General features: G+C 38.3%; 42 protein-coding genes and 1 pseudogene (1 of these 43 cut by a window edge). 6 read left to right on the top strand and 37 right to left on the bottom strand.

What is annotated here, in order from left to right; genetic code table 11:
• Positions 1–847: 847 nt before the first annotated feature.
• Complete coding sequence (locus FZC40_RS04840) at positions 848–1,354, bottom strand: chemotaxis protein CheW (RefSeq protein WP_148602798.1); 507 nt, start codon at positions 1,352–1,354, stop codon at positions 848–850.
• 278 nt (positions 1,355–1,632) lie between these two features.
• Here FZC40_RS04840 and FZC40_RS04835 point away from each other — a divergent pair, with 278 nt between their 5' ends.
• The gene (locus FZC40_RS04835) at positions 1,633–4,710 is read left to right on the top strand and encodes an EAL domain-containing protein (protein WP_148602797.1); all 3,078 of its coding nucleotides are present in this window, start codon (positions 1,633–1,635) and stop codon (positions 4,708–4,710) included.
• An 82-nt stretch (positions 4,711–4,792) separates the two neighbouring features.
• Here FZC40_RS04835 and FZC40_RS04830 read toward each other — a convergent pair whose 3' ends face one another.
• The 10 genes from FZC40_RS04830 to FZC40_RS04785 form a co-directional block, all read right to left on the bottom strand.
• The gene (locus FZC40_RS04830; protein ID WP_420534733.1) at positions 4,793–6,928 is read right to left on the bottom strand and encodes a heavy metal translocating P-type ATPase; all 2,136 of its coding nucleotides are present in this window, start codon (positions 6,926–6,928) and stop codon (positions 4,793–4,795) included.
• Entirely contained in the window at positions 6,925–7,305 is a 381-nt protein-coding gene (locus FZC40_RS04825) for an ArsR/SmtB family transcription factor (protein ID WP_148602796.1), read from the bottom strand. Before FZC40_RS04825 ends, FZC40_RS04830 begins: the two co-directional genes overlap by 4 nt.
• Positions 7,306–7,946: 641 nt before the next feature.
• Positions 7,947–8,345 carry a response regulator gene (locus FZC40_RS04820; protein ID WP_148602795.1) on the bottom strand — a complete coding sequence of 133 codons (399 nt, stop codon included), beginning with the start codon at positions 8,343–8,345 and terminating at the stop codon, positions 7,947–7,949.
• A gap of 12 nt (positions 8,346–8,357) precedes the next feature.
• Complete coding sequence (locus tag FZC40_RS04815) at positions 8,358–11,501, bottom strand: PAS domain-containing hybrid sensor histidine kinase/response regulator (RefSeq protein ID WP_186843660.1); 3,144 nt, start codon at positions 11,499–11,501, stop codon at positions 8,358–8,360.
• Between the two features lie 85 nt (positions 11,502–11,586).
• The gene (locus FZC40_RS04810) at positions 11,587–12,414 is read right to left on the bottom strand and encodes a CheR family methyltransferase (protein ID WP_148602793.1); all 828 of its coding nucleotides are present in this window, start codon (positions 12,412–12,414) and stop codon (positions 11,587–11,589) included.
• A gap of 35 nt (positions 12,415–12,449) precedes the next feature.
• A complete protein-coding gene (locus FZC40_RS04805; RefSeq protein WP_148602792.1) occupies positions 12,450–14,174 on the bottom strand; it encodes a methyl-accepting chemotaxis protein in 1,725 nt (574 codons plus the stop codon).
• Positions 14,171–14,683 carry a chemotaxis protein CheW gene (locus FZC40_RS04800; RefSeq protein WP_148602791.1) on the bottom strand — a complete coding sequence of 171 codons (513 nt, stop codon included), beginning with the start codon at positions 14,681–14,683 and terminating at the stop codon, positions 14,171–14,173. Before FZC40_RS04800 ends, FZC40_RS04805 begins: the two co-directional genes overlap by 4 nt.
• Before the next feature lie 23 nt (positions 14,684–14,706).
• Positions 14,707–16,806: a chemotaxis protein CheA gene (locus tag FZC40_RS04795; RefSeq protein ID WP_148602790.1), complete on the bottom strand. Its 2,100-nt coding sequence runs from the start codon at positions 16,804–16,806 to the stop codon at positions 14,707–14,709.
• A gap of 281 nt (positions 16,807–17,087) precedes the next feature.
• A complete protein-coding gene (locus tag FZC40_RS04790; protein ID WP_148602789.1) occupies positions 17,088–19,388 on the bottom strand; it encodes a methyl-accepting chemotaxis protein in 2,301 nt (766 codons plus the stop codon).
• 202 nt (positions 19,389–19,590) lie between these two features.
• On the bottom strand, positions 19,591–21,897 hold the full coding sequence (locus FZC40_RS04785; RefSeq protein ID WP_148602788.1) for a methyl-accepting chemotaxis protein: 2,307 nt from the start codon (positions 21,895–21,897) through the stop codon (positions 19,591–19,593).
• 538 nt (positions 21,898–22,435) lie between these two features.
• On the opposite strand from FZC40_RS04785, the gene FZC40_RS04780 reads away from it, so the two are divergent.
• Complete coding sequence (locus FZC40_RS04780) at positions 22,436–23,113, top strand: TetR/AcrR family transcriptional regulator (RefSeq protein WP_148602787.1); 678 nt, start codon at positions 22,436–22,438, stop codon at positions 23,111–23,113.
• A gap of 19 nt (positions 23,114–23,132) precedes the next feature.
• On the opposite strand, the gene FZC40_RS04775 is transcribed toward FZC40_RS04780, so the two are convergent.
• The 11 genes and pseudogenes from FZC40_RS04775 to FZC40_RS17695 form a co-directional block, all read right to left on the bottom strand.
• Positions 23,133–24,206, bottom strand: coding sequence for a uroporphyrinogen decarboxylase family protein (locus FZC40_RS04775; RefSeq protein ID WP_148602786.1), 1,074 nt, complete (start codon positions 24,204–24,206; stop codon positions 23,133–23,135).
• A gap of 131 nt (positions 24,207–24,337) precedes the next feature.
• Entirely contained in the window at positions 24,338–26,008 is a 1,671-nt protein-coding gene (locus tag FZC40_RS04770) for an ASKHA domain-containing protein (protein ID WP_148602785.1), read from the bottom strand.
• Between the two features lie 20 nt (positions 26,009–26,028).
• Positions 26,029–27,054, bottom strand: coding sequence for an MtaA/CmuA family methyltransferase (locus tag FZC40_RS04765; protein WP_148602784.1), 1,026 nt, complete (start codon positions 27,052–27,054; stop codon positions 26,029–26,031).
• Positions 27,055–27,178: 124 nt separating this feature from the next.
• Positions 27,179–29,305: a molybdopterin-containing oxidoreductase family protein gene (locus FZC40_RS04760; protein ID WP_148602783.1), complete on the bottom strand. Its 2,127-nt coding sequence runs from the start codon at positions 29,303–29,305 to the stop codon at positions 27,179–27,181.
• 55 nt (positions 29,306–29,360) lie between these two features.
• Complete coding sequence (locus tag FZC40_RS04755; RefSeq protein ID WP_148602782.1) at positions 29,361–30,395, bottom strand: uroporphyrinogen decarboxylase family protein; 1,035 nt, start codon at positions 30,393–30,395, stop codon at positions 29,361–29,363.
• A gap of 27 nt (positions 30,396–30,422) precedes the next feature.
• Positions 30,423–31,073: a cobalamin B12-binding domain-containing protein gene (locus tag FZC40_RS04750; protein ID WP_148602781.1), complete on the bottom strand. Its 651-nt coding sequence runs from the start codon at positions 31,071–31,073 to the stop codon at positions 30,423–30,425.
• Between the two features lie 152 nt (positions 31,074–31,225).
• Positions 31,226–31,894 (bottom strand): corrinoid protein, encoded by a 669-nt coding sequence (locus FZC40_RS04745; RefSeq protein WP_148602780.1) that lies wholly within the window; start codon positions 31,892–31,894, stop codon positions 31,226–31,228.
• Between the two features lie 74 nt (positions 31,895–31,968).
• Positions 31,969–33,120, bottom strand: coding sequence for a double-cubane-cluster-containing anaerobic reductase (locus FZC40_RS04740; RefSeq protein ID WP_148602779.1), 1,152 nt, complete (start codon positions 33,118–33,120; stop codon positions 31,969–31,971).
• Between the two features lie 24 nt (positions 33,121–33,144).
• Positions 33,145–33,414, bottom strand: coding sequence for a hypothetical protein (locus FZC40_RS04735; RefSeq protein WP_148602778.1), 270 nt, complete (start codon positions 33,412–33,414; stop codon positions 33,145–33,147).
• Between the two features lie 424 nt (positions 33,415–33,838).
• Entirely contained in the window at positions 33,839–34,780 is a 942-nt protein-coding gene (locus FZC40_RS04730) for a CobW family GTP-binding protein (RefSeq protein ID WP_148602777.1), read from the bottom strand.
• 307 nt (positions 34,781–35,087) lie between these two features.
• Positions 35,088–35,213: pseudogene (locus tag FZC40_RS17695) on the bottom strand (diguanylate cyclase); the annotation flags it as partial.
• Positions 35,214–35,398: 185 nt separating this feature from the next.
• Between FZC40_RS17695 and FZC40_RS04720 the strand changes: the two are divergent.
• A complete protein-coding gene (locus FZC40_RS04720) occupies positions 35,399–35,665 on the top strand; it encodes a zinc ribbon domain-containing protein (RefSeq protein ID WP_148602775.1) in 267 nt (88 codons plus the stop codon).
• A 266-nt stretch (positions 35,666–35,931) separates the two neighbouring features.
• Here the strand turns inward: FZC40_RS04720 and FZC40_RS04715 are convergent, their stop codons facing one another.
• Complete coding sequence (locus tag FZC40_RS04715; protein WP_148602774.1) at positions 35,932–38,016, bottom strand: alpha-amylase family glycosyl hydrolase; 2,085 nt, start codon at positions 38,014–38,016, stop codon at positions 35,932–35,934.
• A gap of 177 nt (positions 38,017–38,193) precedes the next feature.
• Positions 38,194–39,783, bottom strand: coding sequence for a PucR family transcriptional regulator (locus FZC40_RS04710; protein WP_148602773.1), 1,590 nt, complete (start codon positions 39,781–39,783; stop codon positions 38,194–38,196).
• 205 nt (positions 39,784–39,988) lie between these two features.
• Between FZC40_RS04710 and FZC40_RS04705 the strand changes: the two genes are divergently transcribed.
• Positions 39,989–41,032 carry a uroporphyrinogen decarboxylase family protein gene (locus tag FZC40_RS04705; protein WP_148602772.1) on the top strand — a complete coding sequence of 348 codons (1,044 nt, stop codon included), beginning with the start codon at positions 39,989–39,991 and terminating at the stop codon, positions 41,030–41,032.
• Between the two features lie 60 nt (positions 41,033–41,092).
• On the opposite strand, the gene FZC40_RS04700 is transcribed toward FZC40_RS04705, so the two are convergent.
• The 10 genes from FZC40_RS04700 to FZC40_RS04655 form a co-directional block, all read right to left on the bottom strand.
• Positions 41,093–43,057: an oxidoreductase gene (locus FZC40_RS04700; protein WP_148602771.1), complete on the bottom strand. Its 1,965-nt coding sequence runs from the start codon at positions 43,055–43,057 to the stop codon at positions 41,093–41,095.
• A gap of 87 nt (positions 43,058–43,144) precedes the next feature.
• The gene (locus FZC40_RS04695) at positions 43,145–44,041 is read right to left on the bottom strand and encodes a LysR family transcriptional regulator (RefSeq protein ID WP_148602770.1); all 897 of its coding nucleotides are present in this window, start codon (positions 44,039–44,041) and stop codon (positions 43,145–43,147) included.
• Positions 44,042–44,077: 36 nt separating this feature from the next.
• A complete protein-coding gene (locus FZC40_RS04690) occupies positions 44,078–44,551 on the bottom strand; it encodes an HAD family hydrolase (protein WP_148602769.1) in 474 nt (157 codons plus the stop codon).
• A 104-nt stretch (positions 44,552–44,655) separates the two neighbouring features.
• Positions 44,656–45,255, bottom strand: a complete 600-nt coding sequence (locus tag FZC40_RS04685) for a hypothetical protein (RefSeq protein ID WP_148602768.1) — start codon at positions 45,253–45,255, stop codon at positions 44,656–44,658.
• On the bottom strand, positions 45,252–45,806 hold the full coding sequence (locus FZC40_RS04680; RefSeq protein ID WP_148602767.1) for a hypothetical protein: 555 nt from the start codon (positions 45,804–45,806) through the stop codon (positions 45,252–45,254). The genes FZC40_RS04685 and FZC40_RS04680 overlap by 4 nt, the downstream gene beginning before the upstream one ends.
• 4 nt (positions 45,807–45,810) lie before the next feature.
• Positions 45,811–47,433 (bottom strand): SpoIIE family protein phosphatase, encoded by a 1,623-nt coding sequence (locus FZC40_RS04675; protein WP_148602766.1) that lies wholly within the window; start codon positions 47,431–47,433, stop codon positions 45,811–45,813.
• Between the two features lie 15 nt (positions 47,434–47,448).
• A complete protein-coding gene (locus FZC40_RS04670; RefSeq protein WP_186843661.1) occupies positions 47,449–49,176 on the bottom strand; it encodes an MATE family efflux transporter in 1,728 nt (575 codons plus the stop codon).
• 539 nt (positions 49,177–49,715) lie between these two features.
• Entirely contained in the window at positions 49,716–51,203 is a 1,488-nt protein-coding gene (locus tag FZC40_RS04665) for an MDR family MFS transporter (RefSeq protein ID WP_148602764.1), read from the bottom strand.
• 151 nt (positions 51,204–51,354) lie between these two features.
• Positions 51,355–51,789, bottom strand: coding sequence for a MarR family winged helix-turn-helix transcriptional regulator (locus FZC40_RS04660; RefSeq protein ID WP_148602763.1), 435 nt, complete (start codon positions 51,787–51,789; stop codon positions 51,355–51,357).
• A 238-nt stretch (positions 51,790–52,027) separates the two neighbouring features.
• Positions 52,028–53,107 (bottom strand): uroporphyrinogen decarboxylase family protein, encoded by a 1,080-nt coding sequence (locus FZC40_RS04655; protein WP_148602762.1) that lies wholly within the window; start codon positions 53,105–53,107, stop codon positions 52,028–52,030.
• Between the two features lie 249 nt (positions 53,108–53,356).
• On the opposite strand from FZC40_RS04655, the gene FZC40_RS04650 reads away from it, so the two are divergent.
• Positions 53,357–54,274 (top strand): LysR family transcriptional regulator, encoded by a 918-nt coding sequence (locus FZC40_RS04650; protein WP_148602761.1) that lies wholly within the window; start codon positions 53,357–53,359, stop codon positions 54,272–54,274.
• A 7-nt stretch (positions 54,275–54,281) separates the two neighbouring features.
• On the opposite strand, the gene FZC40_RS04645 is transcribed toward FZC40_RS04650, so the two are convergent.
• Both FZC40_RS04645 and mscL read right to left on the bottom strand, forming a co-directional pair.
• Positions 54,282–55,877 (bottom strand): dicarboxylate/amino acid:cation symporter, encoded by a 1,596-nt coding sequence (locus FZC40_RS04645; RefSeq protein ID WP_148602760.1) that lies wholly within the window; start codon positions 55,875–55,877, stop codon positions 54,282–54,284.
• 117 nt (positions 55,878–55,994) lie between these two features.
• On the bottom strand, positions 55,995–56,405 hold the full coding sequence (gene mscL, locus FZC40_RS04640; RefSeq protein ID WP_148602759.1) for a large conductance mechanosensitive channel protein MscL: 411 nt from the start codon (positions 56,403–56,405) through the stop codon (positions 55,995–55,997).
• Positions 56,406–56,703: 298 nt separating this feature from the next.
• On the opposite strand from mscL, the gene FZC40_RS04635 reads away from it, so the two are divergent.
• Positions 56,704–57,462 (top strand): ZIP family metal transporter, encoded by a 759-nt coding sequence (locus FZC40_RS04635; protein WP_148602758.1) that lies wholly within the window; start codon positions 56,704–56,706, stop codon positions 57,460–57,462.
• A 24-nt stretch (positions 57,463–57,486) separates the two neighbouring features.
• Here FZC40_RS04635 and FZC40_RS04630 read toward each other — a convergent pair whose 3' ends face one another.
• On the bottom strand, positions 57,487–57,671 hold the end of the coding sequence (locus tag FZC40_RS04630; protein ID WP_148602757.1) for a 3-deoxy-7-phosphoheptulonate synthase. It continues 844 nt past the right edge of the window; the window shows 185 of its 1,029 coding nt (coding positions 845–1,029); its start codon lies beyond the right edge, outside the window; its stop codon occupies positions 57,487–57,489.

The following is a 57,671-nucleotide window of genomic DNA, read 5'->3' as shown; positions in this document are numbered from 1 at the left end:
GATTTTGTCAACATCTGATGAAAGTAATGAACCTGCAACCCGGATGAAGGTGTTTCTGTCAGACCAGCCCAGAGTTAGCAAACGAAATCCTTTTGTGTATCAGTGTTTCACCTGGTCGAAGACGCGTGAAAGCAACTCCACCTTTTTCGAACGGTTTCGCTCGAAAAAGGTATCATCAATGATTAAAACATTTTCCCGGAATTCATGGGTAAGACGGTTGATGCGCTGGTTAGTTTCTCTGGCAGCAACCAAGGTGGTAAACTTCTGCCAATGGATCTTGCAGGAGTTTGTGAATCAATAGATCGTATCTTTTTCGAACTCCGGACAATGATGATGGGTCACATAATTCATGTATATCGATCGGTTGGTAAAACGATGTTTAAAAGATACTCAAAAACCGAAATCACCGAAAAGCTTCAGGTTTTGTAGGCATTGCATGTTTTTAAATGTGAGCTTACCTGATATTTTTTTCAAAATACGCACCACTAGTTTAGAATTGAAATTTAAGTCTGTATTGGTTTGTGTTATAATTTTCATAACATGAACCTCAAGTTAATTATTTATGTGCAAAGTTTGAGTTAATCATACAAAAAAAATAGAAATCGCAGATCATCTGTTATCTGCGATTTCTATTTCAGGAATGAAAATAAAGGGAGGCTTATTTGTTTCCTTACTGTTGATAATAAGCCTAAAATCTTTAACTATTCTGTAAATTATATCAATTGGCAAAAAATTAAGAAAACGCTAAGCTAGTGCCAGTGCTCACTTGGCGTTTTGCCAATCACCTAAAAAGCAAAGTATCGCCTAATGATACTTTTGCTCTTAGTTCACTGATATTCTTGTTGTTTTAACCGACTTCTTCAAATAACTCCTCAACGACTTGCATTTCACCGCTTTTCAGCAGGCTTTCACAATCCAGAAGCAACTGAATCTTTCCTTCGGCTTTTCCAAAACCCTTTATATAGTGGTTTGTGAAACCAGTTATTTTTGATGGCGGGGGAGCAATTTCATCGTCATTGATTGTTAGCATATCTTCAACGCCGTCGACAATCAAGCCAAAAGATACCGCATCGATACTGATGACAATAATACTGGTTCTTTCGTCATAATCTACCGATTCGATTCCAAATTTCAGCCGACCATCAATAGCCGGTATAATTACTCCTCTTAAATTAACGATCCCTTTTATATAAGAGAGAGCTTCTGGAACACTCGTAATTAATTGCATCCCGACTATTTCAGTCACATATTTAGTTTCAACCGCAAATACTTCTTCCCCTAAGTGAAAAGTTAAATATCTGCCGTGCTGATTCTCTTCTTTTATTTGGTCTTCTTGACCAATATTATCAGTCATTCAAATTTTCCTTTCATCGCTATAGCGAGTATTTTTTATTATTAAATATTATATTCTTCAGTTGTAAACCATATCATTAATTTTACCCCAAATTTTCAGTTATTAACAGAGAAATAATAGCGAGACAAAAGTAATATTTTATTTTTCTGAATTCATCAATCCTCAATTAACTTGCAAATACAAAACAAATAATTGTTTCTAAAAACAGAAAAAACGAAATAATTAATTCCGGATTTTTAGGGTATGTAGATACTAAATATCAATCGGAGGTTAGCACAATGGTTACTATATCAACATCAACTTTTTTTTCTTTGATTTTTTATTTTTCCTTCATGGCATATTTATATTTTGGATTTTATATATTAAAAAACGATGACGTACCGATGCGGAAATGGATCTTTTTTGCATTGTGTATCACCTTGTCCATCTGGGCATTTGGTTTTTCCATGGCCAATTCTGCACCAGATTATGATACAGCCTTGTTTTGGCGTCGATTTTCCGCCCTTGGTTGGGGCTCTATGTATAGTTTTCTGCTACATTTTATTTTGATTCTCACCAATCGGACAAAATGGTTGAGAAAAAAGTGGCTGACCATATTGATATATTTACCGATGCTGATCAATATTATTGCATTCTCACTATATAATCCCATTGCTACTAATCAATATAACCTTCATTATTCACCTTATGGGTGGATCAACCAATCCATCAACAATAGCTGGGACTTATTTTTCAACGTTTATTACATCACTTATACACTGTTCAGCATTGGACTTATTATCATCTGGGGATTAAAATCCGATAAGAAAGGGAGAATGTCAGCACTATTGTTGTTTCTTACCATTTCAATTGCGCTCATTTTAGGAAGCGCCACCGATATTCTGCTCAATACTTATATTACCAGCACTGCACCTCAAATGGCACCGGTAATTATCCTGATTCCCATTGGCGCCATTTTTTACTCCATTCGGCATTATGATCTTATGAAACCTGATATTACTATTTCAGCAACCAGTGAAGGGGAAATTCTCAACAATGTCAACTATACACAAATCTATAAATTCCTGTCCTTTTTCTATCTTATCGGCGGGGGTCTTGATTTTGCTGCCAGTTATTTTATCTTTCATGTTAATTTCGGATCTACGTTATTATTCAGCGCTTTCCTTTGCAGCTTAGGTCTGGCTCTTATTGGCCTTAACCACTCTCCAATACAAGCCAAAAATAAAGACTTGATTATGGTTTATATTCTGGCTTTAACCGTTCCAATTCTAGCCTTTAAGTATATTAACTACACCTTCATCACCATCTGGGCCGCACCGGTTATTTTTATCATCCTCTTAATCCCTTTTCGCAATGGGCCATATCTGCGAATATTTGGTACGATCATACTCAGTACCATGGCACTGGTCTCAATAAAGATTCCCTCCATCACCATTCATATGGATATGTTAGACCACCTCATGCATTTCCTTCTTGTTTTCCTATTCCTGGCTATGGCCTTTTACGTGAATCGCATTTTTCTCCAGCGCCTGGAAGAAAATGAAAGACAAGTTCGCTTTCAAAAAATGGTTTCCCAAATTTCCTCGGACTTGATCACTTCCAACCAACTGAACTACCAGGAAAAAGTCCAGAATCTTCTGAAATTATGCGGCAAACAGTACCAAGTGGACCGTTCATATTTGTGCCTTTTTTCTGCGGATATGAAAACCATTTCTTACGCCTATGAATGGTGCAACGATGGGATTGAACCCTCAGTTGGCAAGGTAGAAACCATCCATACAAGCGCTGTTCCCTGGTTTGTTTCCCAAATCAGTAATAACTCCAATCTTTATATCCCGAATCTTGAAACTCTTCCCCCTGAAGCGATTACTGAAAAAGCCCTTTTACAAAGTCATCAGATTAAATCTGTCTTGTCGATTCCCGTCATCACCAACGATCAAATATTAGGATTTTTAGGTTTTGATTCCATGGAAAATCCCCATGTTTGGGGCGAAGACTCTCCGGATCTTCTAATAGTCATTTCAAACATACTGGCCGATGCTCTGGCAAAAATCAATGCTGAAAAAGAAATCAGCTACCTGGCCTTTTACGATGCTTTAACAGGTCTACCAAACCGCACGCTGTTCAGAGACCGTTTAACGGAAGCGATTTATTCCGCCCAACGCGCTGAAACTTTTATCGGAATAATATTTCTCGATCTGGATGCGTTTAAATCGGTGAATGATACCATGGGCCATAATGCCGGGGATGAACTCCTGATAAAAGTCGCCCAACGGCTGACTGGATGTGTTAGGAAACAAGATACCGTCTGCCGATTCGGAGGGGATGAATATCTGATTATGCTCCCCAATATCACAGTCGGCAATGACATTCCTCAAATGTCAGAAATGATCATGAATTCCTTTAAAAATCCTTTCAAAATTAAAAATCAGGAGTTCTTTATCACCGCCAGTGCTGGGGTCGCTCTCTACCCCATTGACGGGGATGAACCGGATATGCTGATAAAAAATGCAGACCTGGCCATGTATACCTCCAAGGACCAAGGCAAAAATAAATATACGCTATGCTCACCCCTATTAAAAGAAGATATCCAGTTAAAAATGAAACTGACCAATGCCCTCTATCGGGCATTGGAGCGTCATGAACTGGTGTTGTACTATCAGCCTCAACTATCCGTTGAAACAAACACAATCATTGGCATTGAAGCTTTAATCCGCTGGAATCATCCAGAACTGGGGCTCATTTTACCGGAAACTTTTATCCCTCTTGCGGAGCAGCATTCAAGTTTAATCGGTCCCATTGGGGAATGGCTACTAATGACAGCCTGCAAACAAAACAAAATATGGCATTCTATGGGCATCCCGCCCTTTCGCATGGCAGTAAGCCTTTCTGGAGAACAGTTTCTTAATTCAAATCTATTAAGCACCATCAAACAAGTTATCATCGAAACTGGGATCCCACCGGAAACACTTGAATTGGAAATTACGGAAAGTATTGCCCTTAAAGGCAAAGTTAATGTCATGAATGAACTTAGGGTCATGGGTATCACCATTGCCATTGATCATTTTGGTATCGAGTATTCCTCTCTGAACCGTTTAAAGACACTGCCCATCGATCGTATTAAAATGGACCCTGCATTCGTTCATGGCATTGGCAACAAAACTAAGGATGAAGCCATTGCCAAAATTATCATTCAACTGGCAAATAATCTTGGTTTAGCCGTTATTGCTGAAGGCGTGGAGACCGAATCCCAACTGGCTTTTTTAAAAGCAGAGCACTGTGATGAAGTCCAGGGATTTTATTTCTACAATCCCATGACTGCAGATGAAATCAGTTCGATTCTTTTACAACGGTAAAATCCATAGTAACCATTTTACGGACCGGGAGGTTGAATGAATATTGCTGATCGCTCCAGTGACGTGAATCGTCGGATATGTTTTATATTTTTTTTGTATTCATGACTCTCATGGCATTAAAAATGGCAATCAAAGCCACTCCTACATCAGCAAATACGGCTTCCCACATTGATGCTAAACCCAATGCCCCTAAGGCAAGGAATATGGTCTTTACAACCAAAGCAAAAACGATATTCTGAAAAACGATGACCCTCGTTCTTTTTGCTATTCGTATTGCTAATGCTATCTTTGATGGCTCATCAGTCATGATGACAATATCGGCGGCTTCAATCGCAGCATCCGATCCCAAACATCCCATCGCCACTCCAATATCGGCTCTTGCCAGTACCGGTGCGTCGTTGATCCCATCGCCGACGAAAACAAGTTTCCCTTTGGGAGTTTTTTTGCTTTCCAGCCATTCAAGTTTCTCAACTTTATCTTCAGGCAGTAATTCGGAATATACTTCATCGAGTCCCAACTGCTTTCCGATTTTATCACCCACACTTTTTAAATCTCCGGTGAGCATAACCGTCTTTCTGATGCCCAGTGATTTAAGCTCTTTAATGGCATGCGCTGAGTCTTCTTTAACTTCGTCTGAAATGACGATATTACCTGCATATTTCTTGTTGATTGCAACATGTATCACCGTTCCTGAAGTCTTAACATCATCGATATGACTTAAATTTTCATTATCCATTAATTTCGAGTTTCCTGCTAAAACCTCATTGTCGTTGATCGTTACACTTATTCCATTTCCTGCTATTTCCTGATAATTTTTGATGCGACTCTGATCAATTTCAACATGATAAGCATTTGTAATTGATTGTGCAATCGGATGATTTGAATAACTTTCGGCATAAGCTGCATATTCGAGAAGTTCCGCTTTTGTATAAGCATTTTGAGGATTAGTTTGCGTCACTTTAAATACGCCTTTTGTCAGCGTCCCGGTCTTATCAAAGACAACCGTTTCAACATTATTCAATGCTTCAAGATAGTTACTGCCTTTTATCAAAATACCTCTTTTGGAAGCGCCGCCGATACCGCCGAAAAATCCCAACGGTATCGAAATCACTAGGGCACAAGGACAGGAAACCACTAAGAATACCAGGGCACGATAAACCCAATCTGAGAAAACAGCTCCTGGAATCATCAGTGGAGGTATAATAGCTAACGCCAGAGCACCAAAGACAACCACCGGCGTATAGTAGCGTGCAAACTTTGTGATGAATTGCTCTGTAGGAGCTTTTCTGCTGCTGGCGTTTTCCACCAGATCCAAAATCTTTGACACCGTGGAATCTCCAAAACTTTTTGTCACCTTAACTGTCAGAACACCGTTCTTATTAACAAATCCGCTTAAGGCATCTGCTCCCGGTTCCAACTCTCGAGGGATGGATTCACCGGTTAATGCAGATGTATCAACCATTGAAAGCCCTTCGATAACTTTTCCATCCAGTGGGATTTTTTCTCCCGGCTTTATCAGTATCATATCTCCGATATTCACATCTTCCGGTGATACTTTTTGGAGTTCATTCCCTACTTTTAAATTTGCATAATCAGGTCTTATATCCATTAATGAACTGATTGATTTTCTGGAATGATCCACTGCCATATCCTGAAATAGTTCACCAACCAGATAGAACATCATAACCGCTACCCCTTCAGGATATGCACCGACAAAGAAGGCACCAATTGTAGCGACACTCATCAGAAAGTGCTCACTAAACACCTGCCCACGAGCGATTCCTTTGATTGCCCGTAAAACGATGTCGCCGCCGACAATAATATAACTGATTAAAAACAAAGTTAATTCCAACCAATTCTGAAAATCAAAGATCAACCCGATCGCAAACAACGCTCCCCCAATTACAAGTTTAATGATTTGTGTTTTGCGATTATCCCCGTTTTCATCTTGATTTTCACTGATCTCTTTTATATTTAATTTTGCGTTTCTGCTTTTTAAAACAACTTTTACATCCGGTTCATGCTTATGCACGATTGATTTGACCTGATCTACAATAGTTTCCACAGCTGCATCTGCTTCTATCTCTAAAGTCAGTGTCTTGTTCATGAAATTCATGGATGCCTTAACTCCGCTAAGCTTATTGACTTCACACTCTATCTTTGATGCACAGTTGGCGCAGTTTAATCCTTCAAGTATCAGTTCTTTTTTTAGCATCATTGATCCTCCCGTAATTCTAAAATATGCGTCAACCCTTGGTTAAATATTTGTTTGACATGTTCATCATCTAAAGAATAGAAGACAATTTTTCCTGCTCTTCTATTTTTAACCAGATCCGCTTGCTTTAGGACTCTAAGTTGGTGAGATACAGCTGATTGGGTCATATTCAATAAAAATGCGATATCACACACACACATTTCAGCTTCATCCAGCGCCCAGAGTATTTTAATTCTTGTGGAATCTCCAAATACTTTGAATAATTCTGCGAGATCATATAGCGTCTCTTCCTGAGGCATTTTCTTTTTCACCTGTTTTACAATATCTTCATGAATCACGTCACAGTCACACCGTTCAATCGGTTGTACTTTATTAGCCATCTTATCACCTCATTTTTCTGTATGAACAGTTGAACAATCGTTCAACTGTTCATACAGGTATTATAGCTCAACTATTCTGGGTTTGTCAATAAATAAATGAATAATTGTTCATGTGTTCATATGATAAATCAAACTAGCACCAGCACAAAATTACTTCCAAGTTCACTGTATAGGATAATAACTGTTGCATAAAAAAAAGCTCATTATAAAAGATATAAACGAGCGCAACTTGTTAGAATATTTTTAAAGCGTATCCCTATCAACATGATTGGGGTCTTTTTAAAATCACATCTTAAATCTCCCATATTTAATGAATCGCCTTTATTAACAAATCACTTCCCAATATTTTTTAAATCCTTCTCCTTTTGTGTTATCGTTTACCATCTGACAAAAAGTCTACCTAAAATAATTGTATTGTTATCATTGCTGTTTTTATCTTAAAAGGTTCTTTTTAAATCGATTGTCCAGCTTATAATCAAAATCTATTTTTATTCTTTGATTTCTCTTTTATTTTAATCTATAATTCTTTTTTTTTCAATAACAAAAAAAGCAAGGCTCCCAAAACTGGAATTCCATTTTGAGCGCCTTAATTCATTACTCTTTATTCATAATTGCTGCTGTCATTTCAATATTGATCATTTCTATTCAATAAATTCAATTTTTTCCAATACTTCAGTTATTTTTTTCATATCCAATGGTTTGTTGGCATAAGCATTGCACCCAAAATCAAAGGCTGACTGAACAATATTCGAATCTCCTAAGACTGTAGTCATAATAATCTTTGCCTTTTCTTTTTCTGGCAGGTCCTGCTGTTTTTCTAAATCCCTTATCGTTTTCAGAACTTTTACTCCGTCAATTTTTGGCATCATGATATCCAAACAGATTAAATTGTAGGGTGTTTTTTCCTGAACATTAAGCATATAGGCATCGATTGCTTCAAGCCCGTCCACCACTAAATCGCACTCCCCATACTTGCTTAAAAATTTGCTTAAAAACTTACGACTTACCATATCATCTTCCGCTATTAAAATTCTTTTCATCCCACTTTCCTCCTAAACTTTATCTTGTTTTATCATGAGCCAAATTTCTTCAATCCGCTGCAAATACTGGGGTATGTTTTCCAATTGATCCTTGCGAATCGCCAATTCCAGCTTAAAAACTAGATTTTTTAATCCTATTGCGTTTATTTCATCAAAATATTGTTTTAATTGATGAGCCACTACCTCTATCATCACAAAATTTCTATCACTGAGAAGTACTTTGAGCTGTGTTATTTTCTGATTGATTTCTTTTCTTGTTTTTCCATCTAGAGTTGCCGATATATTTTCATTCTTTTCTGAATTTTCGAAACCATTTTTATGATAACGTTCAACTCGATCTCTTATCATGGCCAGTTCATTAGTATCTTTATTAGTTAAATATTCACTAAGGAAGTTTTTCATTTGATTCCGATCCACCGGTTTTGATAAATAACTGTCCATGCCACTGGCTCTGAATATCGTCTCATCCCCTTTAAGTGCATAAGCTGACAATGCAACGATCGGGGTTGCTTCATTTAATAAGAGATCTAATTTTTGAAGATCAAAATCATCTATATCCTCTAATTCTTTTTTTCGTCGGATAATTTGCGTCGCCATTATCCCATCCATCACCGGCATTTGAACATCCATCAGAATCAGATCGTATTTTTTTTTCCCTGACAATAGAACCCCTTCTTTTCCATTTTCAGCCAAATCCGTCTCAATTCCAAAACTCTCCAGCATTTTACACATAACAATCTGATTGACCCGGTCATCTTCTACTAATAAAATTTTACTGCCATTAAACCTGATCTCCGGGACACTTTCTTTTATTTTTACTCCTGTTTTATTTGTAGATCTCATTGGAATATGAACAGAAAAAGTGCTTCCTGAACCAAATTCGCTGACAAAGCTAACTTTTCCATCCATCATATCGGTTAACTGCTTGGTGATTACCAATCCGATACCTGTGCCTCCGTACTTTCTTGTATGAGAGCCATCAATTTGACTAAAACTCTTGAAAAGTTTTGAATATTTACTCGGATCAATTCCAATACCTGTGTCTTTCACATCAATATGAAGCATCACTTGATCTGTCTTTTCAGAAATAATCTCCTGATTGACAATCAATTTAACTGACCCTACATTAGTAAATTTAATAGCATTACTCAGTAGGTTATTTAAAACCTGTTTAAGGCGTCTGCTATCACCAATAACAAATATTTTTGGCACATTTTCATAATGAACACTTAAGCTTAATCCTCTTTCCATCGCATGATTTTGATGCATTTTCATGGTCGATTCAATCAGGTCAATGAGATTAAAACTCATTGGTTCAATCATCAATTTTCCTGCTTCAATCTTAGCAAAATCCAAAATATCATTAATGATATCTATCAATGAATGGACGCACCCTTTAGCCGTTTCTAAGTTTTCCTTCTGTTCATCAGAAAGAGTTTCCATCATGGTAAGATCAATCATACCGATAATACCGTTAAGAGGTGTTCTAATTTCGTGGCTCATATTTGCTAAAAATTCACTTTTCGCACGATTGGCTTCTTCAGAGCGTTCCATCGCAGATTTCAATTTTATTTCAGTTTGCTTCTTAGCATCGATGTCCCAGGTAAGCACTGCAATATGATCTGGTTCAGGACTGCAAATAGATGCTTCCACCCATCGTTTCAACCGTTCTGAATAATATTCTTCAACATTAATATTTTTACTTTCATAAAGTTCTTTATTAAAGCATTTGAGAAGCTTACTGATTTCTTCTGGATCAAGAAAGTTTGTCTTAGTAACCCGATGACCAATAACCATATTGCGACTAGTACAAAATAGTTTTTCAGTTGCTTGATTCATTTCAATCAGCTCTGCATCGATGATTGTCTTGTTATCATCATAAACTGCTTTAAAATATGTAATACTGCTGTCCAGGTTTGTAAATAATGAAAAATACTTTTCCTGACTTTTTCGAAATAGTTCTTCGGCACATCGTTCATCATGAATATCAAGAAATAGACCAATTATTCCAGCGAATTCACCATTTTTTTCATAATAAGGATTTCCCATTCCCCTGAAAATCCGATAGGTTTCATCGGATGCCGATAATTCAACTTCAATATTGAAAGATTTCTCCATCAGAAAGGATTCATTAAAGACCTGATAAAGCCGTATATATTCAGAAGGTTTCATATGCATCTGGAGTGCTTCCAAAAATGATCCCTTATCGATATTCATATAGGATTTTAATGTTTCATTAAAAAAATCACATTCATGATTTTTATCTATTTTAAAAATCATCATCGGCAAACTATCTAATGTTATCATGCAAGCATTTCGGGCATCTTTCAAACTTTTTTCATAGTAAATTGTTTCAGTGATGTCTTCTATCGTCATGACAAACTCCATTTTTCCCTCAATGATGCTTATCATAATGCTGGTATTTAAGAATATTAGATGTTCAACTCCATCTCTGATGTATTTGAAGGGAACCAAATTTTCATTTACCGCTATTTCATCTTCAGCCACCTTATTCATTGCATTTCTTATTCTGCAGAAAGTACAGTTTAATGAAGCGTTGCAACCACCTTCATAACTGTTCACACACCCAAAAGCATCTCCGAAACCTTTTCCAATCACTTTGCTGTTATCCATTCCAAATATTTTTAGAAATGCCTGATTAGTTACACGAATGATTCCGTTTATATCAGTGACGACCATGGCTGTTGGCATCAGTTGAAATATTGTTTTATAATTATTACGTTCTTTCTTAATTAATTCTTCTGCATGAATAATTTTTGAAATATCCCGAAAGACAATAACGTTGCCGATCTCTTCTTCAGTATCTGAAAATACAGGTGATAAACGGGCTGACAAGTATTTAATTTCACCATCGGGTCTAACGTAATAAGACTGGGATGGGAGACCGATACTATGATTGATTTTTCCAAAACGAATGGGGGCCTTTCTTCCATGACGATAAATTTTAAAGACTTCAGTAAATGGTTTCCCAATCAATTCAGAAGAAGGGCTCCCTAATATTTCAACAGCCATGACATTAATAAAATCGACACATCCATCAAGCCCACTGGTCATAATGGCGTCTCCAGCACTATAAAGAGTGGAAACTAGCCATGCCTTATCTTTAGATTCCAGTTGTTCTTTAATTTTTTTCATTCGACCCTCCATTTACCTGTATAATTTTCTAATTCATGATTTTTTCTCCCAACAGCCCTATTTTCTCTTCTTAAAATTCAATCTTTTAAACGCATTTTTGATAGACTGAAGGCATCATGTATTTAAATTTTGTTGTTCGCAGATCAATGGATTCAGAGTGACCGATAAATAGATAACCGCCTGGTTCGAGGCAATCATACATTTTTTCAGAAAGTCGATCCTTTGTCGGTTGATCAAAATAAATCATCACATTGCGGCAAAATATAACATCTAATTTTTGACTAAATGGAAAAACAGGATTCATTAGATTGAACCGACGAAAGATCACATTATCCCTAATTTCGTCACTAACCCTAACAAAATTATCATCCTGACGTACAAAATATTTTAATTTCCAAATTCTTGGGAGGGGTTCGATATCTTCACAACTGTATATTCCTTTTTTAGCAGTTACCAATACTGTAGTTGAAATATCAGTTGCCAAAAGACTAGTATTCCATAAATGTGCGTCTTTTTCAAAATACTCCTTCATGATACAAGAAAGGGTATACGGTTCTTCCCCAGTTGAACTGGCCGCACACCATAATCGGATATCATGCTTTGCCTCATTTTCTTTCGTTTTTTTTATATCAGGCAACACGGTGTTTTTAAAATACTCAAAATGATCTGCTTCTCGCATAAAATAAGTATGATTGGTAGAAACTTTATCAATCAATACCGAACTTGCCCCTCCGGTTTTATCGTTGATCAGATAATGGTAGTATTCCGAAAAAGAATCAAAACCCAATTCAATAAGCAACTTACGCAGCCGCCCAACAAGAAGCAGTTCTTTATTTTTTTTTAAGTTAATTCCAGACTCCTTATAAATATAAGCGGTCAAGAGCGCATACTCCTCTTTCGTAATTTCAATCATTCGTGTCACCTCTCATAATTTTCAATTACACTTATCTAATATTTCCCAAACTCATCATCATCCAGACGAATTCGTTTTTCAGAAGGGATCTCTGTTTCCTTCTTTTTGTTTCTAATAATTGCCTGTTTATTCTCCTCTTTCATTTTATCAAACATTCGTATCATTTCAGAATTTAATTGATCATAACTTCCGCCTTCCAAAAATGAACTTCGTCGAAGTCTAAAACGTGCAACCTGTTCTTTCAAAAGCTCTGCCTGACTAGCCAGTTCTTCGCTGGCTGCTGCGGTTTCCTCTGAAGTCGCAGAAGTAGCCTGAACAACATTAGAAATCTGAACGATCCCTTGATTAATCTGATCAACCCCAATTGCCTGTTCATTTGAAGCTACTGAAATATCATTAATAAGCATGTATACTTTCTCTATCGATTCTACAATCTGATTCAGGGCTGTTGCTGTTTCATTGGCAATTTTGGTGCCTCCTTCAACCTTCTTGATTGAACCTTCAATAAGTGCTGTGGTTTCTTTTGCCGCATTCGCTGAACGTGCTGCCAAATTTCTGACTTCTACCGCCACCACTGCAAATCCTTTACCATTCTGCCCCGCTTTAGCAGCTTCTACAGCAGCATTAAGTGCCAGAATATTTGTTTGAAAAGCTATCTCATCAATAACTTTAATAATTTTATAAATATTGTTGGATGAATCACTAATTTCTTCCATTGATCGTAACATTTGCTGCATATGATCATTTCCGGAAATTGCATTATTTTTTGTATTTTTAGCTAATTCATTGGCCTGATTTGCATTATCTGCATTTAAACGTGTCTGCGATGCAATCTCTTCGACTGATGATGTCAGCTCTTCCACCGAACTTGCCTGTTCAGTTGCACCCTGAGCTAAAGAAATACTTGAATCCGAAACCTGTCGGGAACCGGAAGATACTTGATCGGTGGCCTCATTAATATTGTGCAAAACTTCATTGATATTTGTCAGCATTTGATTATAAGAATCTGCCAATATTCCCATCTCATCCTTAGTATGAATATCAACAGTTACGTCCAAATCTCCATCCGCCATTTTCTTGGATGCCGCCATCATTTTACGAATGGGTTTTTTTATCGTCGATGAGACAAAGAAACCCAGACAAATCGAAAGTGTTATTCCAATGACAATGATTATTATGGTCATAACCGTTGATGAGTTAGCAATTGCGTTATTATTTTTTGATGTATCTTCAGCAGTTTGAAGTTTTATTTCAATTGCACGGTTTATATCATTGTTAATAACTCCGCGTGTATTTGTATAATCACTGCCATTTTTAAGCGCTGCCGCCTCAGGCTGCTTTCCCTGTTTTGCAAGCGAAATTACTTCCGAGACAAGTTTATCTAAATTTTCTTTTTTAACCGTAATTTCTTCTATCAGTTGTTTTCCTTCCTCAGATACCAAAGTCGTATTAATACTGCTTAAATAGTCATCAAACGATGCGCTATTTTTCTGAATGCCGGTTTCAAGTGTGGCTATTTCTTCCTGGGATGTTGCTGTCGCAACATCATCAATACTTGAATTTATTTCAGAAAAAGATTCGACGAGATAAATCAGTTCGCCTAATGGTACAGTCATCTTTTGATAAAGATATGTGTCCTGTTTATCCACGGTTGTGATATTGACTACACCAAGAATACCAATCCCCCCTGCGATTAAAGCAACAAGTAAAAAACTAAAAATCAATTTTGTCCCAATTTTTAAATTATTAAACCAATTCATTCTTTTTTCCTCCCATATTGATCTTCATTCAACGTTTTTTCGAATTCATTATGCATTAGTACTTTTTCACAATCCAACAATAGTATTACTTCATCACCAACTTTACCGATGTTTTTGACAAATTGGTTCGAAATTCCGGTGCTCATCATGGGTTTGTCGTTAATATTATCGTCAGCAATCGTAACAACTTCTGAAACACTGTCGACGATTAATCCTACAGTATCTGCTTCTATATCAGTGACGATAATGCAGGTTCGTTCATTATAATCAACAAAAGTTTTACTAAAACGCAATCGCATATCCATGATTGGAATAATTCGGCCTCGTAAATTAATGATGCCTCGGATATAATCCGGTAATTCTGGAACTTCCATGTATGGCAGTATTCCAATAATCTCTGTAACGTAGCCAATCCAAATTCCATAGGCTTCATCTTCCAATAAGAATGTGAGATATTGTCCCTTTTGATCAATTTCTTCATCAAAAATATTCACTGCTTCATTATTCATCTTTTATTTCCTTTCATAAAAAGCTATTGGATACGTAATCCTGTGAGCCCCCCTATATCCATAATCAAACTGATGCTCCCGTCAGCCAGAAGGGTACATCCAGCTAATCCAAGAATTTTCTTCGTGGATGTTACATAATGGGGAAGGGATTTCACCACCACCTGTTGTTGTCCCAGAAGTTCATCTGCAAAAATACAAATTCGTTTTTCATCCTGTTCCACCATAATAAGAATGCCTTTTAATAAATCAGTTTGACCATTTTTTATTTTGTAATATTCATACAATCGCAAAATCGGATAACATTTTCCCCGAATCATGACCATTTCATTATTATCCGGATCTCTAAAACAATCACCTGCCTGAGGTCTGAAAGATTCTGAGATTGTGGCTATGGGTATCGTATACCGAGATCTGCCTACACTAATGTTCATACCTTCGACAATGGCCAAGGTTAATGGAATTTTCATCGTAATGGTGGTTCCAAGATCCGGTTCGCTGTCAACCAGCACGACTCCACCGATACTTTCTAAATTTTTTACCACCACATCCATACCAACACCCCGGCCGGAATACTCTGTAATTGCCTCATTTGTAGAAAACCCCGGTAGTAAAATGAGTTTATAAATTTCCCGATCCGTCATTTCTTCTGCTGATTTTTCTAAAATTCCATTCTTTTTTGCCTTTTCAATGATTTTTTCTTTTGAGAGCCCCTTCCCATCGTCTTTCACAACAATAAGAACATCACTACCCATATTTTTAGCTTCCAGAATAATATGTCCAACTTTATCTTTTCCTTTTGCCAGTCGCTCGTTCTCGTCTTCAATTCCATGATCTATAGAATTCCTGATCACATGCATCAATGGATCCGAAATATGTTCAATGATATTTTTATCGACTTCAGTCTGTTCACCAATAAATTCCATGACTATTTCTTTGTTTAGTTTCTTACACATATCCCGGACAATTCGGTTCATTTTCATGAAAGTATTTGATAACGACACCATCCTTATGGCCATCACCATATCCTGAAGTTCTTCAGTAATTTTATGAAGCTCTAAAGATGCTTTATGGAAATTCTCAGATTCAATATTTTCGACTTCCGGACTTTGGGTAACCATCGATTCAGATATTACCAGTTCACCCACCAAATTCATAAGTTTATCAAGTTTATCAACATTTACACTAATCATGGCTTGACCATTAGCACTATTTCCATTTGAGCTATTGAGTTTTCCTGTCACTTCATTTGATGCAGGCTTTGATTTTTTATCCTCAAATAAATCAATCAATGGCGCTTGCGGTATCGCTGGCTTAGCAACTTCCAATTCTTTCTGAAATGCTTTCAAAGCCCTTTCATCCACTTCTCGGACGGATAATCGATCAGCAAAAATGCACTTATCAAAATAAGCTTTAATCATTTCATAACCAACATCCGACTTCATATAAACTTCAAACCCCATCTCGCGAATTTCAATTGCAGTCTCGGGATTGTCCGCAATATCAGCTGGTGAAAAATAAATTTCCTCTACCATATCCATTAGTCCCAAAACCAAAGTGTACGCACGGATATTTTCCATCATGCAATCATCTTGAAAAAAAACAAGAGCATGAAAGCAAGCACTTAATGATATAGCTGGATTTTTTTCCTGAGGTATATAATATTGTTTAGCTTTTGTTTCCTTTGGCTTATCCATTATTTCAGCTCCGCCAAATTCCGCTTTCATTCCATCAAGAAAGATTTTCAAAGATTCAATCAAGGTTTCAGCATCACCATCCGGTTCATTTTTATTCGTAATTTTTTCGACTTCAATTTTTATAAAATCAACACATTCCAAAACAAGGTCAGAAATACCTGAATAATCCAGCTGTTCCGGCTTTTGCTCTCTTATAAAATAAAAAACATCTTCAACGGTATGGGCCACCTTTTCAATCGTATTAAAAAGCATCATTGCCGACGAACCTTTAATTGTATGCATAAAACGAAATATCTCACTGATATTTTCAGCACTGAAGCCACCCTGTTTTTCGCTACTGATAATTGCTTGCTCCAATTGATCCAGCATTTGAGTTGTTTCAAAAATATAGATATCCATCATTGGTTCGTTTTCAAAATTTATTGACACTTTTTTTCACCTCCACATCCAAATTATTTATTCCCTTAAGTTAATAATCGGGATTTTTTTTTACAATATACATTACTATTACCCTTAATCACTTTAAATATTCATCAAATGTGTAGAGGTTAACATTATTATTACAAATGATGAAAGCGATTTAATAGTTCACTTTGGTCTCCCTGACTTCAAAAAAAACTCTTTTTTCGGATTAAATCATAAATTGATTTTACCGAAAAAAGAGTTTTAGTTAATAAATCATGCTTTCTATTTATAAATCTTAATTTTTATCATTTCCTTAATTGGAATTGTCCAATCATTTCTTTTAAAATCTGTGCCTGACTAGACAGTTCTTCACTCGCTGCTGCACTTTGTTCTGCAGTTGCCGAGTTGTTTTGAACAACTTGCGCCACCTGCTCAATCCCCATGTTGACCTGGGCAATACCAGAAGCCTGTTCATTCGAATCTTCTGCAATCTTTCCGACTAAATCTGTTACTTTGACAATTCCCTCAACAATTTTATCAAGAGCAGCTGCTGTTTCATCCGCAATCTTTGTTCCAGCTTCCACCTTATCAATAGATCCTTCAATAAGACCAGATGTTTCTTTGGCTGCTTCCGCACTTCGTGCTGCCAAAGTACGAACTTCTTCCGCAACCACGGCAAAACCTTTACCATGCTGTCCAGCCCGTGCTGCTTCAACAGCAGCATTTAAAGCCAGGATATTCGTCTGAAAGGCAATGTCATCAATGACTTTAATAATTTTTGATATGTCACTGGAAGATTTGTTGATTTCTGCCATTGAATTCTGCATTTCAGACATTTGTGCATTCCCTTTAGCAGCATATTCCTGAACATCCGTCGTCAATTCTTTGGCTCTATTTGCATTAACTGCATTATTCTTTGTCTGATCTGCAATTTCTGCAATTGAGGCTGATAACTCCTGTACTGAGCTCGCCTGTTCCGTCGAACCCTGAGCTAAAGACTGGCTGGCATCAGATACTTGATTTGAGCCTGCTGTGACCTGTTGGGCGGCATCATCAATATTACCCAACAGTAAATTTAATGACTTGATGATCTCATTAATTGCAATAGAAATGGCATTGAAATCACCATCGTATTCTCTTATATTTTCAACATTTAAATTTCCATCAGCCATTTGACCCGTAACATTTGAAATATCACTGATAACAAAGTCTAAAACTTTGCCAACATTATTGACCGACTGTTTTAATTTTTCAAATTCACCCTGGTATGAGCCATTAACAGTCGCTTTTAAATTTCCTACCAGAAGTAAAGGGAACACTTCAGAAACCTCTTTAAGCGGTTTCGAAACTTCTTCCAGTATATCATTCATGCCACCGATGAGTTCTTTCCATGATCCCTTGAATTTAGTTTCATCCGCTCTTATCTCCAGTTTTCCTTCGATGGCTGCGGTAGTGAGTTGTGTTGCATTCTCAATCAAGGTACCGATTGATTTTTTCACTAACCCTAAACTCAGTTCAATCGTTTTAAACTCGTTATTTATTTCAACTGTATACTCCCCAACTTCCGCAATATTCATATCAAAGTCAAAATCCCCGTCTGCCATATTCAGCAGATTGCTGGCCAATCTTTTTACTTCTCTTTCAGTATAAACATTAACACTCATCGTTGGGGTTGTATCATGAGATATCTCAACAAAACCTATTGAATCTCCATTTTTGTCCTTCATATCCACGGTATCCATTCTGTAAAACCTGTTCATAAATTCGAAAGGATACTCAGTCAAACCTTTTTCAAGAAGTCTTCTAATGCCGCAGTCTTCAGTGTTACACATGTCTAAATTGCATGTATTACAATCTACTCCGTAGATTGATTCCCGATTTTCTGCTGCACCAGTCAGTTTCATCAAATCCTCAAGCGTTTTATTAACAAAGATAATCTTCCTGTCTTTATCCATGGTTGTCACTCGGTAAGGTAGTGCATCAACGATTGCCAGATAAAGCTCCATCTTGCCAGTAATTGCATCCATGGTCGTATTCACATTTTCGATCAGCGTTTTATAATCACCCGAAAGCTCTTTGACATTGACTCTTTTATCAAAATTTCCGATTTTTGCTAAACCCGCAGTCGTGGCGGTTTCAGTCTCAAGTTGTTTAACAGAATTGCTGATAGTCAGCAAACTCTTACCAAGTAAATCTTTTTCGGAATTTGGCAATATTTCAACCGATAAATCTCCATCCGCCATCTTCTTTGCAGCAATAGAAATAGTTTTGATATTCTCAGCGACTGTAGTAATCGCTAAACCCAGATCACCTAATTGATCATTTGAATTTTGAATATTTACATCAACATCTATATCTCCTGTTGCAAGCCTATCAGCAGCTTCAGCAAGCTTTGATATTTTATTTGAAATGTTTGTCATTGCAAAAATGATTATGCCAATCATGATTACCAGACCAATTCCACCAGTTAACAGTATAAGGCTTTGAATATCGTCAAACTGATTTTCAGCAAAAAACAATATTCCAACCATTACTGCAAATAAAATTGCAATCGGTAATCCAATAGACAGAATCATTTTTGACAACAAATTCTTTCTTTTTTCCATTTCTCTCCCCTTTTTCTCCAATGTTCTCCCACTTTATTTATATTATTATTGTTTTTATGGTATTATCCGCATTTTTAATAATATTTTTTATTTCAGTGTATTGTATAAATGCGCACAGAATCATCAAAACGAAACGATATAATGATATCACCGTTGTTATTTGTTTTCAATCAATACATTTTAATCACACTTTGAGTTTTTGTCATTTTCTTAATTGGAATTGTCCGATCATTTCTTTTAACATTTCTGCCTGACCGGAAAGCTCTTCACTGGCAGCTGCACTCTGTTCAGCCGTTGCCGAATTATTTTGAACCACCTGAGCAACTTGCTCAATCCCCATGTTGACCTGGGCAATACCAGAAGCCTGTTCATTCGAATCTTCTGCAATATTTCCGACTAAATCTGTTACTTTGACGATTCCTTCAACGATTTCATTAAGAGCTGCTGCTGTTTCATCCGCAATTTTTGTCCCGTCTTTTACCTTTTCGATGGATCCTTCAATAAGACCTGATGTTTCCTTGGCAGCTTCCGCACTTCGTGCTGCCAAAGTACGTACTTCTTCTGCAACTACGGCAAATCCCTTACCATGTTGTCCGGCTCGCGCAGCTTCAACAGCAGCATTCAAAGCCAAGATATTCGTCTGGAAAGCAATGTCGTCAATGACTTTAATAATTTTTGATATGTCACTGGAAGATTTATTGATTTCAGTCATTGAATTCTGCATTTCTGCCATTTGTGCATTGCCTTTAGTTGCGTACTCCTGAACATCCGTTGTCAAGTCTTTGGCTTTGTTCGCATTCATAGCATTTTGTTTCGTCTGATCAGCAATTTCTGCTATCGAGGCTGATAACTCCTGTACAGAACTTGCCTGCTCCGTCGAACCTTGAGCTAACGCCTGACTTGCATCGGATACTTGATTGGAGCCTGCGGTGACTTGTTTGGCTGCATCATTGATGTTCCCGATTAAAGAATTTAATGTTTCAATAATTTTATTTAATGCATGAGAAACATCAGCAAAATCATTTTGCCATATTTCAACACTTTCAATATCAAGATCTTCATTAGCAATATTTTTGGTTACCTCAGATATTTTCGAGACAACCATGTTTAAATTACCGGCGGTATTATTGACCGATTGCTTTAGTTCATCAAACTCACCTTTGTACTCGCCATTAACATTCACTTGTAAATTTCCAATTGACATTTTATTCATGACATCCGCTATCTCTCGTGTTGGTCTTGCAATTTCTTCAAGAAAATTATTCATACCGCCAATCAGAGTCTTCCATGATCCGTTGAATTTTGTTTCATCTACCCGTGTATCTAGTTTTCCTTCAATTGCTGCAGTGGTTATTTTGGTGGCATCTTCAATTAGTTGACTAATTGAGCTTTTTACATGATTTAAATTTTCCCCAATTTCTGTAAACTGATCATGTAATTCAATCGTATATTCGTTTGCTTCAGCAATATTCGTATCAAATTCTAAATCACCTTCTGCTAAACGTAACAAATTCTTTTTCAACCGTGTAACTTCTTTATTGGTATAGACACTTCCACTCATAACTGATGTTAAGTCTGAGCTCATTTCTATATAACCTATGTTTTCGCCCTTTCTATTTTTCACATAATTTGTATTTTTTTGGTTATAGCTTCCTTCGAATTCAAATTTCATTTCTGTAATTCCCTTAGAAATTAATTGATATATAGCACAGGCATCAGTACATTCTTTTGAATTACAAACCGCTATGTTAAATTCACAGCAGTCTGTTCCATAAACCGATTCTCGATCTTTAATAATACCCGCGGCCTGCAATTTTCCTTCCAATATTTTATTTATAAATGCCCATTTTACATCCAAGTCTGCAACGAGAATTGGATTAGGAATCGCATCAAGCATTGACTCATACCAAAATATCTTATTATCAGCATTATCTATTGTCTGATTGACGTTTTCAATTATCTTTTTATAATTCCCTGTAATTCCAATTGCATTACCTTTTTTATTAAAAATCCCCCTACCGGTTAAATCTGAAAGCATCGCCGTATCTGTTTCAACTCGTTTAATGGAATCTCTTATTATTATCAAATTCTTCCCAATTAGATCTTTTTCAGATATTGGTTGAATATCAATTGCTAAGTCTCCATCTGCCATCTTCTCTGTAACAATCGATTGAATTTTCATATTTTCCGCAATTGATGCAATCGCCAAACTCAGTTCGCCTAATCGATCTCTTGAATTTTGAATACTCCTATTTTGTTCAATTGCAGTATCGCCTATTGCAAGCCGACTAGCAACTTCGGTTAGGTCGTTTATTTTAGTTGAGATTCCTTTTGATGCTAAAATGATTACTCCCATCATGATAACCAATCCGATTCCTCCGGTTATCCAAACAACACTTTGAGCATTTCCAGTATACAATAGTATCCCGATCATTAATGCGAATACGATTACAGTTGGAAGTCCAATAGACAGAACCATTTTTAATAACAAACTCCTGTTTTTTTCCATTTTTTTACCTTTGCCTTTCAAATTTTACTTTTTACTTTTTACTTTTTACTTTTTACTTTTTACTTTTTACTTTTTACTTTTTACTTTTTACTTTTTAATCCATTATTATTCAGACATAATCTGACTTTTTCTGTCTGTCAATAATTTTATCTTCGTTTAAATTATCTTTCGTTTTCTAATTTATCTGCATTATTAAAATGCACGTCGATCCTTACGATTTCATCATATATATATTATCACTGTTGCAATTAAATTTCAAGAAAAACATTTTATTCGCATTTAAAAAAGCGAAGTATCATGGTGTGATACTTCGCTTTGAGCTTTAGCTTATTTCCTTGATCGACAATAAATTTTATTTTCTTCGGTACGCTTCTGTACTAAAATGATTAACTAGCAAACCATCGATTTATACGTGTATAGTTTATCATTGCAACATTAACACGTCAACCCTTTCTTTATACACACATAGCTTAGTATTGATAATTCCTTGTTTATGTGGTTTAATTAATTGATTTTATATTATCGAAACGGAGAAACTATGAGTGTTAATAAAGCAAAAACAAACAAACAACTTATTTATGATACTGCCAAAAATCTTTTTTTTACTGAAGGCTACCAGGTAGGCTTTCGTCGCATTGCTCAAGAAATAGGTATCAGCCAAGGCTTGATCACCTATCATTTCAAGACTAAGCGCAATATTGCCATCGAAATTTATAAAGAAGACTATCAGATTTTATCAACCTACCTCAAATATATTGTTAATCCTGATGAAGATATTTTTTTATACATTGTCAGTTTTTATAATCTCAATTCGCGCATAAATACAGCCAATCCTGAAAAGCTCAATTTTGTCAAAATGACTCAATCGGATAATATTAGCTGTGAAGCCATTTACGCAAGTAGCTTTAAGCAGATTTACCTTAAATTAATTAACCATATGCAGCCAAACAGCTATGATCAAGAAAAAAATCTCACTCTTTTTTTAGCAACTACCTATTCTACTTTTAGTGCCATTCTACAAAAGCAAACTGAAAGCTTTGATTTTAGTGATGAAGAATCGCTGATCCATTCAGTTGATTTAATGTACTATTGTCTGGGATATGATCGAAATCCGAAACGCACGACTGACATTATTCAAAAGGCAAAAGAACGGGTGGATTCCTTGTTTGCCAAGTATCCCCACCTGTTGGATATTCACCAATATTTTATAAAATAAAAACAATACAATTATTATCTTATTTAAAATTCTCTGGTTTCATCGGATATTTTGAACATTTTCGGGCTTCTTCCATAAATGCCAGTGAATTTTCCAAAGGTGTACCATAAGCAGTATCACATCCGGTACAAATGGTATATCCCTTGGGGCTGTCCCAAGCCTTTTCACAGCATTCCTCAACTTTAGCTTTAACCTGCTCAGGTGTTCCCTGATGCATAATACTAATGGGATCAATATTTCCTAATAGATGTACCTTATCTCCAACTTTTTCCTTAGCCACGCTTAAATCCACCAAATTATCAAGACTAAGAATTTTATACCCGCATTCCACCATCTCTTCCAATACTTTTGTTGTATCACCGCAAATATGACAGCAAATAGGTCCCGGCTTAACCGCCTCGCATCCTTCTACAAAACGCTGGGAATAAGGCACTACAAATTCATGAAACATTTTCTTTGTCAGAATTGTGCCTGATGCCACTGGATCAGCTATTGAAACTCCAAAGCCCTCTTTTAAAAATGGCTCTGCCAGTTGCAGTAAGGCCTGGGTGGTAAAATCCAACAGTTTATGTACTTGTTCAGGTTTTTTATGGAGAGCTTTTAAAAGCTGTTCTGCACCTACTAACGCAGATGCACAGGTAAAAGCGCCAGTAAAGCCCATGCCGCATTTTACCTCATCGCCCAATTCATCTCTTAATATCTTCACCGCTTCAAAGGCTTTTTTCGCAGTGGGATCTGTTTTCACTGTAACACGATCTAAATCCAACATACTCAAATCCATAATATTTTTAATGGGATGTTCCAGAATTGCCGGTTGCTGATGTTCCGGATTAGACATTTTAGCTCCAAAAGCTATTCCCATGCCATGAAGTCCATATTTAGCGGTTACCCCATCGTAACCAAAGACTTCATATATTTTTTCTTGAACATCGGCAATAGAACGGGCATTCTCCTGCTCCTGTCTTCTCGTCCAACCCAAAAGTGAATGGGCAGGAGCACCGTAAAGCATACTAATCGGCATTCTGTCGACCGATTCCCCTTTTACCAAAGCCTGAGCCCTCTCAATAGGGGTCATTAAATCATCCTTGTGCATTATACATACCCTCCTGTTTTTTCATTATAATAATTTTGTCATTGCCAAACTCCGAAATACCAATCGCTCTAGAATTGATGTTTTTTTCTAAGCAGCCATCAATACTCAACCCATTTTTCAAAATAACTTTTTTAAAACTTCATTGCCTTAATAAATAATTTCTCGTAACCGGCCAGACTTGATAGTTCAATATAGCTGACTTCATCGACTATTTTTTCGCCGTTTGCTCTTTCTTCTGTAGATAGCAAACAAAGATATGCTCCAGATTTCGAAGTATTTCCCACATAAGTGATCACATCTTCCAATTCACTGGGAATTAGTCCGGCACCGGTTAAACTTTCTGCTTTTAAATTAGCACCAAACTGACCTGCAACCATGACCTGATCGATTTCTCTAAAAGTCATTTCATTTGCCTGAACCATTGCCTGAATCCCGGAAAGAATCGCTCCTTTTGCAAGCTGCACCTGTCTGATATCCTGCTGGGTCAAATAGATATCATTTTCCTGATCAATAACAAAGTGTTTTTTACCCGCCACTTTTTCTACCAGCGGATGATCAAGCAGTCTTCCGCTTTTCTGTAATATGCCCGTTCTGTTGAGTTCTGCCACAGCGGAAAGCAGTCCGCTGCCACAAAGACCTTTTGGTTTTTCGTTCCCAATCACGGAAATCTCCACACTGATATCAGCACCATCACCTAATAGTTTTACCTCTTCAATAGAGCCATTGGCTGCTCTCATTCCACAGCTGATGTTCATTCCCTCCAAAGCAGGACCAGCGGCACAGGAACAGGCAGAAAGTTTTCCACCCTTTGAAAGCACCATTTCCCCATTGGTCCCGATATCAATAAACAGAATGTTACCGGGATTCTGCTGAATGCTGCAGGCTAAAATTCCCGCTGTAATATCTCCGCCGACAAAAGCCGAAACTGAAGGCAGACAGTATACCAGACATTTTTTTGATACCGGCAATTGCAAATCATTTATTCCACTTAATATCAAGGGGCCTCTAAATCCTGGTGTATAGGGGGCCGTTCCCATTGATGAAGGATCAATTCCGGCCAACAGATGAATCATCGTCGTATTGCCGCCCACTGTAATTTCATAAATATCATTGGCTGTTAAATCATACTCCCTGTAGCATTCTGCAATGATCTTCGCAATTAAATTTTTCAAATCTGTCAATATCGTTTTTTGCTGAATTAATGTCCCGTTTTTCTGGGTCATGGCATAATTTATTCTTGTAATTACATCCTGTCCAAAGATTTTTTGTCCGTTTAAACAGGACATGCTGGTCAGTTCACGTCCGTTTGACATATCAATCAGAGCGGCGACAACCGTGGTCGTCCCAATATCAATAGCGAGACCAAAAAGTCGATTTCTGGTATCTCCCACTTCCCGATCAATCACTTCATTGCCCGCCATAACAAGCGTATTGCCCAGTTCATCGAGGTGCTTGGAAATATATGGTTTTTTAGTAAATTCTTTTAAATAACCCTTGCTGATGATTTTCCCGATGACCTCTTCCGGTTCCAATTCAAGGGTTAGCTCACCCTTAACCGTATGCAGACACGCCAAACGCCATCCTTCGGCTGTTTCTTGCTCTGAAAAGAATTCTTTTTCGGCATCTGCGGGAATAACATTCCCCTTCAAAATTTTCACTTTGCACTTTCCGCAGCACCCCGCCCCGCCGCAGGGTGCATCGATTAAGCTCAGTCCGGTCATGAAATGATACAGATTATCCTCTGGATCACATTCATAAACACGATCTATATCGGCTCCGTTTTTTATAATAATTCTTGGCATCTTTTACTCCCATTAATCTGTTATAAGCTGACATTTTCCTGTTTTGTTGTTTCTACCATAGTTTGAATGTTAATTAAAGGTGTGGTAGTCGATAACCCACAAGCCGGTGCGACAACATCCGCCCCTTTTGTCATGGCGAGCTTCACCAGGCTTTTCACCTTCTCCGAAGATACTTCTCCCAATGCAAAACTGCTTACATTTCCCATTACCGCCATTTCCGGGATAAATGGCTTGATTTCCATAATCGGTACAATGGCATCAAAGCTGAAAATATTGCAGTGAAATTCCGGAAGAATTTGATAGACTCTTTTCAATTTACCACATATATGAACGATTTTTACCGGAACATCCACAGCATCTAAAACTCTGTTGACGTATTTTATGGTAAAATCTCTAAATATTTTAGGACCTAATATTTCACCTGTTCCGCTTGGCTCAGAAATACACACGACATCTGCCCCGGCCGACACTTGAGCCTTGGCATAGACAACCAAGTTTTCAACGATAAAATTCAGCAGTTTTTCCGCATCAACCGGTTTTTTACGGAATTCTCTCATTAAAACAGACATGTCCACTAAGGTACCCGCCGTGCTGACTGGCCCGGTCACATTGCCAATAATCGGCACATCCGTATTTTTAGCTTTTAGAATTTTGATGGTGTCAAGCACCACTTTCACTCTGCCGGAATTTACATCGATCTGTTTTAATAGGTTCACCTGTGAAGTTGATTTTAACGGAGAATCCACCACATGGGGCTCGCAGATCAGATCGCCCATGTTCACTTTTGCTCCCATTGCCTCGGCTTCCACCGTCATGCAAAAGGGCACTCCGTAATTTTCAAAACCACCAGCTTCATTCAAAGCATAGGTAAGCGCTGCCATTTTTTCAGAATCCATATGTGCTTCAGGCCAAAGGCAACCGGATTTCACCATAATATCCCTGGATATCATATTCATCATTCCACCTGGACAGATACAAGGCGGTTTATCAACCTCCTGTTTTCTCGCCACAGCCAAAAGTCTATCTTTTTGTGTAAATTTTCGCATTACTTAGGCCCCTAGTTCCAGAATAAAATATTCTTCTTCATATAATTCTACATCGTCAGATAACATCTGCAATAATTCTTCTTGGCTCTTCATAATTAATCGATCTCCTTTTTACAACTTTTTGTTATTCCAGTTTTTCAATTTGGCAAAGCAGTGCTTTAAAAATTGGGAATCCTGAAATCGGATCTCGATTACTAAAATCCGTCAGCTCATTTACATTGCTGTCTTGCCATTCCTTTACCTGAATGCCAGTACCGCCGCCCTGATTGACTTCAACCGAGCCTGAAAGAACATTTTCGGTTACTTTTGCCCAAAAATTCACTTCTCCTCTTTTCGTCTTAATCCTTACTTTGTCCCCTTGTTTAATCCTTCTTTCGTCGGCATCTTTCGGGTTGATTAAAACCTGTGGTTTATCCTGAATTTTCACCAGACTGGGAATACCTAAATGCTGTGAACGAAAAGTGGATTGGATTCTTGCGCCGGTATTGAGAATTAATGGGTATTCCTTAAAAGCCGCTTCATTGCTGTTTGGTCCTTCTATTGGATCAACATAAACCGGAAGACCTTCATAACCGTTTTTCTCCAGCAGAAAAGATCGAAATTCCACCTTCCCGGATGGTGTTTGGAAACCTGGCTGTCCGTCAGCACGGAGCAAACCTTTTTCGTACTTATTATATTCCACTGGCTTTTTAGGCAGCTGGATTCCATCTTCACTTTCTTTCAAACGCTCAAGAAGTTCCGGATTTTTTGCAAAGCCTCTGGTTAATATTTCTTCTTCGCTCTGGGGATAAAGATGACCGAAGCCCAGTCTTTTTGCCAATTCTCCCATAATCAAAACATCATTCTTCGCTTCCCCGACCGGTTCAATAACCTTCCTGCGCAACCGGAAATAACCGCCAGGATAACGCTGATAAGAATCGATTTCAAAATAGGTTGTTGCTGGAAGAATAACATCGGCAAAAAGGGCATCTTTTGTCATAAAGCGGTCGATCACCACCATTAAATCCAGGTTTTTATAAGCATTCTCAAAAATCTCCGGTTGCGGATAGGAGGTTAAGGTGGACGAGCCGTTGATGATCAGCCCTTTTACTTGGTATGGGTCGCCCTGCAACACGGCTTTCGGAAATTCCATAAAATGAGCACTCCCGATAAGTTCATAAAAAAGAGGATATTCTGCCGCTCCAAAGGGCTTTAATTGCGGACGGGGAATATCAACTGGGGCCATCGGAAGTTTTGGCGGCAAACCAATGATCAGCCCTCCGGGAATATCAAGATTTCCGGTTAACGCCCAGAGAATAAATACCGCCCGAATATTCTGAACACCGCTATTACTGTATTCAAGCCCAGTATAGGTACGTAAAGTAACTGGCTTTGATGTTACTATTTCACGGGCCAGAGCCACGATCTGTTCGTTGGGAACACCCGTGATTTTTTCTACCGCTTCCGGCGTGAATTGTTCAACATAATTCTTTAACTCATCAAATCCCACCGTCCAGTTTTTCACAAATTCTTTGTCATAAAGATTTTCGGTGATGACTACATTGATTAAACCCAGAGCTAGGGCACCATCCGTGCCGGATCGTACCGCAATCCACTGGTCCGCACGGGTAGCAATATCGCTTTTCATTTGATCGATGGCGATAACTTTTTTTCCATTTTTCTGGGCATTAACAATCCGTTTAAACATAAACGGCGGAGAATCAGTAACCGGATTGGCGCCCCAGATGACGATCAGATTGCTGTTTTCAAAATCCGGAAGCAAACCTGTAGCCGGTATTCCAAAAGTTGTTAAAGGTGCCAGCAATCCGTAAGAAACATAACATAAGGATCCATCACTTGCGGCATTGGGAGAGCCAAACGCTTGGAGTAGATTTAAAGAGAGCATATCAACGCCATTATAGAAATCGCCCATGGCCTGTTCAAATGCGCCCCTGCCTGAGTGGCTGGCGATAGCCTGGGGTCCAAATGCTTTGCTTATGTTCTTCATTTTGTCTGCCACTAAATCCAGGGCCTCATCCCAGCTGGCTTCACGAAAACGTCCTTCTCCTCTTTCACCGATTCTAATCAGCGGTTTTTTTATCCGATCAGGCGAATAGACAATTTCAGGTGCCGCTTTCCCGCGTATACAGAGATTACCAAAAGGTGTATTTTCCGCAGCTTTTACGGAAATCAGAACGCCATCCTCAACCTCAGCCTGTATTTCACAACCTCCAGGACATACCCCGCAAATGGCTTTTTTAAATTCACTCATTATTTACAAAACCTCCTTTTACGCAAAATGACCGCTCATAATGCGGCCTTGTTCGCTATTTTTTGTACAATACTTTTTCTGCGGCTCTCGCCGCCTGTACCACTTGTCTGATATTCTCAAGCGGTGTCAACGGCGACATATCGCAATCTCCACTAAGGATAAAGCCCCCGTTTTTTCCGGCATCCAGACAATCCTGATAGGCAATCCGATATACTTCTTCCGGAGTTCCTTCCATTAATACCGAACTACAAGGAATATTTCCCATAATAGCAACCTTATCTCCGTATTTTTCTGCAATATTTGCGGTCACAGTATCAGAGATATGCCATCCGTCTCCATATTCCTGTTCCACTAAATCCAATCGGTCATCATATTTCCCACAGGTGTGAATCACTAATTTTGCTCCGGCATCATGAATCCGTTTGTTGAACCTTTTATTGCTTTCCCAGCAGCATTTTTCATAGGATTTTCTGGAGATGCAATAACCGCTGAAGTTTGGCATCGGCGACCACAAATAATCTACGCCTGCATCAATTAATTTCTGTGCTCCCGAAAACACCATGTCTTCCATGGTATTAGCCAGCGTTATGAACAGATTCGGATTTGTTATCATGCTTTTAAAGGCATTTTTCCCGCCCATCATATTTAAAGCAATGGAAGCTGGATTCAAAATAATGACATAAGCCGGCTCATCAGGCTGTTCTCGCCGCATAATTTCCAATGTTTTTAAACCCCCCTGCAAATTCATACATTGATCGGGATCATATGGTTTAAGTTTTTCAATATCTTCCAGACAATGGATCGTATCTTCACCATTTCCTGATGCTACCCCACCGCTGTTCTCCATATGCCCGGCTATCATTGCTGGAACCAGAACATAATTTCCACAACACAATCCATCAAAGCCCAATTTTTCTCGTGTTCCCATAACACATTCTGCCCACTTTTCCGAGCTTGCAAAAATATCCATCATCGAATATCCGTATTGAGCAGCAGAGAAAGTTACTGCATTTAACATAACCGGGATATAATCCGTTCCTTTGTGCTCAAGTATATTTTTTGTAATTTCACGTTTGTTTAATTGGCCCATTGTTATCCTTCTTTCTCAATTATATTTCTATGTCGTTTTTAACAGCGTCTCTACCAAGCGTACTGCCCCAATTGCTGAACTGGAATATCCGTCTGCACCAATTGAATTTGAAAAATTCTGTGATACCGGCGCTCCTCCAATAATGATTTTTACTTGCTTGCGGATGCCCTTTTTTTCAGCCAGTTCTATCACCTTCTTCATCTCTTGCATGGTTGTGGTCATCAGCGCCGACAAGGCGATCATATCGGCATTCTCTTCGATAACGGCGGCTACAATTTTTTCGCTTGATACATCCCGTCCAACATCCACCACCCGGTAGCCATAGGTTTCCAGCATAATCTTAACTAAATCTTTTCCGATATCATGGGTATCTCCCTGAACCACTGCCAAAACAATTCTACCCTGGTTATCATCCTTTTTCGCCTCTGGTAAGTATTTTCTGAATTCCTCGATCCCGTTATTCATGGCATCGGCACAGACCAGTAATTCCGGAATGTAGTATTCTTCTTCATCAAATAGTACACTTGCCCGTTTCATTCCGTCCACCAATCCATCCAGCATGCCTTCCTGGGGATCATATCCTGCCTGAATGTATTCCTTTACAATATTGACAACGCTGTCTTCTTCCATGTCTACGACACAATCTGATAATTTTTTTAGAAATTCTTCTTTTGTCATTTTTTATTTAATCCTTTCTCAATGTAAGATGCTGGGAAATGATACCAGTATGCAAACCCCACATGTTTTTTTTGATTTCATGCTAATTAACACTGGCTAGTCTAGCACAAAAACTGAATTTAAAAGACCCAAATATTTTTTAAAATTCTGCATTAAGCGCCTAACTCCACGGCTTCATTCTCCATAAGACTGTTCACCAGCTTCACCGCTTCTACAGCGTTGGCGGAATAACCATCAGCACCAATTTTTTGTGCAAAAGCTATGGAAATGGGAGCACCTCCAATGATTACCTTTACTGAATCCCGAAGGCCTTCTTCTTTAAGTTTTTCAATTACTTTCCTCATTCCTTGCATTGTGGTGGACATTAAGGTAGACATTGCAATGACATCTGCCGCTATTTCCTTTGCCTTGTCAACGAAATTCTGTAACGGAACATCTCTTCCTAAATCATACACTTCATATCCTGCTGCTTCCAACATAACCCTTACCAAATTTTTACCAATGTCATGGGTATCGCCTTCAACAACACCAATGACGACTTTATATTTTTCTTTAGCATCGACTTTCTCCAGAAGCGGTCGTAAAACACTTAAGCCATTGTACATGGCATCCGAACAAATCAACAGTTCGGGAATATAATACTCTTCCTCTTCATATAAAACGGCTGCTCTGTTCATCCCATCTACCAATCCTTTTAAAATACCTTCCAAAGCAGGATAACCTGCATCGATGTAGTCCTGGGCAACTCCTCCAACCAGCTCATCTTCCATGTCTACTACATTATCAGACAGCATTTGTAAATATTTCTCTTTTGTTATCATTTTCAATACCCTCCTTAGTTTTAGATACTGTGAAATATAAAACTTGAATCAATTTCCGGTATAACCATTTTTACTTAAAGCATTTCTATAAAAGCTGCCATTCTGGTATTTATTTGACCAATATCAGATGTGGAAAAATCCGTTTCCAGCGATATATAAGATTTTTCTTTCTTATCATTAACAAAACGTTTAATGCTTAGGGTTTCCACATTGTAAGTATGACAAGCCGTTAAGATCATGTCCACTACTCCGTCCACCTGATATTCATCAATCATGCGATCCAGAAGTTTTATTCGATTGGGGTTGGGTGTCATACAGGAACAACCAATCGCAAGGTATTTTTCAGCTAAAGCTTCATAAACATCCGGATTGCTTTCATCAACTAAATCCTCAACCGTTTTCGCTCCACCACAGCTTTCAAAAGCAACAACAACCGCACCATTATCTTCAATGGCTTTAATAACTTTTTCTGTTGCCCCGCCAATTGGACATCCGGTGATTAAAATACGGGGCTTTTTTGAATATTTCTTTTCTTCCTTGTATTCTGCAAGAACTTTTTTTCTAGTGTCATCTAATTTTTCTGGAATGAGCACGCGATTAAATTCGAACCCAGTGCCCATCATTACCTTGTATAAATCCTGACCCAGCATCGGTACCGGATCATATTTAGATAATTCATAGAATTCTTTTAATGCTTTTCGTTCTTTGTTTTTCACAACAATAGCTTCCTTGATAGCTTCCTCAGTGATAGTAACACCAAACTTTTTTTCAAGTGTTTCTTTTAAACGGATGATTTCTTTTTTCCAAAGTTTCAGACCCTCTTCGCTTTGACAATTGGGGAGCTCCATAACGTAAACCGGCTTGATCTCCCCAAGATATTCATACATTTTTTTCTTTCCATCACAGGTTGTTTCCCCAACCACCAGATCTGAAAAATAAAAGTATGGACATTTATCGGTTTTGCCAAATCCGTAGCTTGATTTAATAAGTGGGCAAAGATTTCTGGGAAGATCCTTTTCCGCTTCAGCAATTGTCTCATCTGAAAAGGCACAAAGACTGACGATTGCCGCTCCCATTGCCATCGCCACTTCTTGTGGAAAATAACCGCAGAATACTCCAATAACCGGCACGTTTTGATCTTTTATTTTTTTTACAGCCAGAAATCCATTTCTTCTTGCTTCCGCAAACTCCTCAAATACAGCAGGTAGTTCAGTTTGTAATTTCATTGTTACACTCTCTTTCATTTTTATTTAAATATTATCATCACTTAAATCAGCCACTCTCTTCAGCAATGGGTAGGTAAATTTGACAGCCATCTTCTCAGTAAATTTCGGGCCCACGATATTAACACTACTTGCAGGATCAGCATAGGACGCAATTGAAACTCCGACTTTCTTTGCTTCTTCAAAAACACGGTACAGATTATCACTGATGATTTCATCGCTAAAGCCCGATGATTCTGCTCTTTTACATTTAAAATCCGTCAGTTTTTTGAATTTCATTTCTTTTACTTCATCCATCTTATTTATCTTTTCCAGACCTCCTCATATTGAAAATTGCGAAATAAAAAAAATCTTGTTTTAATCGCAACCGCCGATCCACAAAAAAAGCTGGCCTGAAGATGCCAACCTTAATAACTATCCATTTAATCGGTTATTAATAAGCAGTTAATTAAACACATTGTTATTATTTTAACATATTTGATATTCAACAAACGCTAGAGTTTCTTAATATAACAAAGTGTAATATCATTTAATTCAATATAACTTTTTGTTATATTGAATTGTTATTCTTTATTAGTCAAATATATTATTCTTACTTTAATAGGTGTACATTTTTTCAATAAAAAAAGTTGCGCTGTCTTATATAAAGACAGAGCAACAATCATTTGTTTGATATCGTATAATTACCGATTTATAAATTGGTTCATCCAATTAAAATAGACTAGTATCCTTCAAAAATCCTGGCTAGATTCTGTTTATCCAGATTACTGCCGATAATACAGATAAAATCACCTTCAGCAGATGTTTCTGTAATTTGCAAATCACCATGAGTATACTGTAAATTTATGTAACCATTTTCTCCAGAAACGATCCCTTTCACTCGCAATATGGCCCCCTGAAAGATTTGTTTCATTTCCAATATTCGTTCCCGCAGATCATTTACTGTAAATATTCTCTTTGTAAACAAGGTAAGCGTATCAAATATTTCTTCAGCATCATGATGATGTTCATGTTCATCATGTTCAGAACCGCCGCATTCATGATGCTCGACACAGCTGTTCCTATTTTTGTGATTATTTTCGCAAAACAAAATTTTATCGATACTAATATGCGCCCACTCCTTCGAAAAAACAAAAGCATGCGGGTTTATCGACTTAATCAATTCACCGGCCTTCGCTGCCTTATCTGGAAAGGTCTCGCCATGACTAAGCACAATTACATCCGCATTTTTTATCTGGTCTTCAAAAAATTCACCAAAGTCTTCCAGATAGATTTCGAAAAACTCTGTATCGACCACCGTAATTTTTTTCTTTACCTTGATGTATTGATTAATCTGTGAATGATTACAGGCCTTAACAATATCTGAAAGTTTGGCAATGCCAGATGGTTCAATGATAATTTTGTCTGGCTTAAATTTGTCTACAATTTCCCTGATGGACGCCACAAAATCCCCTTGAAGACTGCAGCATATACACCCAGAATTAATTTCCTTTACTTCTACGCCGTCAGATTTCAACAAAGCGGAATCCACACTTATTTCACCAAAGTCATTTTCAATCAGTATAACTTTATCTTCTTTAAATGTTTCTCTTAAAATTTTTTGAATAAGCGTTGTTTTCCCCGCTCCCAAAAATCCAGAAACAATATATACATCTGTCGTCATATAATTCTCCCTATTTTGTCTTAGTGTGTACGCATTTCTTATCATTTCTTTTTTCTATTGAAAACACTTTGCTAATACTACGCAAAACTATTCTATTTCTTCAAAAGCTCAATAATTAAAATTATCTAAGTTACCATTTTCAAATTTATTATTGCATACTTGACAAATTTCTTCAAATTTTATTATTAAAATTACTATCTTTGAACGACGCAGTATGCGAAACGGGACATCACTTAAGGTTTGTGATGTCCCGTTTCTATTTCAAAAACTTTTCTCTATCCTTCTTACAGTTACAGTTCATACAATCATCATTTGTTAGTTTTAATCCATTGACATCTGAAACAATCAGTGCTAACGGTAAATTTCGCTCAATATTTAATCTTTGCATTTCAATATCAAAAAAGCGACGATTATAGAGACCAGTAAGATGATCGGATATGATACGGAGAAAAACATATCCGATGCTAGAATTTTCAATAACTTTTTTATAGATATCTTGTTTCATCTTTTTCCTGTATCCTGGCGGAATATCTATACCGGATACTAACCCATTGAAAACAGCAGAAATTGATGATATTATGTAATCATTCTTATTATAATATGATTGGAGGTATCGACATGAGTGACCAGCTATGTCAAAGTTGCGGTAAACCCATGGGTGAAACGGACAAATTATATGGTACTGAAAAGAACGGCGAAAAGAGCCAGGATTATTGCGATGACTGCTATAAAAACGGAGAGTTCACAAGCAATATCTCAATGAAAAGAATGATTGAAGTCAGTATTCCTTTCCTGATTAAAGAAAAACCGGAAATTCCGACTGACGAAGCAAGGGTAATAATGGAAGCATTTTTCCCAACACTAAAGCGTTGGCGAACGGATTAATCTTAAATAGTCTGAAATTACCGGGTCGAAGCGTGATTCTCAACCTGATGTTTGTTGATTTATTTACAGCTTAAAAGAGGGTGACAAAGGAAACTTCCGTTTCCTTATCACCCCCAACCTGACCAAGTTTTGATTCAATAAAAATGATTCGCGTTTTTTCCATTCAGCCGCATTAATTAAATATGAATGAACCTTATCTGAATTTCAAAAATTGCCTGATGCTTCGCTTTGTCAAATTTTTTCGTGCATAATAAAATTTTTTATTATTATATTTTTTTCAATACCATCGCGGTTCGGCATGGTGAATAGATGAACAGCCCCATAAATTCCGGATTCACCTTCAAGGGATGAGATTCATAGGTTTCGTTATGGGATATACGTTTAAATCCACCGAATAACGCTTCATCTGTATCCATAACAACCTGGAAGCGGCCATTTTCATGGACTGGTATTTCCAGCTCTGAATAGGACTCAGTTGGATGGAAATTAAAGATAAAAATGCAGTCTTTTTTCCTGTAGGCAATAATCTTTCGTTCCTGGTCCAGCCATAACAGCTTAGGCACCACGCTTATCAGGCCATTTTTTTCCATAAAAAGGATCATGGCTCCATCAAAATATTTGAGTTCTTCGTAGCGCAATGACGGATTGTCAGCAAGACTCCACTGTCTGCGGCAGTGCTTGTAACTGTGACCATTTTCCTCCCTGGGGAAATCGACCCACTCCGGATGTCCGAATTCGTTACCCATAAAGTTCAGATATCCATCAGAATTAGCAGATATCGTGATGAAACGGATCATCTTATGCAGTGCTATCGCACGATCAATGACAAGATTTTGGCTTTTCTTAGCCATTTGTGAATACATATCCTGGTCCGCCATGCTGAACATAAGCGTCTTATCGCCAACCAAAGCCTGATCATGTGATTCAACATAATTGATGCGTTTTTCTCCTGGTCGTCCGGTAGTCAACGCATACCAAAGTTCATTCATGTTCCAATCGTTGTCATTCAGCTTGATTATTTTAAACCAAAAATCCGGTATTCCCATCGACAAACGATAATCAAAACCGATTCCGCCATCTTCAATCGGTAGGCACATACCGGGCATACCGCTCATGTCTTCGGCTATGCTGATTGCCTGAGGATTTATTTCCTTGATCAACTCATTCGCAAATTGCAGATAGGTGATGGCTTCAACATCAGTATTTACGCTGAAATACTTACCATAACTATCGAAGTTGCTTCCCAGTCCATGATCATGATAGATCATCGAGGTTACCCCATCGAATCGGAAACCATCCAAATGATATTCTTCCATCCAGTATTTTAAATTTGACAGCAGGAAATGAATGACTTCATGTTTTCCGTAATTAAATAGTTTCGAATCCCAGGCGCTGTGATAGCCCTTGCTGCCAGTATGAAAGAACTGATAGTCGGTACCGTCAAATTCATTAATCCCTTCGTTGATATTTTTGACAGCATGTGAATGCACAATATCCATCAGAACCCTGATTTCCAAGCAGTGAGCTTTATCGATCAGAGATTTCAACTCATCCGGGGTTCCGAAGCGCGATGAAGCAGCAAAATAATTGGAAACATGGTAACCAAATGAACCATAGTAAGGATGCTCCATCAGGGCCATTATTTGAATCGTGTTATAGCCTAGCTCTTTGATTCTCGGCAGAATATTTTCCTCAAATTCTTGGTAAGTTGCGACCGCCTCTTTTTCCTGAGACATGCCAATATGCGTTTCATAAATAATCGGAGCTTTTGTGTGATCGCTTTGAAAATCAGAATCCTGCCACTTGTATTTGCGATAAGGATTCCAGATTTGCCCACAGAAATCGTAGCTATCCGGATCTTGTACCGCTCTATTGATATATAAAGGGATCCGGTCCCGACCATGGCCATTGTGTATAACATAAACTTTTACTCGGGATTCATGTTTCAATGACTCTTTCCCGGGAATAAATATTTCCCATACACCGTTTTCCTTCTTGACCAATTGATGAGATGTTCGGTCCCAGTTATTGAAATCACCAATTAAGAACAACGCATCTGCAGCTGGAGCCCATTCCCGGTAATACCAACCTTTGTTCGTACAATGAAAGCCAAAATAATTGTACCCGTTGGAAAAATCTTTGAAGCTGTCACCTTCACCGAGAAGCGCTTTTTTTACATCCCGATAGCAATCTATTCGCAGTTCCAAATCCCTCTTGTAAGGATTTAACCATGGGTCTATATCCAGTATTCCGAGTTCAACTTCGGGTGCTGACTGGGCATGTGAATCCGGTATTGTTCCCTTTGCCTGTTCGCGACTATTTTTCTTGACAATAACTTCCTTTTCTCGCATACATATTTCCTCTCACTTCATCATTGGAATATTAGCAAATTAAATTCTAACCAGTGCCGTTTTTTATATGAATACTATTACCTGGGAACTAATCTTGTCTTTAATATTACCACATAACTACATTCATTCTAATTCTTATTTTTCACTTCCTAATTTTTGCATTATCCTTGATATAGTTCAGTCAATTTCTAATATTTTACAAGATAGATGGAGATACAGCATTTTATCTTTATCATCATAGTCAATACCGGTCAGTTCTTTCAGTCGCTTCAAACGGTAAACCATTGTCGCCTTATGAATATACAGCTCTTTCGCCGTTTGCGTTGCATTTCTATGATTGTCCAGATACGTTTTCAAAGTTAGGTAATAATCGGTTTTTTTGCGCCTGTCATAGTTTTTGAGCACGGTCAGTTCAGGTGCACATAATAATTCTGCCGGCATTTTATGACAGGCTTCCTGAAGCAGATAATTTAATGCGTAGTCTGCGAATTTGTGACACCAGATGGTTTCATTTCTCTGAATACCCTGATTCACTGCAATCTCAGCCTGAAGATAATAAAACGACAACTGCATAAAGTTGGAACAGAGATTGCTGACGCCAAACCGGAAATTGCAGTCGCGAATAAAAAGAATGAACTCAGCAAAGAACTTATCAAGAGACGGATAGATACTTTCCTGTATAATCAATATCAAATGATCATTTCTGTCAATTGAATAAACACCGACAAATTTTTTTTCAATGTAACGGCAGTAGTAAAAAGTACTTTTGTCCTGTATATTTGATGGATAAAGAAGCAGATAGCCAATATAACAGCCTTCGTCTTTCAGCCAGCCGTTTCTAAGCAGAGCACTATCCAGTTGACTTTTCTCAACTCTTTCATCACTGATAATTTGATTGAACAGGGAAATCAAACTGCTGCTTTTTTCTGAGTTTCCTTTGTCTTCTGTCGCCGTCTGATAGTTTTGATTGATCAAGAGCTGCAGCGCATTGCAAAGGATCTTGATCAATTCATAATCCCCGGGACTGAATGACTCATTACCCAGTTCATCAATGATAATAATTCTGCAAAAAAAATCACCATTGACAAAGATATCCCGGCACAGTGCATCGGAATTGAGAATGCCCGCCGGATACAGGAAAGGTTCCTGCTTATTAAATGACGGTTTGATATAATCTTCATTTTTCAAATAATTGAATGTCTCCAACGGCACCTGGGAACCGCTGCCGCTGTAGTCCAGACACGGACCAGCAGCCGCGAGATACTCCTGATTCTTATTCGCAACATAGATGGACTTGCCAAAAATGGGGACTGAATAGTCCATCATTTCCTGAATATCATCATTCTCAACGGCAAGATAAAGATTTTGCTGCCAAGTTTGATATTGTTGAAAAATGTCATAGATGCTGTGAAAAACGCGATTGTAAAAATGATGTCCTAAAAAGTTGCTATCATCACCGGATACCGTATTTTTGATAAAGCAGATATAGGAAATACAGTGTTGTTCAAATTCATCTGCCATACGATTAAGCGCACAAATCACAGCGTCTGATTTTTCGAGTCCTTGAATGATATCTGCATTAACTAATAAATCGCACCCCGGATCCATTAGATAAAGGGTCCCATTTCTTATTACCGTTTCCGTATCAATCGAACAAATCCCCGATAATTTCATTGTTGAAAAATCGGTTTTTTCTGAATACAACAGCGTAAAATCCTGAAATTCATTTTTTAATCCCTTTATGATTAATTCCGGTGATATCTGCATTAACTTGTTGCCTCCCTTTAATTTGCCATAACCTTATACTTATTATATAAGGTTAATCGATAATTATCAATATAATGGTATGATTTACAAATACAACAGTAAGGTTTATACTGATTTTGGCTTGATTTATATCGTTTACATAAGCATCTCCAAATACATTGGTATATTAGGCTAAACTATATATTGAAGAAAAGAGGTATTCATTATGGCAGCACAGCGTACACCCAAACAGAATTTTTTAGATATGGCAAAAGGTATTCCTTCTGACACTCTCATGCAATTTGCCTATGGGCCAAATCCGTATTCCAAACGTCCACTGATGACGATGTTTTGCGGACCGGGATTTTTAAATCAGCATCGCAGTCCTGAAGGCGGAAAAGACATCTGGGGAGTCAATTATATCACAACCAAAGATACCGGTTATTCAGGCATGCCGGAACCGAATAATTTTATTCTCAAAGACATTACCAAGTGGCGCGATGTGATTACAGCACCTGATATTTCCGGCTTTGACTGGGAAAAAATGGCTAAGAACGATATGGACTTTCTGGCAAAAATGGGCATTAATCCAGATGAAACAGCCATGATGTACAGCATGCACTTTGGCTATTTTCAATTGCTGATGTCCTTTATGGGCTTTACCGAGGGTCTGTGTGCAATTTATGAAGAACCGGAAGAAGTAAAGGCACTGATGGAGTACCTTTGTGATTTCTATACCGAAGTCGAAGCCAAATCATTCGACTATTATCAACCGGATCTAATTGAAATCGTTGATGACACGGCTGCCTGGGGAGCACCTTTTATCTCGCCAGATCAGTATCGTGAACTTATCAAACCATACCATGCCAAAGAAGCACAGTTTGCGCTGGACCGAGGACTATCAGTTGCCATGCATGACTGTGGCAAGTGCGAAGCCTTTATTGATGACTGGCGAGATTTTGGCGTTCAGTACTGGGAACCGGCTCAGACCTGTAATGATCTCCTTGGCATTAAGGAAAAATACGGAAGTGATTTAATTGTCATCGGAGGATTCGATGCCAATGGCGAGTTGATTAAGCCGGAATGCTCAGAAGAAAATTTCAAAAAAGCAGTCAATGATGTCATTGACAACCTATTGCCCGGAGGAAATTATATCTTTGATGGATGGCTTTTTGGTGCTCCTGATGATGAAGCCGTTAATAATAAAAACAAATGGCTGACTGAGGCTGTTGAAGACTATGATGTTAAACGATACCGAAGCAAACTATAAATTATTTGCATAATTTAGTGGATTAGTTACCTTAAGGTGACTAATCCACTTCAGTCGATACTAGAAACGACCGATATTCCGTGCTGTCATGAAGGCCTCAGTATTTGCACTCGTAATATCTCTCGGAGCGATACAGTCTCCAACCAGATAGAATTCCGGGGCGCAAAAGTTCAAGGCAATCGTTTCATCACGTCGTGATTTCTGACCAACAGCGTAGATGACGGTATCGGCTTCAACTATTTTTTCAGCCCCTTCTACCTCACACAAAACGCCGGCAGCCTTAATTTCTTTGACTTTTGTATTATAATTGATGATTAAGCTGCGTTTTTTTATTTCTACTTTAAGACCCAGCATATGCAGGAAGTTTCCACCGTCATTAACATGATCGGTTGCTTCGACGATCTCAACTTTTTTACCATTGGCAATCAGATGAAGACCCAGCTCAACCCCAACCAGACCGGCACCAATGATGACCACTTTATCGCCGATTTTATCAACGGCAGTGTAGGCATCCTGGGCACACATGACATTGGCATTGTCAATTCCGGATATCCGAGGTTTGACCGGCTGCGCCCCAAGAGCCGCAATGATGACATCGGCGTTGATCTTTTTGGCATACTCCGGCGTTACTTCGGTATTCAGATGCAGATTGATGTCTGAAGCATTAATCCTTTGGGCCTGTTGGCCAAGATAGTACTCCAGATTTTTCTTGAAAGCAACATCCTCTTCACAAAGCAAAACGCCGCCAAGACGGTCGCTTTTCTCACAAAGCACGACTTCGTGTCCCCTGTCGGCACAGATCAGAGCCGCCTGCATCCCGCCGATGCCCCCGCCGACAACAAGTACTTTCTTTTTAAAAGCCGGCGGAATCGCAAACTTCATTTCCAATTCACGGCCGGTCTCAGGATTAAGTGCACAATAGGGTTCGCCGTTTGTCAGCTCGCTGGAAAAACATGAGAGACAGCGCATACATTTGATCACCTTATCTTCTTTTCCGCTGCGTACTTTATTCGGAAAATCCGGATCGGCTAACAATCCCCGAGCCATTTCGACGATATCGGCTTTTCCCGATGCAATGATTTCTTCCATTAATTCCGGATCATCCAAAGCACCGACTGTTGCAACGGGTGTTCTGACATGTTTTTTGATTTCAGCCGCATATTCAACATTACAGCCATCTTCCAGAAACATGCTCGGATGGGTCACCGGAAATACTTCTTCGATTTCGTGATTGCCGGCCGAAACATGGATCAGGTCACAATGGCCGTCCAGCTCTTTAGCAATTGAAATACCATCTTCGACATCAAATCCTCCATCGTAGCATTCTGAGCCACTGATCCGAACTTCAATCGGGAATCCCGGGCCTACGGCCTTGCGGATTTCATCGCAAATTGTCACCAGCAGGCGGGCGCGATTCTTCACATCCTTACCGCCCCATTTATCTGTTCTGCGATTGGTTATCGGTGAAAGAAACTGGTGCAGCATCCAACCATGTCCGGCATGTACCGTCACCATGCCAAATCCGCACATCTTTGCAAGCACTGCTCCATCGACAAATTTTCGGATGGTGCGTTCAATAATCGCTTCATCCATTGGCCGGATGGTTCTTCCGCCCAGTTCGCATTCTACCGGACCATAGGCAATTCCTTTTGATGAAGCTCCGAAAAAGGACAGATCCCGATTGGCAAACATGCCGGTGTGCTGCAATTCAAGCGATGCAACCGCGCCATAAGTTTTAACTCCATAGGCTATTCGCGAAAGATTATTCTTGATATTCGGGGTATCCAAACAGATATGAGTAGCCCCGCCCCGGCCGAACTCGCCATCCACGATGCCTTCAAAAGACGTTACCGAAGCAGCTCCGCCTCTGGCCTTACGTTCATAGTAGGCAGCTGCGCCGTCATTCAAGTAACCGTCTCCATTTAAATTCTGATAACCGGTCGGTGACGCAAAAATTCGATTACGAAACAAGGTACTTCCTAAAATAATTGGTGAAAAGAGATGCGGATATTTGCAATTTTCCATTTTCAATACTCCTTCTTAAGCAGATAATTTAACATAATTATACGCGTTCAGTCAATATCTGTCTAATATAAGGATATGATTGCGTTATTAGAATAACTTATGACCGTTTTTCTGGATCAGCCTGATGATTCGTAAAATATAATCGTTGCTGTTATCCTTCAGCCAGGCCAGATCGATCCGGTTTATATGATGCGTACCTTCCAGTTCCACAAAACAGATGTTTTGAAACATTTTTTCAGCATATCCTCTCGAAAAAAATGCCACGCCAGTGTTAGCGGCAACCTTCAGAATGAGATTCTCACAGGTTTTGACCTCCTGAATGATATTTGCTTCATAACCATCCATCCGGCAACATTTGATCATATTCTCGTAATTTTTTTGACCATAATCCGGATCAAGCATTATCAGCTTCTCATTTGCCACATCGATCGCTCTGATTTTTTTCTTTGCCGCAAGAGGATGCTTTTTGCTGACAATCAATCCCATCGCATCTCGCATCAGCGGAATGGTTTCAATCTGTTTAGACTGAATCAGATCATAAGAATAGGCGATAACCATATCCATAGACCGATTCAAAAGAGCTTCACGGATCTCCCTGAAGTTGCTTTTATCAAAGGTAAAATTAAGATCCGGGTAGGATTCCTGAATCATACTGACAACAGGTTCTATCACTGTAAATTCCAACGGCCCAGCATATCCCATATTGATATCCAGCTGACTTCTACAATGAATTTCTCTTGTTTTTCTTTCAATAGCATGATATTGTTCAATGAATTCTTTACACGCTTTATACAGATACACACCAGCTTCGGTTACCGCGAATTTGTTTTTCGAACGATTGATCAAAGTTACCCCGATTTCTTCTTCTAAACTGGCAATTTGCTGACTGATACCAGACTGGGATACACAAACGCGTTTTGCTGCCTTTGTAAAGCTTGCCTCTTCCACAACACAGATAAAATATTCTATCTTTCGAATATCCATTGATTATTCTCCCAGGTCAAAAATCCAGATTTAATTTTACGTTCTTAGCGTGGCGACGATACGATCATTTTTCAGCAACAGTTCCAGTGCATCAAGCGGATTGCTGACGATGATATCGGCGGCATTCATTGATTTGGCACAGCATCCTTCGCTGCCAATTATACAAATTGAAAGAATGCTTTTTTCAAACATGGCAAGGTCATTTCTGCCATTTCCAACGGTAATGGTAGTCTCAGGGCCAATGGTTTGAACGAACTGCATTTTATTCGCGGAAATATTTTCTTGGCTGAACACATGGATGTCAAGTGGTAAATTCTGGCATTGCCTTACTGCCGTCCCAAACGTATCCGCAGTCAGAACATAAAGATGAACCCCGCGCTCCGATAACGCCGTTATTTTTTCATTTACTCCAGCCACCAAAACCCCATCAACCGCAAGCGTTCCATTAAAATCAAACACAATATTCTTCACTTTGATTGTTTCATAACCGGGAATATCTAGTACTAGCATCTTTTCTTCACCTCTTATATTTGTGACGATACTGAATCGTTCAGCATCGATAAATTTAAGTATCGCAGGGAAATTATCGGCCAAATCATTGCCAGTCACACACTTTAAGGCTGGTCACCTTTGCTGTTTGTCAATAAATCTACTGAAACGCCCATTACATCTATCGTTTTTATTGAATGAAATTCAAGCCTCTCGTAAAAGATTTTGTTGTCTTTTATATTGCTGTTCTCTAGATAAATTGGGCATTCACTGAATTTTCCGATGGCATATTCCATCAGCAAACGACCCGTTCCCTTCTTCACAGAACCGATCATAAACAGGTAATGATGCTCCCGTTTATAATGATAGCGCTCGGTTATCAGTCCTTCATTTTTCAGCTTAATCAGGCTTTTGACCTGGGTTATCATTAAAAATTTGAATATTTCCCCAAACATTCCGCTTGTAAGCGCATTGCGGATGCTGAAAAATGGTGTGCCCTTAAAATTCCAAATTGAAACCCCGACAATTTCATCATTGACAACAGCCGTATGAATTTCGCCATTCTCATTAAAGTAGTCAAGCATCAGTTTTAAATACCGGCGAAGTTCTCTCTCGTTCTGAAAAATAGCTTGATACAAAGGATCATCTTTAAAAGCAGCCGTTAAAATATCCGTGGTCCCGGCAAGATTATTTTTGTCCAGTTTTTTGTCCCTTATTACTATCATATCCGCCTCAAAAATATTTCTTTATCAATTTCAAAAAATGTGATACCGTCTCTCGTCCAAATATCGCTTCCCCCGAAAGAAGACAATATTCTCGCTCCTTTTGGAGTAATTGCATATCCAAATATCCGATTGATAGGGTATCCGTCTTGATGCTTTTTTCTCAGATAATTTCGCGTCGACTCTAGTATTAACTTTGAGACCCCCTGATGGCGGAAGGGTTCGTCGATAACATGATCAAACAGTAGTATGTTATTTTCCCTTCCTTTTTTCAGAGGCTCGATTTCGCTATCACTGAGGTTATCGTCAATATATTCTTGTTTATATACTGCCCGTTCGTAAACAATAGGGTCAACATTGAAAAAACTGATAAACCCTATCAGCGTATCGCCCGAATAGGCGGTAATGATGCTGTCACGGCATTTTAAAAAACGTTTCAACGCCAAGCCTTCATTTGTCAGAATTTCGTTGCCAAAAATCTTGCAATCAAGTGCAAGAATAGAATTGAATTCTTCAGCGGAAAGTTCATTGCCATATTTAATCGTCATTTCCATTGTTTTACTCCTCGAGCTTGAATCCAAGCATGGTGATGTCATCAAACTGAGGCGCAGTGGCGGTAAATTTGTCAACATCGTCTAAGATGCTCGAACACAATGATTTGATATCATGTTCTTCTGTTGAACCGATTAGTGTCGTCAAACGATTTTCACCGTAAAATTCCTGTTCCGGATTGTTGGCTTCTGGAATACCGTCAGTATAGAGATAAATGATATCACCTTTTTCGATTTTCGATTCATTCATCGCGTACTTAGCAGTCTCAAGACCGGCACAGACAAATCCTTTTTTTCCGGTCAGCATTTCAACCGCTCCGTTCTTTTTCCAGATAATTACCGGATCATGTCCGGCATCACACCACTGGAAAACACCCGTTTTCACATTAACAATCGCAATAAACAAAGTAACAAACATTCCCTGCTCGTTGTTTTTGCACAAACTGATGTTTGCTTCCGTCATTGCTTCGTCAACTGGCAAATGCCGAAGCACAAGATCTTTTACCGTGGCTTTGGTCATTGCCATAAACAGCGCGGCCGGAACACCTTTGTCTGAAACATCACCAATGACAATACAAAAATTGTCCTCATCTACAAAGAAGAAATCATAGAAGTCGCCACCGACATTTTTGGCCGCCCGCATGGATGCATAAATCGTAAATTCGTTTCTGTCTGGAAAATCGAAATTATGTGGCAGCATGCCGTCCTGTATCAGCGTTGCGATGCGAAGCTCAGTTTCAATACGCTCTCTCTCTGAGGTTACACTTGTCAACTCGTTAATATACCGAATGATGTCGCTTGTCATTTTATTGAAAGCATCCGCCAACATTTCGATTTCGTCACCGGTCTTTACATTGATATCCAATGCGACAAGCTCGCCCATGTTTTCATCAATATTGTTATTTACAAAATCCGTGGCGTTGTCGACAATGACCTGAAGGGGATTGATGATTGATTTGTTCAGGAAAAGCAGATAAATGCTAATGAAAATAATAAAGATCAGCGCTGCAATAGCAGATACGAAAATAATGTATTTGCTGAGCGTACTGTTAATGTCCTGCATCGACATATCGGCACCCACGACCAGCACCGGGTTTCCTTGCGCATCCCGCAACACATCAAAGGCACTAATGAGGTAGCCGAATTTACTTTCGTTGGTAATATAAATTTTAGCCGCATCGGGGTTTGTAAAAAGTTCGTTTGCCGCATCAATATCCTTTTGAGGATAATAATCGGTACCCAAGACATCCCCGAGCACGAAATTTCCGGTGTCTCCGGGCTTGGTGCCCTGTGCAAAGACATCCAGTCCTTCTTTCGTCGGAACATAAGCGTATAGATATTCAAGATTGTTTTGTTCCTGTATAATTTGAAATTCCTTGACAAGAAGATCATAGTCCGCATCCGTTTGCTTTGATTCATAATACTGATTGACTTTCTCCAGCGGCACGAGGGTTGCCGCGGTGTCTACAAGAGAAGTAATGTTCTGTTCATAACGTGCAAACATCGCATCACGGAAACTGAAATAGGAAATAATAATGATGATCACACAAAGCACCATTGCCAGAATCATACTTGCTGTTGAAAATTTGGTTTTAAGACTTATTTTTCGAATACTCTTTTGCTCTTTCATAAATACCACCTTGTTCTACAGAATAATGAGAAGATTGTTGTAAACGAGTGTCCGGTTGTAAGCAAAGGCTTTTGCTTTTTTCCGAACGATGGAAACTCCGAGGTAATCCAGTTCTTCGTCGAGTTTTCCCGATTCTTCAAAAGGATTGTAGGTTGTGCTGTCATCACGCATTCGAATATAAATATCCTCATCAAACAACACGATTTTTATATTAATATAATGCGGTTTCCCGTCATTGAATCCGAAATTGATAATATTGGCCGCAAGTTCTTCAATCGTCAAGTTTATGAAATAAGCATTGCTGCTATCGATGTTCTGCCGCTCGCAAAATTCTTCAATCTCCGCAACACAGCTTTCCAGCTGTTTGAGATCGGAAGAAAGCGTTGTTTCATATAATGAATCCTTTTGTATAATAGGCTCGGCGAACAGTAAAAGATTGCGATAGTCTCCTTTTTTCTTAATGATCACCGCCGTAACTACTAAAACTACAGTCGTCACACTTTCACTTGCAACCAGAGCCATGGCTGTGCCTGAAACGCCAAAAATAGGAATAAACCATATAGAAAAGCCTAATAACAGCACAAAGCCCCGCATAAAATAAATGACTCCTGCAAAATACTGCCGTTTAATCGTCTGGTAAAAGCTTGCCATCACGCAGTTGAAACAGCTCTGCATCACCGAAAGCGCAAAGATTCGAATCGTCAGAACAACAAGCGGCAAATTCTCCCTCACCCCGAACATGGCGGCAATCGGATCGGCAAATATAAATATCACCAGTGTACAAATGGCTCCTAAAGCGATGGAAGTCTTCAATGCTAATCGCATGGTGTTGTAAACACCTTCGGTATCCTTTTCACCCACAAAAGTTCCCACCAGCGGAGTCAGAGCAAGCGAAATTCCATCGAACACTGCATAGGCAAACATCGATATATTAAAAAGAATATTGTAAATCGCAAGCCCGCTCAAACCGACTTCAGCACTTAAAATATTGTTGATGATAATCAGTGTGATTCCCTGATAGACAAATGTTGAGGCAATCCCGAATCCGCCTCGAAAAAGCCGATACGCGGCTCGGGGACTGAGGGTCGCCTGACGCAGTTTAAGATGATTGTGTTTTTTGAGAAAGTGCATCAGATACACCATGATTGCTGCAAGCTGCCCCAATACCATCGCCAGCGCTGCTCCAAACAAGCCCATATTCAGCCCGAAGATAAACACGAGGTCAAGCGCGAGATTGACCACAACGGATAGGCTGATACCAAGAGTGGATAGAAACGGATCAGCATCACTGCGAATCAGCAGTGATATCACCGGTGCTAAAATAAATATCGGAGCGCTCAGTACAAGCGGAGCCAGATAGTCTGTGGCAGTAGTAATACCCGATCCGCCAGTCAGAAATATAATTTCCGGAAGGAACAGCCTCCCAAATACCGCAATGATCACACCGGTAATAGCAGAAAATATCACTGCCTGGGTAAAATAAGCATTTGCTCCGTCTTTATCCTCCTCACCGATGCATTCTGAAACTTTGAGGGAACCTCCCACCCCAAATGCGTAACCGAATAAATTATAGATCATATACACCGGCATTGCCACCGCCAATACCGACAGCCCCGTTTCACCAAGCGCATTCCCCAGAATGATCGCATCCACAAATGTTTCCATCGCTATCCCGGCCGAAGAGAGGATGCTGTTGATTACAAATATGCGAAATGCCTTATTAACAAAATGTCGATTGTTCATATAATCATCTCTGGCATTGACAATACCTAAAGTTAGAACCTCGTTTGTCAATCATTGGTGCCGACTTGCGCAAGAATAATGAAATGATCTTATCCACATTAAAATCGATCGATTTCATATCAAGCGCTATCGCCCTATTTCTTTTTTTTTCACTCATTGTTATTTATCCTTTCAAACAACGAAATATCAATCATATATTAAACACCAAAGCCTACTTATTGTTAGATATTTTTTACTATAAAACTACCTCACTGCCAGATTATAATATAATCATTAAACGAAAACAAAATTGATTAATCAGAAAAAAGTTATATCGAGTTATTATACCATATAAGTCGCTGCTGTATATACAGCTTTTAGTAGATATTTATTCAAAATCACTGTAAAAAAAAGAACCGATGAAATAGACTTTATTAGTGTCCATTCCATCGGTTCCATTTAAAACTCACAACCGTTTTACAATTGTCAAATACCCTGCTCTATATAAAGGACGATTGAAGTCCAAGCTTATATAAGAAATCAAAATCAATATTCCTCATTTAAATCACTTTTCTATTTTCCAATCTACCATCAGCCAAAGATTTTGCTGTTTTTATATTTGAATTCTTATTTGCTATAAATAAAGATAATACAAAAGCCAGAACTAGAACACCAGTTTCAATTGTAAAAACGTGTTGTACTCCATATATCAAACTCAACGATTGATTTCCCGGAGCGGTTGGATTGCTCATCGCTAATAAAGACTTATTTTGATAGGCGGTCATAATTGCAACAAATAGAGCCGTTCCAAATGCTCCGGCTATTTGCTGCAGCGTGTTTGTGATGGCGGTACCATGAGGATAATATTTCGGAGACAATTGATTTAAACTATTTGTCTGTACCGGAGTATTAATTAGTCCCACCCCTATGAGAGATAAACAATGCAATGCAATAATGACAGGGATACTGATCGTCATCGATACGCAACGTGAAAGTAAAATGAATGCAATAACCGATATAGCATATCCTGGAGCAATCAATGCTTTGGGGCCTAACTTATCATACAGATGACCTGAAATCGGTGATATGATTCCATTAATAATTCCGCCTGGCAACATAATAAGACCTGCCGCAAATGCCGTCATGCCTAAAGCACCTTCAAGAAACATTGGTAAAATAAGCATCGTTGCAAAATTAACCATATGCATGATCATCATAAGTATACAACCGAGACTGAACATGGATTCTTTGAACGGATGCATATCCAGCATCGGCTCGCTCATGTGCAACTGACGCAGTACGAACATGACTAACGCGATACCGGCAGCAATCATCGGTATCGCGATCAAATATGTATAGGAGCTGCCAATATTGCTGACACCATATATGAATCCGCCGAATCCGATAGTTGACAGTACAATCGATAAAAAATCGATTGGCGGATTCGTCAATTTCGTCACATTTTCAACGTATTTGCTGCCTAAAATTAAAGACACAATCGAAAAAGGCAGGATTATAAAAAATAACCATCTCCAATTAAGAGATTGAATAATTAAACCGGAAATGGTTGGCCCGATCGCCGGTGCACAAAACATCACAAGATTAAAAATCCCCAGTGCTTTTCCCCGTTTCTCAACAGGATTGATAATTATTAAAGTATTAACGATGTTTGGGATTAAAATACCAGTTCCAACCGCCTGAATTAATCGGCCCGCCAGTAAAACTGTAAAGGACGTTGAAACGCCACAGATAAGTGTTCCGATTAAAAATATTATGACAGCCGCAATAAAAAGCTTTTTTGTTGAAAAGCTTTGAATAAGCAACGCCGAAACGGGAATTGCAATTCCCATAACAAGCATATATCCGGTACTAAGCCATTGAACTGCATTTGCAGATACGGCAAATTGAACCATTAATTTATTTAATGCCATATTCAATACCGTTTCATTCAGCATACAGCAAAATCCTGCCATAATCAGGGCAATCGTGATTGGCAACACATTATAATTTTTTTTCTGATAATTTGATTTTTCTGAACATAATTCCATAAATTTTCTTCTCCTTATTCAATAACAATTGCAATTACACTATATTAAAAAAACTCCTATGTGCCTTCAAAATACCCGGGAAATTTTGAGCATAGTTTGTTCTTGTCAAATTAAGCAGCACAATCTATCTGCACAATGATCCGCCTCATAATTATTGTTCTTCAACAGGTATATTTTCATCAATTTTATTTAGTGTATCAATAAATAAATCCAATTGATCCTGTGAAATACCTTTTATAATATTCTGGAACAAACCTTCTACAAATGGATATATTTCTTCTTTCAGTTTTCGGCCTTCTTGCGTACCGTAAATCAAATAAAAGCGTCTGTCATCCGGACTTTTTTTGCGAATCGCCAGCTCTTTTCTTTCAAGAATATCCAATATTCGAACAAGGGTCGTCTGATCTTTGTTAGCTTTTTTGGCCAACTGTTTTTGATTGATCCCATCATTTTCTAATATTTGCAGTAATACTGACCATTGTTCCGTCGTTATATTGTATTTTTTTAGATTTGCTGACAAATATCTTTGTATTTTTCTGTTTACGTAATTAATAGACATACCAATCGATTTATCGAGAGATTTCATTTTCTACACCTCCAAAATTTACATGTTGTAAATATAATATGTATAGTATTAATTGGTATGCATATTATATCTATGCTTAATAATACGCTAGTTTAATAAAAATGTCAAATTAGTAAAGAATAGTCCAATAATAAAAAAATCCGCCCAAAGGCGGACTCAGACTGATAAACAACCGTACCAACAATTGACAAACCACTATCGGTACAAGTATAGGAGTCTATTGATAAAGCGAAATAGCTTATTTTCTGTCATAGAGTTTATTGTAATAGTTCAGTGAATAATGATACAGTTCATCTTGTGCTATCGCTTCTAGTTTTTGATCAAAATTTTCTACCATGATCCAGCACATTACACGTCCGTTTTCCCCAAAATGATCCACAAAATCCCGCACTGCCTGGCGGATTTGGTCTTCATTCCAATCCGGCGCAATCATTAACGGAAACGTAAAAGTCATATTCTTTCCGTAGGTTGTGTGCAAAAAGTCCGGCTCATTGATGAACAGCTGCGGTGTCCACATATCAATTCCCATTTCAAGCATCATCGGAATATATTGAATGTTCTTACCGCAGGAATGCAGTTCGACGAACTTGCCCTGGCTTTTTACATAATCTAGAAAGCGTTTGGTTGCCGGCATGATCTGTTCACGGAACATTTCATTGGAGAAAAATCCCGCCCGCTGCGTTCCCCAGTCATCATGATATAATACACCATCGACTCTTCCATAGTTCTCGAATACTTTTTTCGTTGATTCAATCTTGTAATCCGCCATTTTCTGAAAGAATTCCTCCAGTAGCTCCGGTTCTTCATAAAATGCCATGAGACTTTCTTCGAAAGGAATCAATTCGTGAAGCCGTTCAAAAACACCTTCCACACATTCATAAATATGAGGTCTGTCGGGATCAAGCATATTTTGAATTTTTTGACCATCTGTTTTGAAATCGACCCGGGATAAATCCGGCCATTCAAGTTCCGCTTTCCAATTGGCAAAGTCCGTGATTGTTCTTGTTTCCGGCTTTGTGATCATCCCGCCTGCCGATTCCACCATCATCCAATTAACACCCCACCAGTCATAGCCATCAACTTCCGGTACCGGATGCTCTTCCATCGCATCTGGCCAAACAATATTGGATTCGTAAAAATATGCCGGCATCCAGTAAGGCTGCTCCCCTTTGGCGCACCGGGTATAATTGTCTTTGACACGGATTGGTCGCTCCTCAATTGGATCTTTCGGTCGTTGAAAAATCCATGGAAAACTCCCTGGTGCCTGCCATTCTTTTGAATAATCCCGATTCGCTGCTACTTCCATAAATTTGCTCATATAAATCCCCCTATTTCATTTAAATTTATAAAATAACTAAGCGTTTACTACTTATTATTACTTTATATTATGAGTTGCTTCTTTATAATTGTATATTATAAAATATTTACAATTACGTCTATTTGCTTTTTTATCTTTATTGTTAACCAGATAGTCAATAATTGAAAAAAAATGCCAGACTGTGTTATACTTTTACTATAACTTTCACTTGATTTTAGGGTAATAATAAAGCACTTTTAGGGGGATACAATGAATTTTTTACAGATGCAGCAGTTCAAAATAATTGCTAAACACGAAAGTATTGCCAAAGCTGCCGATGAACTTTTTGTTACCTCTTCAGCTTTGAGTAAAACATTGAAGAATATTGAAAATGAATTCAACTGCACCTTTTTTGATCGCATCGGCAGAAAGATATATATCAATCAAAATGGGACTGTGTTGCTGGGATATATTAGTACCATTTTAAACAGTTACGATAATATGAATCAATATTTTAACCCAAACAATAAAACGACTCATTCTTCCATTGTGCTGTGCGATCTCGGAGAAAATATTCTAGATAAATCGATTAGCACATTTTTGCAAAAATATCCTTACATTCGCATAAAAAAAGAAACGGTATCTTTTGAAAAATCGATCGAAATGTTACTTGAAAAAAAGGCCGATATTATCTTTACTGATCACTTAAGTATCAATAAATACAAAGCAGAACTGACTGATCAAAATATAGAAAGCACCTTTTTATTTAAAAATAAACTTTTTATCGCGGTTCCTCCGGAATCCAAATATGCAGCATTGAAAGAAATTAACTTGAATCAACTAGAAAATGAAGCGTTCGTAAATATTAAGGGTGAACTAAATAACATTATTAAAACTGCTCCTTTTATCGACTACCTATGCCAAAAGGAAAATATAAAATTAAATTTTGCCTATCATTATGATTTGGACTATGCCTATAAGCATTTGTTTTTCACGTCCCATTTGTATTTAAGTGATTCACTGCATATCAGTTATTATACGGATTCCCGAAAATATAAAAAATATGTAAAAATAGCCAATAAATCTGCTTATCAGGATATTTACATCTGTTATCGGCCTGAAGAAGCCAATGCTGCAATTTTTGCTGACGTTTTAAAGAAAACATTTATGAATATCTTTAAAACATAATTATTGGTCAGATCGCCTTGTTTTCTTTCATTCTTAACATATGTTCGGTATGCAGCATGCCTATATTTGTTATCAGCACATGGATGGCGGTACACGGATAGTCCAGAAAGATATCAATACTAACGGCCAACGCCAATCCTTCCAAAGGAATTCCCATCAGGTTAAACGCAATGGTAAAAAGAAACGCCCCCATTCCCGGAGTTGGCGGACAGGCTACCGACAAAACCATACTGAGTATGATCACCGGTATAATTTCTCCAATTGAAAAGGTCATCTGATAATATCCACCCATAAATAACGACGTCAACACCATCGTGATAATGACTGATTGTTTGTTGAATAACACCCCTACTGGAATTGAAAAATTGACCACATAGTCCCGGATATCCTGCTTGAAAATTGCCGTTGCGTTGTGACTTGCAAAAGAGGCACTTGAACTGGCTGTAGAAAAGGCAATCAATAAAAATGGCGCGGCGGATTTCAGATACGCGATGGGACTCATCTTTTCAATCAGTGCGACACTCAGTAGCATAATAAGAACCAGGATCAAGAAACACCCTAGAATCAATGCGATCACTCCGATTGCTCCCAAAAGGGCTCCGCCATTTCCTGAGACCATCATATTCAAGATGCTGATAAAGACAACCCAGGGCATCAGCGAACAAACGGCATCAAGAATCGTTGAAAAAATTAAATTAGCCTCTGTTATTATCTTTGTAACAAAAGGGAAACGCCCTTTCAATGTCAGCATCACGATGCCGCCAATAATGGCAAGAAACATAATCTGCAACGTATTCCCATCCAAAAAAGGCTGAATGATATTGGCCGGTATGATGCCGAATATCATCTTTCCGACCTGACTCCATAAGTCACTATTGCCACCGCTGGAAGCCACAGAACTGTTACCAAGATAAAATAGCTGAGCCGCCGCCAGTACTATAACAGAAGCCAGCACCATGATTCCCACACACCACTTAAGCAGACTCTTAAATATTATCTTCATCTGGGAAATATTATCCATGTTGAAAATACTGCCGATTGCTGAAAGAAATAATACCGGGATAACGACAGCATTGAGGAAGCCGAAAAAGATACTGCTCAATGGCGTCAGAATGGCATTGGCCATCAGAACCCCCGTAGCAGGAGCAAAATGCAGCAATCCTAAACCGATAATAATCGCCGCTGCCAGGGCAATAGCCGTAGTCATTGCCGGATTGAGGGGCTTTTCCTTTAAGGTATAGGAGACATTGTTGCAGCCGTTGTCGTAGGAATAAGTAACTGATGATAAACCAATTAAAATATTCTGACCAATCAGATCCAAATCTGCATCCTCTGTTTCTTCCGGCAGTGTCAATGGATTGGATTGATCCCCCCAGTAGTTCATCGACAGGGTAATTGTTTTAAATCGCTTCCGCAATGATATCTCAAATTTTTCATTTTCCTCGGAGGCTTTTTTCCAGTAGACAATCGTCTCCTCGACAAAGAGCTGGGCCCGAACGCTGTCCCTTTTTGTGCAATTATATTTCTCCAACAAGTCTCGAACAAATGCGGTTGCAATTTCAATGTTGTCCAAACTCAGAGAAAAGAATTTTTTAGTTTCCACATTCTTCTCCTTAAATTATTTATTTTTAAAACATATTTTTATATATTATCACAATTCATAAAAAACAAAAAGGTGTCCGAATTGATTTTTCAATTCGAGCACCTTTTTGTTTTAGTCTCACTGTCTTATCAGACTCGTCGTGCAATTTGGACATCGCTGCGCTTTGACTGGTATTTCTGTACAACAATAAGGACAAGTTTTTGTCTTTACTTCGGTTACTTTTTTAGTTTTCCGCAGACCTGCTAAATGATTCATAACTTTTATCATAAAAAAGATCACAAAAGCCATAATTACGAAATTAATGATCGCTGTAAAAAAAGAGCCATATCGAATTTCGACACCGAAAATCGGTAATACAAAATTACTGAAATCGGTCCTCGCAAAGATGCCAAGGATAGGAGATATAATGTCATCGGTTAACGATTTAATGACCCCCTGAAAAGCAGCTCCGATTATGACCGCGATCGCAAGATCCATCACATTTCCCCGCAGGGCAAAGGTTCTAAATTCTTTTAAAAAGTTCTTCATGTAAGCTTCCTCTCAAATTTATTTACCTTTTTGAATATAACTATTATTTAAAGCAGAGTCAAGATATTTAAGAATTCCCTCTTTTTATTAAGTTTATTGCAAGAAAGACATTAATAGTTAATCTAAATTCAAAAAACATCTTTGAGACTTCTTGACAAAAGAATGAGAATTGTAGTAAGCTCCACTTATCAATAAAATATTCTATAGAACTAAGTCTATTTTATTCATTTAATACAATCGGAAGCTCTTAAATAAACTTGAATGTTTAATCAATACCTATTACAGAAAGGAACTATCAATGACTACTGCAGCAATTTTTGGTCTTATCAGTGGCTCTACCCTCTTTATTGGGGCACTTTTAGGTATGTATTTAAAAGTGTCTAAATATGCCATCGGTGCTATTATGGCTTTTGGTTCGGGGGTGCTGATCTCGGCCTTAACTTTCGATCTTATGGAAAACGCTTTTTTGTCTGGAGGTTTTGATTCTGCATCAATTGGATTCATTGCCGGAACATTGCTTTTTGTCATTGGTGATTACTTAATTGACCATTTGGGTGGACACTTTCGTAAACGTAGACACGGCCAGATTCACACAAATAAAACGGATCAAAAGAGTGATGTGAATTCAGGATCAGCAATACTTCTGGGCGCCATTCTGGATGGTATTCCTGAATCTTTAGCCATCGGCATTGGGTTAGCTGCTGGACAAGGTGTTGGATTCAGCATGATGATTGCCGTTTTTATAAGCAATTTTCCTGAAGGACTATCTGGTGCTCAGGGCATGAAAAGCGCTGGAAAATCAAATATTTATATTCTATTCGTTTGGGGAATTACGATCGCTACCTCCGTTTGTGCTGCAGTTTTAGGTTATGTTTTTTTAGGCAACGCATCTAAAGACATGATTGCCATTACATTATCCTTGGCCGCTGGTGCAATTTTAGCCATGATCGCTGATACCATGATGCCTGAAGCTTTTGAAGAAGGCGGAAGATTCATTGCCCTGGCTACTGCTTCAGGATTTTTCTTAGCTTTTGTCATCAGCCATTTAGCAAGCTAAAATTATTGGGCAAGAAACCACTTTTTATAATTTTTTTGCAATCTCCCTAATAAGAGCTTCCGACATTGGCCATCCCAGACAACCATCCGTAATGGATTTCCCATACCCGCCTCCATCAACTGGCTGGCTTCCTTCTTCAATATAGCTTTCAATCATCAAACCTTTAACATATTTTTTCATATCAGCATCATAATGACGATTACGAACCA

The organism is Acetobacterium tundrae (assembly GCF_008086615.1).
Taxonomy (GTDB): Bacteria; Bacillota; Clostridia; order Eubacteriales; family Eubacteriaceae; genus Acetobacterium; species Acetobacterium tundrae.
This window is presented reverse-complemented; position numbering and strand designations above follow the sequence as displayed.

Coding starts and splice junctions, on each gene's coding strand:
- FZC40_RS04840 (WP_148602798.1), bottom strand. CDS start 1,354: ATGACTGATAATATTGGTCAAGAAGACCAAATAAAAGAAGAGAATCAG.
- FZC40_RS04835 (WP_148602797.1), top strand. CDS start 1,633: ATGGTTACTATATCAACATCAACTTTTTTTTCTTTGATTTTTTATTTT.
- FZC40_RS04830 (WP_420534733.1), bottom strand. CDS start 6,928: ATGATGCTAAAAAAAGAACTGATACTTGAAGGATTAAACTGCGCCAAC.
- FZC40_RS04825 (WP_148602796.1), bottom strand. CDS start 7,305: ATGGCTAATAAAGTACAACCGATTGAACGGTGTGACTGTGACGTGATT.
- FZC40_RS04820 (WP_148602795.1), bottom strand. CDS start 8,345: ATGAAAAGAATTTTAATAGCGGAAGATGATATGGTAAGTCGTAAGTTT.
- FZC40_RS04815 (WP_186843660.1), bottom strand. CDS start 11,501: ATGAAAAAAATTAAAGAACAACTGGAATCTAAAGATAAGGCATGGCTA.
- FZC40_RS04810 (WP_148602793.1), bottom strand. CDS start 12,414: ATGATTGAAATTACGAAAGAGGAGTATGCGCTCTTGACCGCTTATATT.
- FZC40_RS04805 (WP_148602792.1), bottom strand. CDS start 14,174: ATGAATTGGTTTAATAATTTAAAAATTGGGACAAAATTGATTTTTAGT.
- FZC40_RS04800 (WP_148602791.1), bottom strand. CDS start 14,683: ATGAATAATGAAGCAGTGAATATTTTTGATGAAGAAATTGATCAAAAG.
- FZC40_RS04790 (WP_148602789.1), bottom strand. CDS start 19,388: ATGGAAAAAAGAAAGAATTTGTTGTCAAAAATGATTCTGTCTATTGGA.
- FZC40_RS04785 (WP_148602788.1), bottom strand. CDS start 21,897: ATGGAAAAAAACAGGAGTTTGTTATTAAAAATGGTTCTGTCTATTGGA.
- FZC40_RS04780 (WP_148602787.1), top strand. CDS start 22,436: ATGAGTGTTAATAAAGCAAAAACAAACAAACAACTTATTTATGATACT.
- FZC40_RS04775 (WP_148602786.1), bottom strand. CDS start 24,206: ATGCACAAGGATGATTTAATGACCCCTATTGAGAGGGCTCAGGCTTTG.
- FZC40_RS04770 (WP_148602785.1), bottom strand. CDS start 26,008: ATGCCAAGAATTATTATAAAAAACGGAGCCGATATAGATCGTGTTTAT.
- FZC40_RS04765 (WP_148602784.1), bottom strand. CDS start 27,054: ATGCGAAAATTTACACAAAAAGATAGACTTTTGGCTGTGGCGAGAAAA.
- FZC40_RS04760 (WP_148602783.1), bottom strand. CDS start 29,305: ATGAGTGAATTTAAAAAAGCCATTTGCGGGGTATGTCCTGGAGGTTGT.
- FZC40_RS04755 (WP_148602782.1), bottom strand. CDS start 30,395: ATGGGCCAATTAAACAAACGTGAAATTACAAAAAATATACTTGAGCAC.
- FZC40_RS04750 (WP_148602781.1), bottom strand. CDS start 31,073: ATGACAAAAGAAGAATTTCTAAAAAAATTATCAGATTGTGTCGTAGAC.
- FZC40_RS04745 (WP_148602780.1), bottom strand. CDS start 31,894: ATGATAACAAAAGAGAAATATTTACAAATGCTGTCTGATAATGTAGTA.
- FZC40_RS04740 (WP_148602779.1), bottom strand. CDS start 33,120: ATGAAATTACAAACTGAACTACCTGCTGTATTTGAGGAGTTTGCGGAA.
- FZC40_RS04735 (WP_148602778.1), bottom strand. CDS start 33,414: ATGGATGAAGTAAAAGAAATGAAATTCAAAAAACTGACGGATTTTAAA.
- FZC40_RS04730 (WP_148602777.1), bottom strand. CDS start 34,780: ATGACGACAGATGTATATATTGTTTCTGGATTTTTGGGAGCGGGGAAA.
- FZC40_RS04720 (WP_148602775.1), top strand. CDS start 35,399: ATGAGTGACCAGCTATGTCAAAGTTGCGGTAAACCCATGGGTGAAACG.
- FZC40_RS04715 (WP_148602774.1), bottom strand. CDS start 38,016: ATGCGAGAAAAGGAAGTTATTGTCAAGAAAAATAGTCGCGAACAGGCA.
- FZC40_RS04710 (WP_148602773.1), bottom strand. CDS start 39,783: ATGCAGATATCACCGGAATTAATCATAAAGGGATTAAAAAATGAATTT.
- FZC40_RS04705 (WP_148602772.1), top strand. CDS start 39,989: ATGGCAGCACAGCGTACACCCAAACAGAATTTTTTAGATATGGCAAAA.
- FZC40_RS04700 (WP_148602771.1), bottom strand. CDS start 43,057: ATGGAAAATTGCAAATATCCGCATCTCTTTTCACCAATTATTTTAGGA.
- FZC40_RS04695 (WP_148602770.1), bottom strand. CDS start 44,041: ATGGATATTCGAAAGATAGAATATTTTATCTGTGTTGTGGAAGAGGCA.
- FZC40_RS04690 (WP_148602769.1), bottom strand. CDS start 44,551: ATGCTAGTACTAGATATTCCCGGTTATGAAACAATCAAAGTGAAGAAT.
- FZC40_RS04685 (WP_148602768.1), bottom strand. CDS start 45,255: ATGATAGTAATAAGGGACAAAAAACTGGACAAAAATAATCTTGCCGGG.
- FZC40_RS04680 (WP_148602767.1), bottom strand. CDS start 45,806: ATGGAAATGACGATTAAATATGGCAATGAACTTTCCGCTGAAGAATTC.
- FZC40_RS04675 (WP_148602766.1), bottom strand. CDS start 47,433: ATGAAAGAGCAAAAGAGTATTCGAAAAATAAGTCTTAAAACCAAATTT.
- FZC40_RS04670 (WP_186843661.1), bottom strand. CDS start 49,176: ATGAACAATCGACATTTTGTTAATAAGGCATTTCGCATATTTGTAATC.
- FZC40_RS04665 (WP_148602764.1), bottom strand. CDS start 51,203: ATGGAATTATGTTCAGAAAAATCAAATTATCAGAAAAAAAATTATAAT.
- FZC40_RS04660 (WP_148602763.1), bottom strand. CDS start 51,789: ATGAAATCTCTCGATAAATCGATTGGTATGTCTATTAATTACGTAAAC.
- FZC40_RS04655 (WP_148602762.1), bottom strand. CDS start 53,107: ATGAGCAAATTTATGGAAGTAGCAGCGAATCGGGATTATTCAAAAGAA.
- FZC40_RS04650 (WP_148602761.1), top strand. CDS start 53,357: ATGAATTTTTTACAGATGCAGCAGTTCAAAATAATTGCTAAACACGAA.
- mscL (WP_148602759.1), bottom strand. CDS start 56,405: ATGAAGAACTTTTTAAAAGAATTTAGAACCTTTGCCCTGCGGGGAAAT.
- FZC40_RS04635 (WP_148602758.1), top strand. CDS start 56,704: ATGACTACTGCAGCAATTTTTGGTCTTATCAGTGGCTCTACCCTCTTT.